Source organism: Microbacterium sp. CIAB417 (assembly GCF_022788845.1).
Genome location: NZ_JAHZUT010000004.1, coordinates 1 through 57,337, shown reverse-complemented (window position 1 = coordinate 57,337; position 57,337 = coordinate 1). Strand labels below are relative to the sequence as shown.

The window sequence follows — 57,337 nt, the reverse complement described above, 5'->3', positions numbered from 1 at the left end:
GATCGCTCGAGGCGACCACGATCTGCGGGTAGAGGTACAACCATACGCTCGCCGCGTCCTCGGCGATCTTCTCGTTCACCTGCGTGAGCAGTGCGGTCTGCTCCTCGGTCGTCGCGGCCTGCTCGGCCTCGGCCACCCACTGCTGCACCTGGGCGTCGTCGTAGCCCCAGTAGAAGTCGGGGTTGCCGTACCAGACGACGTCGCGGTCGTTGACGTGCTCCTGCAGCGTCGCCTCGAAGTCGCGCTCCTGGAAGACCTTCGTGTACCACTCGTCGGCGCTGATGGTGTTGATGTTCACCGTGATGCCGACCTCCGCGAGCTGCGACTGCAGGAACTCGGCCACGGCCGGGTGCGGGTCGTAGCTCGGGGTGTCGAGCGTGAACTCGAACCCGTCCGGGTAGCCCGCCTCGGCGAGCTGCTGCTTCGCGAGGTCCACGTCGTACGGGTTCACGTCGGTGAGGTCCTCGTACCACGGATCGGTCGGCGGGACCATGGAGCCGATGAGGGTGCCGTAGTCGCCCCAGATCGAGGTGAGCAGCTTCTCGGTGTCGATCGCGGAGTAGATCGCCTTGCGCACGAGCGGGTCGTCGAACGGGGCGACGCGGTCGTTGAAGGCGAGCAGCTCCTTCGTCGTCGAGGTGCCCTCGCTGATCGTGTAGTCGTCGTTCGAGGCGAACTGCTCGAGGGCGTCCGGGCTCTGGATGCTCGTGATCACGTCGATCTCGCCGGTGAGCAGCGCGTTGTTCTGCGCCGTGGCGTCCGTGAAGTACGTGAAGACGACCTCGGCGTTCGCGGCCGGCTCGCCCCAGTAGTCGTCCCAGCGGGTGAGGGTGAGGGTGCTGCCCTGCTTCCACTCGTCGAGCGTGTAGGGGCCGGTTCCGTCCTCGGTCGTGGTGAGGTCGGTGGCGTCGGCGTTCACGATCCAGATGTATGCGAGGTTGTAGAGGAACGAGATCGAACGCTGCGAGAGGGTGAACACGACCGTGCGGTCGTCCGGGGTCTCGATGCCCGAGATCACGGAGAACGCCGACTTGCGGGCGGACTGCGAGTCCTCGGCCGTGACGGCTTCGACGCTGGCCTTGACGTCGGCCGACGTGAGCGCCTTGCCCGAGTGGAAGGTCACGTCGTCGCGCAGCGTGATCGTGTAGGTCAGGCCGTCCTCGCTGACCTCCTCGCTCTCGGCCAGCAGCGGCTCGACCTCGCCGTCGTCGGTGAGCCGGTACAGCCCCTCGTAGACGTTGCCGTTGAAGGCCTCGGTCACTCCCTGGCCGCCACCCTGGGTGTTGCTGAGGTTCTGCGGTTCGTACAGCGACCCGATGGCGATGGTGGCGTCGGCGGGGTCCTCCGAGGATGTGCTCGACGAGCAGCCGGCGAGGACGAGGGCCGTGGCGACGACGGTCGCCGCGAGCGCGAGGGGCTTTCTCACAGGGGGTCTCCTGCTTTCGGTTCGGGTGTTCGGGTATTCGGGATGCCTGGTCAGGCCGCGGTGTAGATGTCGAAGCCGCCCGTGAAGACGACGTTCTTCTCGCCGGCGCGCACAGGCTGGGTGAAGCGGTTCTGCGCGGGCGGCAGCGGGCAGTTGTACTGCGCCGAGAACCCGCAGGGCGGGACGAAGGCGCGGTTGAAGTCGAGGATCACGGATCCGGCATCGCCGAATCCGGCGCCGTCGTCGCGGCGCACGAACAGGAAGCGTCCGGAGCCGTAGGTCTCGGGGCCGTTGGTCGGATCGCCGAACACGAGCAGCAGCACGCCGCCGTCGTCGAAAGCGGCGAGGCGGTGCTCGGTGCCATCGAGGGTGAAGGTGATGTCACCGGGCACGACGAGATCACGCGTTCCACCGTTGTCGCGGATGTGCTCGAAGGGAACGGTGCGCCCGGCATCCACCGGGGTGAACCGGGCCTCGATGACCCAGGCCGGGTCGTAGTCGTAGGCGTCGATGCGGTCGTACGCGCGGATCGCCGGGGAATCGGCGTCCCAGAACCGCAGGCCGTACTCGGCCTCGCCCGTGGCGATGTCGTTGCGCTGGATCGGTGTCACCGTGACCGAGACCGGGGCCGCCGCCTGAGCGGCCTCGAGGTCGGGACGCTCGGGACCGACCCAGCGGGTCTCGACGAGAGCGAGGTTGCCGGTGGGGCCGGCGACGGAGGCGTGGCGCTCGTTGCGCCAGCGGGCGTGGTCTTCTTCGGGTGCAGACATGACCGTTCCAGGGTAAGGAGTGCGCGGGAGAAGCGCCGCGATGCGGCGTCATCAGGAGCAACACACATCCACCCGAATGCATTCCGTGCGCCCTGAACGAGGAAAGGCTGCTCAGGGAGCGGTCGCGACGCCGATCGCGTCGTGCACGATGACCGCGGCCACCCGCGCGCCTGCCCCGGCGGCGACGATGAGCTGCTGCGGGCCGGGAGCCGCGGCATCCCCGGCGGCGTACAGGCCCGCGACGTCCGTGCGGCCCGACCGATCCGTCACGAGATGACCGGAGTCGTCGAGAGCAGGGGAGATCCCGTCGAGGAACGACAGCTCGGTCTCCCACTCCGGACGGACGAATCCGCCGTCGACCGCTGTGCGGGTGCCGTCCGCGAGTACCACGGCCTCGAGACGTCCGCGCTCGCCGACGAGTTCGACGATCGGATGCCGGGCCACGCCGATCCCGGCCGAGGCGAGCTCCGCCTCCTCGGTCGTGGAGACGACGTCCGCGCCGTTCGTGAAGACGGTGAGCCGGGGACTCCACCGGGCGATCAGTCGGGCGCGGTCGGCGAGGTCCTCGGACTCGCCGATGAGCGCCAGCGGGCGGCCCTGCAGATCCCATGCGTCGCAGGCGGCACAGCTGAACAGGCTCATGCCGTAGAAGCCGCGAAGGTTCGGGACCTCGGGCAGCGTCTCGCGCAGACCCGTCGCGAGCAGCACGGTGCGCGCCCTGACCGTCTCGGTCTCCTCGCGCCGGCCGATCCCCGCGACGAACTCCTCGCCGTCGTGGGACAGGCGGGTTACGCGCACACGCGAGCGCACCTCGACGTTCGGGTAGGCGGCCAGCTCCTCGCGGGCGAGGCGGCGCAGCTCGTGCGGCGGGATGCCGTCGCGGGTGAGGAATCCGTGCGAGTTCAGCGTCGCCGCGTTGCGCGGACGGTCGGCGTCGATCACGAGCACGCGCATGAGCGCCCGCCCGAGGTTCAGCGCCGCGGAGAGACCGGCCGGTCCGCCGCCGACCACCAGCACGTCGTACTCAGTCATGCCCGTCCCCCTGCGGCGGGAGCTCTGCCACCAGCGGGTGGTCGAAGTCGTAGACACCGACCTTGGCGGCGCCGCCGGGGGAGCCGATCTCGTCGAAGAACTCCACGTTGGCCTTGTAGTAGTCCGCCCATTCCTCGGGCAGGTCGTCCTCGTAGTAGATCGCCTCCACCGGGCACACCGGCTCGCAGGCCCCGCAGTCCACGCACTCGTCCGGGTGGATGTACAGGGACCGCTCACCCTCGTAGATGCAGTCCACCGGGCACTCGTCGATGCACGCCCGATCCTTCACATCCACGCACGGCAACGCGATCACATACGTCATCGGACCAGCGCTCCGTCGCGCGACACCGCCACCTGCTCCTCGCGGGGGACGACCTTGACGCGCTCGCGGGTGTGCTCGTGCGTCTCGCCGAGGTGCCGTTCGTGCGCGTCGAGGGCGAGCCAGCCGTCCCACGTCGTGTAGGCGGTGCCGCGCTCTTCGAGGAGCTCGAGAACATCGGTCTCGGCATCCGGGGCCGACAGCAGTCCCGCTTCGGCATCCGCCACGAGGTGCGTGATCGTCTCGAGCGCGTCCGACTTCGTGTGGCCGATGAGGCCCACGGGGCCGCGCTTGATCCAGCCGGTGGCGTACAGGCCCGGCTCCGCGTCCACGCGTCCGGCCTCGTTGGGGACGACCCCACGAACCTCGTCGAACGGGGCGCCGTTCACGCGTGTGCCGTAGTAGCCGACCGCGCGGTACACCGCCTGGACCGGGTACTCGCGGACCTCGTCGGTGATCACGAGAGCCCCTTCGGCATCCGTCCTGGTGCGGGCGAACCGGATGCTCTCGACGCGCCCGTCCCCCTCGATCGAGACCGGGGCATGCCAGAAGTGCAGGTGCAGACGCCGCGAGGCCGTGCCCGCCGGACGGTCGCGCCAGCTGTTGAGAGTGCGCAGCATGACCTTGAGCTGGTTGCTGGACGCCGAAGCCGGATCGACCCCGTCGAAGTCCTCGTCGTGCAGCACGATGTCGACGTCGCGCACCTCGCCGAGCTCGCGGAGCTCGATCGGGGTGAACTTGATGTCGGCGGGTCCGCGGCGGCCGAACACGTGGACGTCGGTGACGGCGGATGCCTCCAGGCCCGCGAGCACGGTGTCGGGCACCTCGGTGGAGCGCAGGTCCACGGCGTGCTTCGCGAGGACGCGGGCGACGTCGAGGGCGACATTGCCGTTGCCGATCACCGCGACCTCGCGCGCGTCCAGCGGCCACGTGCGGGCGACGTCCGGGTGCCCGTCGAACCAGGCCACGAAGTCGGCGGCGCCGTAGGAGCCGGCGAGGTTCACGCCGGGGATGTCGAGAGCGGCGTCCCGGATCGCGCCGGTCGCGAGGATGACCGCGTGGCAGCGCTCGCGCAGCTCGGCCAGCGCGATGTCGCGGCCCACCTCGACGTTGCCGAGGAAACGGATCGTGCGGCGCTCGGCCTCCCCGTCGTCGCCGGCGTCGGGGAACGCGTCGAGCATCTCGTGCAGCGAGTTCACGATGCCCTTGATCCGCGGGTGGTCGGGGGCGACGCCGTAGCGGATCAGGCCGTACGGCGCGGGCAGCGACTCGAACAGGTCGATCTCGACGCGTCCGCCGCGCTCGGCGACGGCATTCGCGAGCAGATTGCCGGCGTATATCCCGGCGGGGCCGGCGCCGACGATCGCGACGCGCAGGGCGAGGGGAGAGGAGGACATGGGCATGGCCTTTCGGGTGCCGCTCCGCAGAGCGGGCGAACGGGTATCAGATCACGTAGTCGAGGGAGCGGTCGATGGCCCGGCTGAGGCCGGTGTCGACCGCGAGGCCGGCGTCCATCGCCTCGAACCAGCGGGCTCGTGGGGCCGGTTCCGGGACCGATCCGGATGCCGGGAGGGATGCCGCGTCGGGGCTCAGGCGCACGACATCGCCGACGACGATGACCGCCGGCGAGCGGACCTGTCGGGACGCCGCGAGGTGCGCGATCGTGCCGAGCGTGCCGATCGTGACGCGCTGGTTCTCGCCGTAGCCGTCCTCGACGACCGCGACGGGGCAGTCGGCTCCGCGCGCGCCGGAGGCGAGCACGTGCGCCGAGTGGCCGAGCGTGTTCACGCCCATCAGCAGCACGACCGTGTGCTCGGCGCCGCCGGGGAGCCGCTCGATCTGGTCGTGGGCGCTGACGACGGTGAACGAGGTCGACACCCCGCGGTGGGTGAGCGGGATCCCCGCGACGGCCGGCACCGAGACGGCGCTGGTCACGCCCGGCACGACCTCGACGGCGATGCCGGCCTGTTCGCAGTGCAGCTGCTCCTCGCGCCCGCGTCCGAACACGAACGGGTCGCCGCCCTTGAGGCGGACCACGCGGCGTCCTTCGGAGGCGAGCTGCACGAGCAGAGCATTGATGCCGTCCTGCGGCACCTTGTGGTGGCCGGGGAGCTTCCCGACGTCCACGATCTCGGCCGTCAGCTCCACCCCCTCGGCGGCCAGCTGATCCAGGACGGCGCGGGCGCCGAGCCGGTCAGCGACGATGACGTCGGCGTCCTGCAGCGCGCGCAGCCCGCGCAGCGTCAGGAGGCCGGCATCCCCGGGGCCTGCACCCACGAGCGTGACAAGACCGGTCATCGGGAGCCTCCCTGGGCGAGTCCGCGGCTGCGCAGCAGGCGCCGCTCGAGCGGTCCGAAGATCACGAGCTCGATCAGGATGCCGATCGCGAGGATCAGCAGGATCGTGCCCAGGACGCCGGCGAGGTCGGCGAGCTCGCGAGACTGCTGCAGCATCGAACCGAGTCCGAAGCCCATCGATCCGCCGAACGCGATGATCTCGGCCGCCATCAGCGACCGCCACGAGAACGCCCAGCCCTGCTTGAGCCCCGCGACGTAGCCGGGGAGGGCGGCCGGCAGCACGACCGAGGTCGCCAGCTGCCAGCGGCTCGCGCCCAGAACGATGCCCGCACGGCGCTGCTGCGGCGGCACCTGGTCGATGCCGGAGAGCAGCCCGTTGACGATCGAGGGGATCGCGCCCATCAGGATCACGAAGTACACGGTGGCGTCGCTGAGGCCGAACCAGATGATCGCGGCGGGCACCCAGGCCACGGAGGGCAGCACCTGCAGCCCCGAGATGAGCGGGCCGGCAGCGCGGCGGAGCGGCTTCCACTCCGCCAGCAGCATCCCGAGCGGGGTGCCGACGGCGATCGCGATGAGGAAGCCGAGGACGCCGCGTTCGAGACTCGTCGCGACCGCCTCCTGCAGGCGGCCGGACTCCCAGGCGTCGCCGAGGGCGGCCGCGACCTGCAACGGGCCGGGGGAGAGGTCGGGGCGGGGCTGGGCGATCACGACGTACAGCTGCCAGGCGGCCAGCAGCACGACGAGCAGGATGACGGGCGGCAGGACCTTGGCCAGCACCGCTCTGCCGCCTGACGAGCGCCGATCCTCGTCGTTCTGCAGCCGGTCGAGGCCGGTGGAGAGCGTGCTCAGCTCGTCGAAGGTGTCGACGGGGGTGGTCTTGGCGGTCTCAAGCGGCATTGCGGCGGATCTCCTCACGCAGCTCGGAGGTGATCTCGGCGGCCAGTGCCGACACCTCGGGAGATTCGATGCGACGTGCCGTGCTGCCGGAGATCCGCCACTCCCGCGAGATCCGGCCCGGCCGGCTGGAAAGCAGGATCACGCGCTGACCGAGCCGGGCGGCTTCGCGCACGTTGTGGGTGACGAAGACGATCGTGCGACCGGTCGCACGCCACACGCGCTCCAGCTCCTCGTGCAGGAGGTCGCGGGTGATGGCGTCGAGAGCGGCGAACGGCTCGTCCATGAGCAGGACGGGACGGTCCTGCGCCAGGGCGCGCGCCAGCGCCACGCGCTGACGCATGCCGCCGGAGAGCTCGTGCGGGCGCTTGTCCCCGGCATCCGCCAGGTTCACGGTCGCCAGCAGTCGCTGCGCCTCGTCCCGGCGCGCGGCGCGCGCCACCCCGCGCAGCCGCAGGGCGAGCTCGACGTTGCGCCGTGCCGTCAGCCACGGCATGAGGGCGGACTCCTGGAACATGACGGCGGCGCCGGCATCCGGCGTGGTGATCTCCCCCGAGGTGACCGGCTCGAGCCCGGCGACGAGGTTCAGGAGCGTCGACTTCCCGCAGCCCGAAGCGCCGAGCAGGCACACGAACTCCCCCGGCGCGATGTCGAGGGAGACGTCGTCGAGGACGACGGGGCCGGATCCGAACCGCTTGGTCACGTGCGAGATGCGCACGATCGGCTCCGCCGGAGCGGATGCCGGGGCCACCGGGGCGACCCCGTCGAAGCTGGGCGCCAGCGAGGAGGCGCCCGCACTCGCGCGCGCGATGTCGTCGGGCAGAGTCCTCCCCGCGGGCGCCGCCATCATTCCTCCCCGAGGCCGCCGGCGGAGACGGGCTCCTGGCCGTCCGCCTCGAGCAGCGCGTTCAGGGCGGTCAGATCGAACAGCCCGTCGATCGAGCCCTCCTTCTGGGTGCCGGCGGCGAGGCCGTTCTCGACGAGCGTCGTGAAGGTCTCCGCGTGCGGGTCGACCGTGAAGGTCACGTTCTCGAGCGCCCGGGCCAGCACCTCGTCGGAGAGGCCTTTGCCGGTGGCGTCCGTCAGCGCCGCGTTGATGACGTCGGGAGCCTCGGCGGCGTTCTCGTCCAGCCAGGCGACCGAGGCGATGTGTCCCTCGAGCAGCTGCTCGACGACGTCCGGGTGCTCCTCGGCGAACTCGGCGCGCACGAGCAGGACGGTCGTCGGGAAGGCGCCGTCCTCCCACAGCTCGGCTTCGTCGACGAGGACATGCGCCCCGGCATCCACCACGAGGCGCGAGACCCACGGCTCGGGCAGCCACGCGCCGTCGAGCTCGCCCTTCTGGAACAGAGTGAGCGTCTGGGCGTTCTCGGTCGGGGTGATCGTGACGTCGCCGCCGCCGGAGGTCGAGGTCTCGAAGCCCTCGTCGGCCAGCCAGCTGCGCAGCGCGACGTCCTGCGTGTTGCCCAGCTGCGGGCTGGCGAGATTCGTGCCCTCGAGGTCGGCGACCGACTCGATGCCGTCGCGCACGACGAGAGCGGCCCCGCCGCTCGTCGCACCCGCGATGATGCGCGCCGACTGCCCGCCGGACTGGATGAAGGTGTTGATCGACGGGTTCGGCCCGATGTACGTGGCATCGATCGCCCCGGCGGACAATGCCTCGATCGCGGCCGGCCCGGCATTGAAGATCTCGGTCGACAGGTTCACGTCCTCGCCGAGGGCGTCCTCGAACAGGCCCTGCTCCACGCCCACGAGCGCCGGGGCGTGGGTCACGTTGGCGAAGTATCCGAGGCGGACCTCGTCGACGGATCCTTCCTGCGTGCCGGACCCTTCGGCGGCGGAGGCGCAGCCGGCGAGCATCATGGCACCGAGTCCTAGAGCGGTGAGTGTCGTGGTCCTGCGGGTGATCTTCACGGTTTCGCCTCCTTAGACGTGTTCGGGTGGTGCGGGTTCAGTCGACGACGGTCGCTGCGGCGAGCGTCGCTCCGTCGACGGGGTGGATGAGCAGCAGCGATCCGGCGGCGCGGTTCACGGCGTACGGTTCGAGCGGCAGCTCGGCGGCGAAGCGCAGCCGGACGCGGCCGATCTCGTTCACGGCGAGCCGGTCGGCGTCCTCGTGCGCGAGCGTCTCCAGGTCGCGACGGTCGATGATCTCCGCGATCAGCGCCTGCACGGTCGCGGTGCCGTGCTTGACGAGCACTTTGGCGCCCGGAGCGACGTCTCGAGGGTCCAGCTGGAACAGTTCGACGACCGCCTCGCGACGCGGGGTCGGGGCGGTGCCGGTCGCGACGATGACGGCGCCGCGTGCGGCATCCACCTCGTCGGCGAGCGTCACCGAGATCGACTGCGCGGCCGTGGCGGAGTCCGCTTCGCGGCCGGCGACGCGGATGCCGGTGATGACGGTCTCGTGGCCGCCGGGGAGCACCTCGACGCGGTCGCCGACGCGGACCGAGCCCGAGGCCACGCGTCCGGCGAAGCCGCGGAAGTCGCGGTACCGCTCGGCCTCGTCCTCGGGGATGCGGGGGTCGAGCCCGCCCTGCGGGCGCAGCACGATCTGCACGGGGAGGCGGAAGGCGGCATCGGCGGACTCGGTCTCGTCCTGCGCGGGCAGCGTCTCGAGCAGCTGGATCAGCGTCGGGCCGGTGTACCAGGGCGTCTGCGGCGACCGGTCGACGACGTTGTCGCCCTCGAGGGCCGAGACGGGCAGCACATGGATGCCCGAAAGACCGAGCTGCTCGGCCACGCGCTCCGTCTCGAGCTCGATCTCGATGAAGCGGTCCTCGTCGTAACCGGTGAGGTCGATCTTGTTGACCGCGACGATCACGTGGGCGACCCGCAGGAGCGACACGACCGCGAGATGACGACGCGTCTGCTCCACGACGCCCTTGCGCGCGTCGACCAGTACGATCACGGCGTCCGCGGTGGCCGAGCCCGTGACCATGTTCCGGGTGTACTGCACGTGGCCGGGGCAGTCGGCCAGGACGAAGCTGCGCTGATCCGTGGCGAAGTAGCGGTAGGCCACGTCGATCGTGATGCCCTGCTCGCGCTCGGCCCTGAGGCCATCGGTCAGAAGGGCGAAGTCGAACTCGCCGTGCGCGAAGCCGCGGGCGCGCGAGGTCGAGGCGACCTGCTCGAGCTGGTCGGCGAGGATCGCCTTGGCGTCGTGCAGCAGCCGGCCGACGAGGGTGGACTTGCCGTCGTCGACCGACCCCGCCGTCGCGAACCGGAACAGCGTCTGCTCCCCCGCCCCTTCGTTCGTCGGGCGGTCTTCCCTTTCGTTCGTCGGGCGGCCGTCCGTCCCCTCGTTCGTTGAGCGGCCGTCCTCCCCCTCGTTCGTCGGGCGGGCGTCCGTCCCCTCGTTCGTCGGGCGGCCGTCCTCCCCCTCGTTCGTTGAGCGAGCCGAAGGCGAGTCGAAACGCGGTGCCGAAACGCTCGTGATGTCGATGCTCATTAGAAGTACCCGTCCTTCTTGCGGTCCTCCATGGCGGCCTCGCTGATGCGATCGTCCGCCCGCGTGGCGCCGCGTTCGGTGAGCGTCGACCGCGCCACCTCGGCGACGACCGAGGCGGTGTCTGCGGCATCCGACTCCACGGCGCCCGTGCAGCTCATGTCGCCGACCGTCCGGTAGCGCACGACGCGCTTCTCGACGTGCTCGTCGGGACGCGGAGCGGAGAACTCGCCCACCGCCCACCACATGCCGTCCCGGCGGAAGACCTCGCGCTCGGCGGCGTAGTACAGCGGAGGGAGCGCGATGCCCTCGCGTTCGATGTAGCGCCAGACGTCGAGCTCGGTCCAGTTCGAGATCGGGAACGCGCGCACGTGCTGCCCGGGCAGATGCCGCCCGTTGTACAGGCTCCACAGCTCGGGGCGCTGGTTGCGCGGGTCCCACTGGCCGAACTCGTCGCGCAGGGAGATGATGCGCTCCTTGGCGCGCGCCTTGTCCTCGTCGCGACGGGCGCCGCCGAAGACGGCGTCGTGCTTGCCCGCGGCGATCGCGTCCAGCAGCGGCTGGGTCTGCAGCGTGTTGCGCGTGCCATCGGGGCGCTCGGTCAGGCGGCCGTCGTCGAGGTAGTCCTGCACGCGGGCGACCTCGAGGGTCAGCCCGAGGTGCGCCACGGTCTCGTCGCGGAACGCGATGACCTCGGGGAAGTTGTGCCCGGTGTCGACGTGCAGCACCGGGAACGGCACGCGGCCGGGCGCGAACGCCTTGGTGGCCAGGTGCAGCACGAGCACCGAGTCCTTGCCGCCGGAGAACAGCAGCACCGGTCGCTCGAACTCGGCGACGACCTCGCGGATGATGTGGATGGCCTCGGCCTCGAGTACGTCCAGAGCGCTCAGGCGACCGGCCGCGATCGGGGCTTCCTCCTCGTTCGTTGAGCGAGCCTCCCTCTCAGTTGAGCGGGCATCCCCTTTCTCGTTCGTTGAGCGAGCCTCCCTCTCCTCGTTCGTTGAGCGAGCGGAGCGAGTCGAAACGCGCCCACTGTCGCGCGGCGGTGACTGCGTTTCGACTCGGTCGGCTGCGCCGTCCTCGCTCAACGAGCGGGGGAAGTCGTTCGTGCTGTCCTGCCCTGACGAGCGGGGGAGGTCGGTCGTGCTGTCCTGCCCTGACGAGCGGGGGAAGTCCTGCCCCGACGAGCGGGGGGAGGGAGCTGGAGTGGTGTTCGTCGTCATACGTGCAGCCCGCATTCTGTCTTCGCCTGTCCGGCCCAGCGGCCGGAGCGGGGGTCTTCGCCGGGAGCGACCGGCTTGGTGCACGGCTCGCACCCGATCGACGGATAGCCGAAGTCCACCAGCAGGTTCACCGGTGCGCGGTGGTCCGCGGCGTAGCTCAGGACGTCGTCGAAGCTCCAGGCGGCGACCGGGTTGACCTTGACCAGCCCGTTGCGCTCGTCCCACGTCACCAGCGGAGTGTTCGTCCGGGTGGGGGCCTCGTCGCGGCGCACCCCGGTGAACCACACCTCGTATCCGCCGAGCGCGTCCTGCAGGGGCGCGACCTTGCGGCGGGCGCAGCACAGCGCGGCATCCCGTTCGAAGAGCTTCGTGCCGTACTCGGCATCCTGCTCGGCGACGGTCTGGTCCGGTGTGACGTCGACGATGCGGACGTCCAGCGCGCGGGCGACCTCGTCGCGCGTCGCGTAGGTCTCGGTGAAGTGGTATCCCGTGTCGAGGAACAGCACGTCCACGCCCGGCAGCTGCTCGGCGACGAGGTGCGGCAGCGCGGCGTCCGCCATCGAGCAGGCGACGGCCGCAGCATCCGCACCGAAGTGTCGAGCCACCCAGGCGACGACCTCGGCGGCCGACGCCTCGTGGTCGGTCAGGCTGCCGAGCTCCGCGTTGCCCTGCTCGGCGAGGGCCGCGAGCTCGTCGCGGCTGCGCTTGGTCCGGATGCGCGGGGCGAGGCTGATGGTCATTGCAGCGCCTCCTCGTCCGCGCGGTGCGCCCAGTGCGCGAACGTCTCGTCCTGCTCGCGATCCGTCAGGTAGCGGCGGATCACGCGTTCGGCGTAGTCGGCGATCCCGTCGGCGGGGACCTTCAGGCCGCGCACGGTCCGGCCCAGGCCGGCGTCCTCCCGGTCGGGGCCGGCCAGGCCTCCGCCGAGGTGCACCTGGTAGCCGGGCACCTGCTCGCCGTCGATCGAGACGAGCTGGCCCTTGAGTCCGATGTCGGCGGTCTGGATGCGTGCGCAGGAGTTAGGGCATCCGTTCACATGCAGGGTGATCGGGCGGCCGATCTCGGGCTCGAGCGCCCCCAGGCGCTCCTCGAGCTGCTGGATCGCGCGTGCGGCGTTCGCCTTGGTCTCGACGATCGCGAGCTTGCAGTACTCGATGCCCGTGCACGCGATGGTGCCGCGGCGGAACAGACTGGGCCGCGCCGACAGGCCGAGCGCGTCGAGACCCGCGACGAGACCGTCGACCTCCGATTCCGGCAAGTCGAGCACGAGGAGCTTCTGATACGGCGTGGTGCGCACGCGGTGCGAGCCGTGCACCTCGGCGAGGTCGGCGAGCGCCGTGAGAGTGCTCCCCGAGACCCTGCCGACGAGAGGCGCGGCACCGACGTAGAAGCGGCCGTCCTTCTGTGCGTGCACCCCGACGTGGTCACCGAGGCTCGTGGGCTTCGGCGCGGCCGGTCCGTCGGGCAGCGGGCTGTCGAGGTACTCGGTCTCGAGCACCTCGCGGAACTTCTCGGTTCCCCAGTCGGCGAGCAGGAACTTCAGACGTGCCTTGTTGCGCAGGCGCCGGTACCCGTAGTCGCGGAAGATCTGCGTGACACCGTGCCACACCTCGGCGACGCGGTCGGGGGAGACGAAGGCGCCGAGGCGCTCGCCGAGACGGGGGACGACGGAGAGGGCCCCACCGACCCAGAGGTCGTATCCGATGCCGAGCTCCGGATGCTCGACCGCGACGAAGGCGCAGTCGTTGATCTCGTGCACGACGTCCTGGCTGGGATGCCCCGTGATCGCCGTCTTGTACTTGCGGGGCAGGTTCGCGAGCGTCGGGTCCCCGATGAAGCGGGCAGCGATCTCCTCGATCTGCGGCGTCGGGTCGATGAGCTCGTCCGCGGCGATGCCCGCGACGGGGGAACCCAGGATGACGCGGGGCACGTCTCCGCAGGCCTCGGTGGTGCTCAGCCCCACCTCTTCGAGACGGCGCCAGATCTCCGGGACATCCTCGACGCGGATCCAGTGCAGCTGCACGTTCTGCCGGTCGGTGAGGTCGGCGGAGTCGCGGGCGAAGGTGGTGGAGATCTCGCCGATAACCCGCAGCTGGTGCGTCGTGAGCTGGCCGCCGTCGATGCGGACGCGCAGCATGAAGTACTCGTCCTCGAGTTCGTGCGGCTCGAGCTGGGCGGTGCGCCCGCCGTCGATCCCGGGCTTGCGCTGGGTGTACAGGCCCCACCAGCGGAAGCGGCCGTGGAGGTCCGTCGGATCGATGCTCTGGAAGCCTCCGGCCGCGTAGACGGTCTCGATGCGCTCACGGACGTTGAGGCCGTTGTCCGCCAGCTTGAACTCCTCGTTGCCGTTGAGCGGCTCGGTGCCGTCGACGAGCCACTGGCCGTGCGGTTTCGTCGGCGTGCGGCCGGTGCGGGTGCGTGCACCGCGGATCGGGGTCTGCTGAGGGGTGGTCATGACGATGCTCTCTCGGATGGCGTTGGACCACTGTGACGAAACCGGGCTCTCGCGTCGCGGGTCCGCGACACATGACGTCAGCAGACGAAACATGGCGTCATGTGGGTGACGGGGCGGGAGGAATGCGTTCTAATGCGGTCCCTCGGATTCGAACGTTATCGAAGAAAAATGCGAATGAAGCCTGAAGCTGTCTGCGGGAGTCTGTTTCGTTGTCCTGATTTCTCGTATCCACGTCGAAGAAATGTTCGACAACTGGTCCGATCGGGAGTACGATAGGGACATGGCCACCCACCTGAATCCGCTGCACGAGGCGCTCGCCGTGCTGGATCGGGTGTGGGGCGAGGCGGGGGATGCGACCGAGCTCTCGCGGGATCAGCTGGTCGCGGTGAACGACGCGCTCGGGGTGCTGGAGCGCCGGACGAGCGCCGTGCATGCGGAGGTCGCGGCCGGCATCTCGCACGAGTCGCGTGCCGAGCTGGGGCCGGACTCCCTGGCCAAGCAGCAGGGCTTCCGCACCCCGGCGAAGCTGATCGCCGCGTCGACTGGTGGTTCCACTGGAGACGCGACCCGGCTGGTCAGGGTCGGCGAGGCGACAGCGCCGCGGAGGAGCTTCGTCGGGGAGCGCTTGCCGTCGAGATGCCCGGCGGTCCAGGCGGCACTCGCGGAGGGGGTCATCGGCGACCAGGTCGCGGGGCTGATCATCTCGATTCTCGACAGAGTGCGCGTGACGGCGGGGGCGCAGCGCGTCGCCGAGGCGGAGCGACTGCTCGTGGCGCAGGTTCCCGGGCTCGCGATGGACGACGTGCGCCGGCTGATGACGCGTGTGCAGGCGTGGCTCGATCCCGATGGTGTCCAGCCTCGCGAGGAAGAGATCCGCGCCCGGCGCTCGCTGCGGATGTGGGAGCGCGACGGCGAGTTCCACGCCGAATACGTCACGGATGCCGCGTCCGCCGCCGCGGTGAAGGCCGCGCTGCGCGGGTATGTGTCCGCCGCGTTCGCGGCCCGCAAGGAGGCGCTCCACGCGGACTCGCCGGACGCCGATCGCCGCACGATCGAGCAGCTGCAGGCCGATGCGCTCACCATGATCTGCCAGCACGCCCTGGACTGCGATCGCAAGGACGTCCCGCTGGGCGGCGCGAAAGTCGTCGTCCGCGTCGCCCTCGAAGACTTGCAGTCCGGTACCGGGGTCGGACGCATCGACGGGACCGACCAGCCCGTCAGTATCGCCGCGGTCCGGCGGATGGCCGCCGACGGCGAGATCATCCCGTGGGTGCTCGGGGGCGACGGCGAGATCCTCGACTGGGGTCGTGGTCGACGGCTGTTCACGCGGGCGCAGAAGCTCGCGCTCGCCGAACGCGACGGCGGATGCGCGATGTGCGCGCTCCCGGTCGAGATGACGAAGGTGCACCACATCGACTGGTGGGAGCGGGATCGCGGCCGGACCGACCTCTCGAACGGCATCCTGCTCTGCGAGACCTGTCATCACCGCATCCATGACAACGGGTGGGAGATCCGCATCGACGGGATCGGCGTCGCCGCGCGCGTGTGGTTCATCCCGCCGCCCTACGTCGATCCGGCCTGCACGCCCCGCCTGGGCGGCCGCGCCCGCTTCGACCTGCTCGCCGCGGCCTGATCCGGCCGGATGGCGTGCTCGGTAAAACTTGAGTGAACTCGTATCAAGTTTGTTTGACAGCGACCGATCCCCGATGTACAGTTGAGTCATCGCGACTCAGGTTTCCCTGATCGCCGCAGATTTCCCACCAGGCTTCAGCAACAGAAGGAGAAACACATGGCACGTGCTGTTGGAATCGACCTCGGTACGACGAACTCCGTCGTCAGCGTCCTCGAAGGTGGCGAGCCGAAGGTCATCGCCAACGCCGAGGGCTTCCGCACGACCCCCTCGGTCGTCGCGTTCACGAAGGACGGCGAGGTGCTCGTCGGCGAGACCGCCAAGCGCCAGGCCGTCACGAACGTCGACCGCACTGTCGCCTCCGTCAAGCGCCACGTCGGCACCGACTGGTCGTTCGACGTCGACGGCAAGAAGTGGACGCCGCAGGAGATCTCCGCGCGCATCCTCCAGAAGCTCAAGCGCGACGCCGAGTCGTACCTGGGCGACACGGTGACGGATGCCGTCATCACCGTCCCGGCATACTTCAACGACGCCGAGCGCCAGGCCACCAAGGAGGCCGGCGAGATCTCGGGCCTCAACGTCCTGCGCATCATCAACGAGCCCACCGCCGCGGCCCTCGCGTACGGCCTCGACAAGGGCAAGGAGGATGAGCTGATCCTCGTCTTCGACCTCGGTGGCGGAACGTTCGACGTGTCGCTGCTCGAGGTGGGCAAGGACGACGACTTCTCCACCATCCAGGTGCGCGCCACCGCCGGTGACAACCGCCTCGGCGGCGACGACTGGGACCAGCGCCTGGTCGACCACCTGATCAAGCAGTTCAAGGACTCGACCGGCGTCGACGTCTCCGGCGACAAGATCGCCCTGCAGCGCCTCAAGGAGGCCGCGGAGCAGGCGAAGAAGGAGCTCAGCTCCTCGACGTCGACGAGCATCAACCTGCCGTACCTGTCGCTGACCGAGAACGGGCCGGTGTCGCTGAGCGAGACGATCACGCGTGCCAAGTTCGAGGACCTCACGAAGGACCTGCTCGACCGCACCAAGAAGCCGTTCGAGGACGTCATCCGCGAGGCCGGCATCAAGGTCGCCGACATCGACCACATCGTGCTGGTCGGCGGCTCGACCCGCATGCCCGCCGTCGCCGATCTCGTCAAGCGCGAGACCGGCAAGGACGCCAACAAGGGCGTGAACCCGGACGAGGTCGTCGCCGTCGGCGCCGCCCTGCAGGCCGGCGTTCTCAAGGGCGAGCGCAAGGACGTCCTGCTCATCGACGTCACCCCGCTGTCGCTCGGCATCGAGACCAAGGGCGGCCGGATGACCAAGCTCATCGACCGCAACACCGCGATCCCGACCAAGCGCAGCGAGACCTTCACGACGGCCGACGACAACCAGCCGTCCGTCGCGATCCAGGTCTTCCAGGGCGAGCGCGAGTTCACCCGCGACAACAAGCCGCTGGGCACGTTCGAGCTCACCGGCATCGCCCCGGCTCCTCGCGGCATCCCGCAGATCGAGGTCACGTTCGACATCGACGCGAACGGCATCGTGCACGTGTCCGCCAAGGACAAGGGCACGGGCAAGGAGCAGTCGATGACCATCACCGGTGGCTCGTCGCTGTCGAAGGAGGACATCGAGCGCATGGTGCGCGAGGCCGAGGAGAACGCGGCCGAGGACAAGCGCCGCGCCGAGGCCCTCGAGCAGCGCAACCAGGCCGAGACCCTCGCCTACTCGATCGAGAAGCTCATCAAGGAGAACGAGGACAAGCTCCCCGCCGACGTGAAGGACTCGGTCCAGGCCGACGTCGACGCTCTCAAGACGGCTCTCGCCGGCGAGGACGACGACGCCGTGAAGGCCGCGTTCGACAAGCTCAACGAGTCGCAGGGCAAGCTGGGCGAGGCGATCTACGCGCAGAACCAGGCGGATGCCGCGGCCGGATCCGAGCAGCCCCAGGATGCCTCGGGTGACGCCTCCTCGGACGAGGATGTCATCGACGCCGAGGTCATCGACGAGGACGAAGAGAAGAAGTAACCATGACGGACAAGAACTTCGACGACAACGGCGAGGTTCGGCCTGAGGGCGAGGGGTCGGATGCTGCGGCATCCGGCCCCGCGCCGCAGGAGAACCCGGACTCCGCCGAGGCTGCGGCGGCCGAGGGCTCGGACGCGACCCCCGCGGACGACCTGACGGTCGAGGACATCCTCGGCACCGAGCAGACCGGTGAGGCCGCGGCGGAGGATGCCGTGCTCGCCGATCTCGAGTCGGCGCTGCTGAACGACCTCAAGCGTCTGCAGGCGGAGTACGCCAACTACCGTCGGCGCACCGAGGAGCAGCGGCAGGTCGAGATCGATCGCGCCAAGGGCGAGGCGGCCAAGGGGCTGCTGCCCGTGCTCGATGACCTCGACCGCGCTCAGCAGCACGGCGACCTCGAGGAGGGCACGCCCTTCGCGGTGATCGCGGAGAAGATCCGCGCCGTCGTGGAGCGCCTGGGCGTCGTCGCGTACGGCGAGAAGGGCGAGGAGTTCGACCCGCAGCGCCACGAGGCGATCTTCCAGCAGCCGACTCCGGGCGCCGAGGCGACCACGGTGCTCGAGGTCGTCGAGGTGGGCTACCGCCTGGGCGATGTGGAGCTGCGACCGGCCAAGGTGGTCGTCGCGGTTCCCGCGGAGTAGGGGTCCGATGGCAAGCCAGGACTGGTTCGACAAGGACTTCTACAAGACGCTGGGCGTCTCGAAGGACGTCAGCGATGCGGAGCTGAAGAAGACGTACCGCAAGCTGGCGCGCAAGTATCACCCGGACTCCAACCCGGGGGATGCCGCGGCCGAGGCGACGTTCAAGGAGATCAGCGAGGCGTACTCGGTGCTCTCCGATGCGGAGCAGCGCAAGGAGTACGACGAGATCCGGGCCATGGGGTCCGGTGCGCGATTCACTGCGGGTGGCTCGGGCGCCGGCGGGTTCGAGGACGTCTTCAGCCGGTTCGGGCAGCGCGGTCAGTCGGCCGACTTCGACGACATCTTCGCGATGTTCAACCAGGGCGGCCAGGGCGGCTCGTTCGGCTCCGGGCGCTTCGGTCAGCCCTCCGGCGGGTTCCGGGGCTTCGGCGGTCCGCAACGGGGTGCCGATGTCACGGCTCGCACGACGCTCGACTTCATCACCGCTGCGCAGGGTGAGACGATCACGCTGCAGGGGGAGGACGGCAAGCCGTTCAAGGTGAAGATCCCGGCCGGGGTCGCGGACGGGCAGAAGATCCGTCTGCGCGGCCGAGGCCGGCCTTCGCCGGACGGCGGAGAGAACGGCGACATCGTCGTGAGCGTCGCGGTGCGGCCGCATCCCGTGTTCACGCGGGACGGGCTGAACCTGCGCGTCACCGTGCCGGTGACGTTCACCGAGGCGACGCTCGGGGCGACGATCGAGGTGCCGACCCTCGGGGGCGACCCCGTGAAGCTGCGCGTCGCGCCCGGGACGCCGTCCGGGCGAGTGCTGCGGGTCAAGGGCCGGGGCATCGCCAGCTCCAAGGGCACCGGCGACCTGCTCGCCGAGCTGCAGGTGGCCGTGCCCTCGCACCTCGACGACGCCGCGCGCGAAGCGCTGGAGGCGTTCGCCGCGGCCGAACCGAAGGAGAATCCGCGGGCCGACCTGATGGCCAAGGCTCGCGGCTGATGAGTCCCCTCTCGCTTCCTTCACTCGCTGAGCAGGCTCCCCTCTCGCTCGCTGAGCAGGCTCCGCTCTCGCTCGCTGAGCAGGCTCCGCTCTCGCTCGCTGAGCAGGCTCCCCTCTCGCTCGTTGAGCGATCCCCCCTCTCGCTCGTTGAGCGAGCGAAGCGAGTCGAAACGCAGTAACCGACAGGACACACAGGAGGTGATGGCGATGGTTCCCGACGACGAGGACGCTCCGGTGTTCGCGATCGCCGTCGCCGCTGAGCTCGCGGGCATGCACCCGCAGACCCTCCGCCAGTACGACCGGATCGGACTGGTGGTGCCCGGCCGCACCCGTGGCGGGTCGCGGCGGTACTCGGCGCGCGACGTGCAGCAGTTGCGCGAGGTCGCGCGGCTGTCCTCCGAGGGCATGAGCCTCCCGGCGATCGCACGGCTCATCCATCTGGAGGACGAGGTGCGGATGCTGCGCCGGCGCGTCCTCGAGCTCGAAGGCGCGCTGCGCGCTGAGCGGGAGAACCGTCCGGGCGGGCGCGTGTTCGCGGCGGGAGCGAGCGGCGTGATCCCGGTCGGGCAGGGCCGTCGCATCCGCCGCTCGACCGAGATCGTGCTGTGGCAACCCGGCGGCCGCCGCGGCGAGGACTGAGCCCGGCGGCGCTCCCCGCCCGTCTGTCTGGCGCTTGTGTACGGCCGTGACGGCGTGTCGCGGGCATTCGCGCCACATAGACGGGCGATGAGCCGCAGCCGCCGGACAGCGCGGGGCGGTAAGGTGGCGACACGATGAGGATGACGCGCCGCACGCTGCTGATCGGCGCCGGTGTCGGCGCCGTGAGCGTGCTTCTCGCGTCCTGCACACCGGAGCCCACGCCGTCGCCGACCGCGACGCGTACTCCGACCGGGACTCCGCCCCCGATCGACGGGCCGGTGCCCGCGCAGTGGCTGCGCAGCGCCTGGACGACCGATCCGTTCGCGCGCGGAGCAGCGAGCTTCACCCCGGTCGGGGCGCAGCCGAGTCTGCGGGAGGCGCTCACGGAACCCGTCGAGGGACGCGTGTTCTTCGCCGGCGAGACGACCGACACCGAGGCGCCCGGAACGCTGCGCGGCGCGCTCCGTTCCGGGGAGCGCGTGGCGTCCGACCTGCGCGGTCGCGCCATCACGGGAGAGCGGATCGCCGTCGTCGGCGCCGGGCTGTCCGGTGCCGTCGCGGCCGGCCTGCTCGCCGAGGCCGGGGCGGAGGTCACGGTCTTCGAGGCCCGCGATCGGATCGGCGGACGTGTGGACTCGCGGGTCTCCGAGGACTGGCCGGTCCCGGTGCAGCTCGGCGGCTGGCTGCTCAGCCCGGACGACGGCGACCTGCGAGAGCGCTTCGAGGGCATCGACACACGCCTGCTGGAGCTGACCGGGGCGCAGTGGCGCTCCTTGGAGGGCGATGTCGATCCGGTCGGCGACGACGTCCTGACCGCGGCGATCACGGCGGCCCAGGCGCAGCCGGCTGACCTCTCGATCGCCGAGGCCCTGACCGCGAACGGCGCGGACATCGAGGACCCCGCGCTCGCAAGCCTGCTGGCGGCGCTGGCCGCAGCATCCGGAGGGGATGCAGACGTCCTGTCGAGCTGGTTCCCTCCGTCCCTGCCTCAGGATGCCTATGCGGCCCCATCGGCCGATCTGTCCGCGTTCGTCGAATCGCTGCTGCAGGACGTCCGCGTCAGCCTGTCGTCCCCCGTCTCCCGGGTCGCCTACGACGACACCGGCGTGAGCCTGCGGATGGGCACGGGGGAATCGCTGTCCTTCGACCGCGTGGTGCTGACCCTTCCCCTGGGCGTGCTCCAGCACGGCGGAGTGGAATTCGCGCCCGCCCTGCCGTTCGCGCATCGCGGCGCCATCGCGGACCTCGGCGTCGGCGCGATCGAGACGATCTGGCTGCGCTTCGACGAACCATTCTGGGAGTCCGAGGCGGCGTTCTGGCACGTCGTCGGCGGGGACGGCGTCATCCGGACCTGGCTCAATCTGCTGCCGACGACGGGCGAGCCCGTTCTCGTCGGTCTGGTGGGCGGAACCGCCGCCGAGGAGTTCGCGGCGCTCGGCGATCAGGAGGCGGTGGCCGCGGCGGTCGCCGCACTCGCGCCGTTCATCCCTGCGGACTCGACTGAGCAGTGACGGGCGCGACCCGCGCGCGACGAGCCAGCGGGCTCGGCATCCGGCTCACGCCGACGATCGCCGCCGCGACGAGGGCGAAGATCGCGAGGGCGATGCCGCTGGTGAGCAGGAACTCGGCGGGACCTGAGACCTGGCGCGGGTCCAGGAAGTAGTACGGGTACCAGCCGATCGAAGGACCCCGCCACAGCGTGAGAAGTCCCCACGCGATCGGGAAGGCAAGGGATGCCGGTACGACGCGCCACGGCACCCGGCGATGCCCCGGTGTCAGGCTCCATGCCAGCGCCGTGCACGCCGGCAGCCAGAAGTGCAGCAACTGGTCGGACCAGGGGACGTCGATGCGGATGCCGCGCAGTCCCGCCTGCCAGACGATGAGGGCGAACGCGAGACCCGCAGTTATCGTCCACGTGAGGACGAGGGCGAGCACGACGGTGAACCAGCGCGGATCCGCGTCGCGGCGGAAGGCGAGGACGCCGCCGATCGCCAGCGCGACCACGAGCGCGCAGTTGGACTGCACCGTGAGATAGGCGAAGAAGTTGTCGCCCGCGACAGTGTGGGAGCTCAGACCCCAGAACAGGCGATGGGTCAGCGCGGCCAGGCAGACGGCGGCGGTCAGCAGGCGCAGCACGCCGAAGATGGTCCGCCATCGCACGCTCGCATCGCCTCCTCTCCCGCGCGGTCACGTCATCTGGCGAGTCTACGGAGGCTCGGATGTGCGGCGGATCCGGGCAGGCGGAAGGGCAACGAGTTGACTTCTGAAATCGATTCCAGTTAACTGTCTTTCGTTAACGGTACACAAAGAGGTGAAGTCATGGTCACGATGAGGCCCACCCGAGCACCTGCGCTCGGAGACCAGCTCGCAGCGGTCCTGCGGGACCAGATCGTCCGTCGGCACCTGCAGCCGGGTACTCATCTCGTCGAGGATTCGCTCGCGGCGGAGTACGACGTGAGCCGAGGTCCGGTGCGCGATGCCCTGCGTCAGCTCGAGTCCCAGGGGCTGGTCGAGTCCCGGCGCCGGGGATTCTTCGTCGTGGGCCTCAGCCAGGAGGACATCAACGATCTGTACGAGCTGCGCGAGTCCATCGAGCTCGTCGCGGTCACCCGTGCGATCGGGCGCGTTTCCGACGACCAGCTGCGCATCGGGCGCGAGATCGTCCAGGAGATGATCGCGTGCGCAGATCGCGCCGCAGCGGCCGATTTCGCCGACGCCGACATGCGCTTCCACGCACTGCTGTATCGGATCGGCGGCAACTCCCGCCTCATCGACGTCTGGGAGGCCTACGAACCGGTCTTCGCGAGCCTCATGCAGTTGACCGTGGAGGAGGATGTCGACCTGCACCCATCCGCGCACGATCACGGCCGCCTGCTCGATCTCCTTGAGGAGGGCGACGCCGACGAGATCAGGGCGGAGCTGCGCGAACACCTCGACGGCGCGCGTTCTCGCATGGCGCACGCGGTTCAGGCGCTCATCGAAGGTGCCGGAGAGGAGCGCGCCTCATGAGCGTGGTCGACATCGAGCGACCCGTGGAGGCATCGACGGCACAGGGCGGCACGCCGTCCGGCATCGGCCGCCGCCGATTCGTCGGGGTAGGACAGTCGAGGGCGCTGCTGGTGCTGGCGATCCCGGCACTGATCTTCTACGGATTCGCGGTCGTGGTCCCGTCGATCCGCGGCGCCGTGCTGGCGTTCACGAACTGGGACGGCCTCTCTCAGAACTACGACTTCATCGGGTTCGACAACTTCGTCCGGATCTTCACGTCTCAGAGCTCGCTCGACGCCCTGAAGATGACCTTGATCTTCGCGCTCGCCGTCACGGTCCTGCAGAACGGCATCGGTCTGCTCCTCGCCCTCGGCGTGAACAGCGGTCTCAAGTCGCAGAACTTCCTTCGTGTGCTGTTCTTCGCGCCCGTCGTGATCACGCCCGTCGTCGTCGCGTACCTCTGGAAGTTCCTGCTCACGCCCGACGGAGCGGTCAACACCCTTCTCGCGGCCGTCGGTCTCGGCGACGTAGCGCCCAGCTGGCTCGGCGATCCGTTCTGGGCCGCGGCATCCGTCGTCATGATGATCGTCTGGCAGCACGCCGGGTACTCCATGGTGATCTACATCGCCGGCCTCCAGTCCATCCCGCAGGAGCTCAACGAGGCCGCAGCGGTGGATGGAGCAGGTCCGTGGCGCCGGTTCTGGTCCGTCACGTGGCCGCTGCTCGCACCGGCCACGGCGATCAACGTCATGCTCACGATCATCGGCGGACTGAAGATGTTCACCGAGGTGTTCGTTCTGACCGCCGGCGGTCCCGGTGGCGCGACAGAGACGATGTCGACGCTGCTGTACAAGTCCGCGTTCCAGTTCAACGAGTTCGGCTACGGCATCGCGCTGGCGCTCGTGCTCGCCGTCGTCGTGGTGTTCTTCTCCGTCGCGCAGCAGCGCCTGAGCCGGAAGGGCGGCCACTGATGTTCCGCTACACCAAGGCGACCTTCGCCCGGGAGCTCGTCATGCTCCTGATCGCGCTGGCATTCATCTTCCCGGTCTACGTACTGGTCAATATGTCGTTGCGGCCGGCGAACGACGCCACCTCGGCGCTCGTCCCCTCTGCTCAGCCGACGTTCGACAACTTCATCCAGGCGTGGAACGAGGCGGGGCTCGCGCAGGCTCTGCTTAACAGCGCGATCGTGACCGTGACGAGCGTCGTCCTGATCGTCGCCATCTCGTCCATGGCCGCCTACCCGCTCGCACGCGTCATGTCGAAGCTGTCGACGACCGTGTTCTGGATCGTGCTCGTCGGCATGATGATCCCGTTCCAGGTCGCGCTCATCCCGCTCTACCAGACCATGCGCGATCTGGGTCTGCTCGGATCCCTCGCCTCGCTCATCCTCTTCTACACGGGCAGCCAGGTGCCGTTCTCGGTGTTCCTCTACACCGGATTCCTGCGGACACTGGAGCGCGACTACGAAGAGGCGGCGGCGCTGGACGGTGCGGGCACGTTCCGCACGTTCACGAGCATCGTCTTCCCGCTGCTGCGCCCCATCACCGGAACCGTGATCATCCTCAACGCCATCACGGTGTGGAACGACTTCCTCGTGCCGTTGCTGTACCTCAGCGGCACTCCCCAGCAGACGGTCACCGTGGCGCTCTATGCGTTCGTCGGTCAGTTCGTCTCCGACTGGCCCGTGGTGTTCGCGGGCCTGGTCATCAGTGTGGTGCCGGTGCTGCTGGTGTACTTCCTCATGCAGAAGCAGATCATCAAGGGCTTCGCCGGAGGGCTGAAGGGATGAGCCTGGAGCCGTATGCGCTGCGCGTGGACGGGCAGCGCGAACCCCAGGGCGTCGTCACGGCGCCCTCGTTCTCCTGGCGACTGCGCTCCGCCGAACCGGGTGCGCGGCAGAGCGCGTACCGGATCACGGTGGCGCAGGTCCTTCCCGGTGGTGGGTCGGCACCGGTCTGGGATTCCGGGAACGTGCCGTCGGATCTGACCGTCGGCGCTCGCTACGCCGGCGCTCCGCTGGTTACCTCGGCGCGGTACCGCTGGGTGCTCTCCGTCGAGGATGCGAACGGTGCGATCGTGACCCGCACGGCGGAGTTCGCGACGGGGATCGTGCATCCGGACGAATGGCGCGCGGCCTGGATCGGGCGCAATCCGGTCTACCGTCACACGGCCCTTCCCCCGCAGGACACCGACATCAGCTTCACGGTGAACAAGCTCCAGCCGGTGCGCCGCTTCGTGCGGCACTTCGATCTCGATCGTGTTCCCGCGATCGCGCGCGTGCACGCATCCGCGAAGGGCGTCTACCGGTTGTACGTGAACGGTCGGAAGGTCGGCGCGGACGAGCTGGCTCCGGGGTGGACGGAGTACCGAGACCGCATCACGTACCAGTCCTGGGACATCGCGCCGCTCCTGCGACCCGGCCGCAACAGCGTCGCCGCGCTGCTCGGGGACGGGTGGTACGTCGGCTTCATCGGAACCGATCGCCGGCAGCAGGCGCAGCACTACGGCAAGGAGCCCGCGTTCCTGGCGCAGCTCGTGCTCGACGACGCCGACGGCGGTCGTCGGATCGTGGCCACGGACGGGGACTGGAAGGAGGACGCGTCCGACATCCTCTACGCCGACCTGCTCATGGGCCAGTACGAGGACTCCCGGCGCTCCGTGCCCGACTGGCACATGCCGGACCACGACATCGAGCACTGGTCGGATGCCGTCGTGAAGGACACCGCCGTCGACCTGCTGACGCCCGAGGTGGATCCGGGCGTGCGTGCGACCGTGCGTCTGCCCGCGGTGTCGGTGTCGTCTCGCGGAGAAGGCCGCTTCATCGTCGATTTCGGGCAGAACCTCGTCGGTCGTGTGCGCCTGACGCTGCGCGATCAGCCGTCTGATCGGCGCATCCAGCTGAATCATGCGGAGGTCCTCGACGCCGGCGAGTTGTACACGGCCAATCTCCGCACCGCCGAGCCGGTCGACGTGTTCTGGACGAACGGGGATGCGGAACAGGTCTTCGAGCCGCGGTTCACGCTGCACGGGTTCCGCTTCGCAGAAGTGCAGGGCCTGCAGGGAGAACTCTCACCGGACGACGTCGAGGCTGTCGTGCTGCACAACGACGCCGAGTTCGTCGGCGACTTCTCCTCGTCGGATCCCGCCCTCGACAGACTGTTCCAGAACATCCAATGGGGGCTGCGGGGCAACTTCGTCTCGATCCCGACCGACTGCCCGCAGCGGGACGAGCGACTCGGCTGGCTCGCCGATGCGCAGGTCTTCGCGCCGACCGCCCTGGCGCTCGCGGATCTCGGCCCGCTCCTGAAACGCTGGATGCGCGACGTGCGCAGCGCGCAGAACGGCGACGGCGCGTTCCCCGACATCGCACCGCACTTGATCCATCTGCGAGAGGGGGCACCGGCGTGGGGAGACGGTGGAGTGACCATCCCGTGGAACGTCTACCGCGCCACCGGTGATGTCGAAGTGCTCGCGGAGGCCGCCGACTCCATGATCGCCTGGGTGCGTCACATCGAGCGGCACAATCCGGACCTGATCTGGCGCACGCAGGTCGGCAACGACTACGGCGACTGGCTGCAGATCGGCGAGGAGACGCGCAAGGACGTCCTCGCGACGGCCTACTTCGCGCGCAGCGCCGACCTCACCGCGCGCGCCTTGCGGGAGATCGGTCGCGCCGAGGATGCCGAGGCGATCGAGCGGCTTCGCGAGCGGATCGGGGTGGCCTTCCGCGATCGGTTCCTGTCAGAGGACGGGACGGTCGCCGGTGACACGCAGGGCGGCTATCTCCTCACCCTCGCCTTCGACCTCTGCGCGGATGACGCACAGCGAGACCGCGTCGCGCAACGCCTGGTCGCAGCCGTCGAACGCAGGGATGTCTCGCTCACGACGGGTTTCGTCACCGTCGGGCTGCTGTGTCCGACGCTGGCGGAGATCGGACGCGAGGACCTCGCGTTCCGCCTGCTGCACAACGACCGCTACCCGTCGTGGCTCTTCTCGGTACGCAACGGGGCCACCACGATCTGGGAGCGGTGGGACGGGTGGACCCCCGAGCGCGGCTTCCAGTCTGCGCGGATGAACAGCTTCAACCACTACTCGCTGGGATCGGTCGGGGAATGGTTCCTCTCCGGCATCCTCGGCATCCGACAGGCGGAGGCATCGGCGGGATTCGCGGACATCGAGCTCGCACCTCGGTTCGACCCGCATCTGGATCACGCTGCCGGCTCTCTGGAGACGCCGCGAGGGCGCATCGAGAGCCGCTGGCGACGCGAGGGCGGACGCATCACGTGGAGCGTGATGGTTCCGCCCGGCCGCCCGTCGGTCGCCGTCCTCCCCGCCGCGCCCGAGGTCACGGAAGGAGGCGAGAACGCGACGCACTCGCACGGCGTCACCCTGATGGAACGAAGCCAGCGGGGCACTCGATGGCGGCTGGAACCCGGAACCTACGAATTCCGGTTCCCGGCCGAGTGAACCACTGAACCCGAACACCTGTACCCGGGGGCTCGCGCCCCCTTCCTGCATTGGAGTCTAGCCACCATGAAATCGCGTTACATCGCCGTCGTCGCCGGTGTCGCCGTCGCGGGCCTCAGCCTGTCGGCGTGCTCGTCGTCGGAGCCGACGTCGTCCACGGAACCCACGGATTCGCTCACGATCGCGACCACGTCGAACAACCAGGGCCCGATGGAGGCCGTCGTCGCAGCCTACGAGGAGAAGACCGGCCTCGAAGTCAACCTGACCGTCGCCGACACCTCGCAGTTCCAGACGACCATCCGCACCCAGCTGTCGAGCGGCACCGGCCCCGACGTGTTCACGGTCTGGGCCGGCGGCGGGAATCCCGGCGCCATCGACGTCCTGCAGGGGGCGGGCTATCTCGCGGACCTCTCTGATCGGGAGTGGGTCGACACCGTGGATCCCGGTACCGCCGAGACCCTGCAGATCGACGGCAAGACCTATGGGCTGCCGTCGAAGCTCGACGCGGTCGGCACGATCTACAACACGGCCACGCTCAGCGAGCTGGGACTGGAGGTCCCGACGACCTACAGCGACCTGCTCGCGTACTGCGCGGATGTGAAGGAGGCCGGAAAGGTCGCCTTCGCGCTCGGCATCCAGACCGACTGGGTCACGCAGCTCATCCCCTACGCGCTGGTCGCGTCCACCGTGTACGCGGACGACCCCGATTTCGATGCGCAGCTCGCCGACGGCTCGGCGACGTTCGAGGGCTCGGGCTGGGCCGACGCCTTCGACAAGTACCTCGAGATGAACGAGGCGGGGTGCTTCAACGACGATCCGCTCGGCACCGACGTCACCGCGTCCTACAACCTCGTGAACAGCGGCGAGGCGGTCGGTGTCGTCCAGGTCCTCGCGTCCTACCCGCAGATCGCCTCCACGGCGCCCGAGGGAACCGAGTTCGGGTTCTTCCCCCTGCCCGGCGACGATTCGGGTGAGACCTCGGTCCCGCGTGGCATCGGCGTGAGCTTCGCTGTCAACGAGAGCGCGAAGAACATGGTGAACGCGCTCGACTTCGTCGACTGGCTGGCCACGCCCGAGGCGACCGGCATCTGGTTCGAGGCCGCCCCGGGGATCCCGGCGCTCACGTCGGCGGAGGTCGAGCTCGACCCCGTGATGCAGACCGCGGCGGACGTCATCGCGGAAGGGCTGACCGCGCCCATGCCCGATCAGGGCTGGCCGAACGCGAAGGCGCAGTCCGCGCTGTTCGTCGGCGTGCAGCAGTTGTTCTCCGGCCAAGCGGGCGTCGATGACGTCCTGGCCTCGATGGACACGGCCTTCTCCGGCTGACCCATCCGGCTCCGGGATGCCGACGCTGGCGTCCCGGAGCCGCCCCTCCCGCACGACTTCCGGAAAGACCGCATACGCATGCCCACGCACGACATCATCACCGCCGTCCCGCTCGCCTTCGACGATCATGGAGCGCTCGACCTCGACGGATGCCGGGAGATTCTCGCCTACGTCGCCGCCTCCGGCGTCCAGGGTGCGCTGATCCTCGGCACCACGGGGGAGTTCCCCGCGCTGTCGATCGACGAGCGCAATGCCATCACGAGACTCTCCCTGGAAAGCCTCACCAGCATGCGGGTGATCGTGCACGTCGGGGCTGCGAGCCGGTTCGAGGTGTCGCAGCTGATCGCGGGCGCTCGGGGTGCCGGCGCGAAGGAGATCGCGATCCTCACGCCGTACTATCTCCCCGCACCTCCGGATGAGGTCTACGACTTCTTCCGGGAAGCGGTCGCGGAAGCCGCGGGATTCGATGTCTACGTGTACATGTTCGAGGCGCGGACGGGCATTCCCGTCGACGAGGAGCTCATCGTGCGGCTCGCGGGGCTGCCGGGAGTCGTCGGCGTGAAGGTGAGCGGCGAATCTCTCGATCTCATCTCCTCATTCCGCGCGCGCCTCCCCGAAGGCTTCCGGATCTACACCGGCTCGGACGGGGACTTCGCGAGGGCAGGGCTGGCGGGAGCGGACGGGGTCATCTCCGGCGTCGCGTCGGCGTTCGCGCGACCGTTCGTCGCGATGCGTCGAGCGCTGATCGACGCCGACGCCGGTCGCGTCGACGAACTGCAGAAGGACATCGACGAAGTCGTCGAGGCCGTGGACGGATCCCCCGCGCGGATGCGCGCCGTCCATCGCCTCGCCGGGCGTCCCGTCGGCGGTCGGCGCATGCCGATCCCCGAACCGGACGCAGCGGAACTCGCGCGACTCGAGCGCGCGGTCCCGCGTTTCCACTAGAAGCGGCATCCGATCGGATGCCGCGAGATGAAGGAGTAGCAATGTCGCCCTCACCCGTCTCGTTCCGCCGGCGGATCCTCGCCGGCGGGGCACTGCTCTCGGCCGCCGCGCTGACAGCCTCCCTCGCAGGGGGCCCGGCCGTCGCCGATGTCGAGAGCCCGCCCGTCGCCGTGGCCGACGGCCTCATCGACACGGCCGATCTCAACGCCCTGGGGCTGCCCCAGGCCGAGAACGCCGAGACCGTCACGATCTTCTCGCCCGGCGACGATGATCTGAAGTTCAACCACGGAACCGTTCTGACCTCGTTCCAAGGGCGGCTCTACGCGCAGTGGCAGAGTTCCGAACGCGACGAGGACGCGCCCGAGACGATCGTGCGCTACAGCGTGAGTGATGAGCACGGCGAGAACTGGTCCGATCCGATCGACCTGACCGCGCCGCGCACCGACGGCTACACGTCGAACGGAGGCTGGTGGACCGACGGCGAGACGCTCATCGCGTATCTCAACGTCTGGCCGTCCGCGCTGTCTCCCCGCGGCGGGTACACGTTGTACGTGTCCAGCACGGACGGCGTCACCTGGAGCGATCCTGCCCCCGTCACGGATACCCAGGGGCAGCCGGTGCTCGGCATCATCGAGCAGGACGTGAAGGCCCTCGACTCCGGGCGCATCCTCACGGCGTTCCACGTGCAGCCCGGCTTGCAGGTGAAACCGTACTACACCGACGATCCGCTCGGCGTCAGCGGGTGGACGCAGGGTGAGTTCGAGAACCAGCCCTATCTGCCGGACGAGATGTCGCGAGAGCTCGAACCCAGCTGGTACACGCAGGAGGACGGCGACGTCGTGATGACGTTCCGCGATCAGGGCGGCAGCAGCATGTTCAAGTTGGCGGCCGTCAGCGAGGACGACGGCGAGACCTGGTCGGAGTCCGTGGTCACGAACATTCCCGATTCGCGCACGAAGCAGAGCGCCGGCAACCTCCCGGACGGCACCGCGTATCTCGCCGGCAGCCTCACGGGGACCAAGACCCGGCACCCGCTCGTGCTCGTGCTGAGCGCCGACGGCGAGACCTTCACCGAGGGCGTCGTGCTCAGGGACTCGGCGGATCTGCAGCCCCTGCGGTACACCGGCAAGTCCAAGAACCTCGGCTACAGCTATCAGAAGAGCTTCGTCTGGGGCGAGCACCTGTACGTGTCCTACGGCACCAACAAGGAGGACGTGGAGTACACCCGGGTGCCGTTGGGCGACATCTCGCTGCGCGAGGTCCCCGCGCAGATCGAGCGGCCCGATGCCACGGGCGGGGGTCGCGAGATCGCGGTGCAGTGGTCGTCATCGGGCGCCGGGGACTCCCCGATCACCCGTTACGTGGTCGAAGCCGAATCGCGGTCGGGTGTCATCGTCACGACGACGGTCTCCGGCGACGACGTCGACGCCGTCCTCACCGGATTGCGGCCCGGTCGCTACCGGGTCGCGGTGACCGCCGTGAACGCGTTCGGCGAGGGTGAGACCTCGCCCTGGTCGCCGTGGGTGACCGTCACCGGAAAGCGCGACTGAGGCAACGGGGGCCCGGTCCGGCGGCCGAGCCGGGCCGGGCCCCGCACCTCTCACCCGCCCAACCCCTCCACCCGGAACCGGTAGGCGGCGCCGGGTCGGAACGGTTCGAAGATCTCGAAGTTCTCGTAGGCGGGGCCGCCGGGAATCGGCGAGGAGCTGGCCCAATACGACCAACGGGCGTTGACGAGGACCTCGAGATCGGGATGCGGGTCGTCCACGATCCATGTCTGCCGCGCCAGTTGCCCGACGAGATGCCAGTGCTCGGCGGTGTCCGGCGCGTACGTGACCGACCAGGGATCCTCTTCGTCGCCCACTGCGCTGACGACCGCGGCCGATCCGTCTCGTCGCAGTTCGGACAGCGGGAACCGCGCATGCGCGGCGAAGCCGGTTCCCGAGAAGCCCGGCCACAGGTCGGCGGGCGAGACGGACCGGTCGCCGAGCTCCAGCACCCGCAGCCTCGCCCAGTTGCCCATCGTGGCGGTGAGGACCAGGTGGCTGAGCGGCGCGGAGTCGGCCGTGGCGAAGCCGGCGACCTCGACCTCATGCGGCCGATCGGCGCGGAAGCGCACGCGCACCTCCACCTCGGCGCCGTCGTCGAACCGCTCGACGCCGATCCAGACCGTGAGGGTCTCGATCCCGTCGATCTCCGCCACGACGCCCCGAGGCTCGCCGGCGTCCCTGTGTTCCCCGGCGCCCGGGGCATCCATCGCCCACAGCCGCTTGCCGCGCTCACCCGGGTCGAGCGAGCTCGGCTCGAGCTCCGAGTAGCCGCGCGTTGTCGATCCCGAGACGATCGGCTCGATCGCGATGAAATTCACCAGTCGGTCCGGCGGGTGTCCGAGATACGGGGTGTACACGCGCAGCAGACCACGAGGGCCCGGAAGGGGCGGGAGCCCGATCTGCAGCCCGTCCCGGTGACCCCAGCGGGGGATCGAAGGACCGGTGTCGGCAGAGCGCAGCCATTGTGTTCGCATGTCCGACACCGTAGCTTTATGAAATCGATTTCGCTAGAGTGGCGCCTGATCGAGGAGGATCATGCGCCCTGCAAACCGCCGCATGCGCCGGGCCGCCGGCGTCTCAGCATCCGCCGTCCTGCTGCTCGCCATGACGGCCTGCACAGGCGACGGCGTCGTGACGGTCGACCTGGACCGGGACAAGCCGTTCCGGCTCGCCGGCGTCTCGGACGTGACCGAGGTCGCTCAGCTGACCGGGCCCGATGCGATCAATGACACGGCCGCCGTGTCGGTCGCCGGAACGGACCTCGGGTCGATGGTCAACCTCGGCGACCGGACCCTGTTCCTGTTCGGCGACACGTTCGGTGAACGCGATCCGGAGTCGATCGGAGGGCAGGGAGGGTTCTGGAGATCGAACGTCGCGGCCTGGTCCACCGACGAGGACCCGACCGACGGGATCACGTTCGACGGCTGGGTCGAGGACGAGCTGGGTCTGGCCGCAGCGCTCGTCGAGGGTGACCACGACGCGAACGGCGCCGGCGGCGAGGTCACGAAAATCCCGACCCACGGCTTCGCGGTCGGCGACAGCATCTATGTCGCCTACATGTCCGTCAGGCACTGGGGAGAGCCCGGTGCCTGGGAGACCAATCACTCGGCGCTGATCGTCTCGCGGGACGGCGGCGTCTCCTGGTCTCCGGTGCCGGACGTGCAGTGGCCGGGGGACTCCGGCTTCATCCAGTTCTCGGCCGTCGCCGTGCGCGACGGAGGTCGGGACTATGTGTACATCTGGGCGATCCCGGCGGGCCGGTTCGGAGGTGTGAGCCTGATGAGGGTTCCGGCGGTCGAGGCCGACGTCGAGGATCCCGGCGCCTACGAGTACTTCGCCGGACTCGACGGGCAGGCGCCGCGGTGGTCGTCCGTGCTCGCCGACGCGCAGCAGGTGGTCGAAGGGACGATCGGCGAGCACTCCGTGATGTGGTCGACGTATCTCGAGCGGTGGATCATGACCTACTCGGATGCCGGCTCGGCGTACATCCGCGAGGGTGCCACGCCCTGGGGTCCCTGGGGCGAGCCGATCGAGCTCGTCTCGCGGGACGACTATCCGGGGTTGTACTCGCCGTACCTGAATCCGAGATACGTCAGCGACGACGGTCGGACGATCCACTTCACGCTGTCGCTGTGGGGACCGTACAACGTGTTCTGGTTCTCTGCGGAGCTCGATCGCATGCCATGAAGGGTGTTGCGCTTGAAATCGATTTCGCTTACTCTGACGCTACCCGGTCGCCGCTGATCGATGTGTGCGCGGCCGTCACCCTCGGCTACCGCCGAACACAGCAAACGACTCGAGGACGAGTCGAGTTCCTGAGGAGGAACCCATGTTGAGAACGACACGCACTCGCCGGTTCGTCATCACCACTCTGGGGGCGGTGTCCGCCGTGGCGCTGCTGGCCGGTTGCGGCTCCAGCACGCCGGGCGAGTCCGCGGACGGGGGAGAGGAGGAGGGCGTCACGACGATCCAGTTCTGGCATCGCACCTTCACCCCCGTCGAGAACGAGTGGTACGAGAACATCGTCAAGCAGTTCAACGAGTCCCAGGACGAGGTGAAGGTCGTCGACACCGAGGTGCCGGCGGACGCCTGGGACCAGAAGATGAAGGCGGCCCAGGCTGCGGGCAAGGCGCCGGACATCTACACGCACCCCGGAAGCATCCAGGATGCCGTCAACGCCGGTCAGCTGCATGACCTGGATTCGGTGGTGTCGGAGGAGGCTCTCGGTGAGATCATCGACGCCGCGAAGCCGGTGTCCGAGATCGACGGCACCTTCTACGCGTATCCGCTGCTGCTCGAACCGCAGGCCGTCCTGTTCTGGAACAAGGACATGCTGGATGCCGCGGGAGTCGACTCCGAGAAGGGCCCCGAGACATGGGACGACCTGCTGGCGGCGTGCGAGAAGATCCAGCCGACGCTCGCCGACGGCCAGTACTGCATCTCGCCCGCGCAGGACGCCGCGACCTTCGCATGGTCGACCGTCGGCCAGCAGTACAACTTCGCCGGGCACACGGCGCTCACCGACGACTGGACCGCGCCGAACATCGACGATGACGGCTACCGCGAGCTGATGGCCAGCTACAAGACCCTCTGGGACGAGGGCTACATGCCCAAGCAGGCCCTCGCCGCGTACGTCGAGGGCAAGGACTTCGGCGAGGAGAAGGCGGCGTTCAAGGTGTCCGGCTCCTGGATGATGTCCGAACTCGGCTCCGACTTCCCCGACGTGCTCGCCAAGACCGGCATCGGGGCGTTCCCGGATGCCTCGGGCGGCGAGCGCACCGCGACCACGCTCGGCAACTTCAAATGGGTCATCGACGCGAAGAGCTCGAAGGCCGAGGCCGCCGGCGCCTTCCTGGAGTGGGCGATCGCGGGAGACCCGGAGAACCTCGTGCCGTTCTTCGTCGACACGCAGTTCACCAAGGTGCCCGTGCGTCAGTCCGTGCAGGACGCCGTCGCCGAGAGCGACGAGGCCGCCGACGCACCGTGGTCGAGCATCATCGTCGACGAGATCGCGCCGGACGCCATCCCCGAGCCGACCTACCCGTGGGACGTCTCCCTCGCGGTCGGCACCGCCATGGAATCCGTCATGAAGGGCTCCGCCTCGGTGGACGACGCGATCGCGACCGCGCAGTCCGCGATCCAGACCGTCATCGAGCGCGACGGCCTTCCGGACAAGGCGCCCGCCAACTGAGGTCGCACCCGTGCGGAGACCGGCCGAGCGTCGGTCTCCGCACGGGTGAGCGCCCTCGGCCACGAGAGAACGGTTGGACATGGCCACAGCAGCAGTCGATCGCAGGGCGATCAAGAAGCGTCAGGACGCCTACAGATACCGGGACGGGAAGGTCGCGTACCTCTTCCTGCTCCCCGTGATCGTCCTGCTCGGGATCTTCGTCATCTGGCCGGCGATCTACGCCGGATTCCTCTCCTTCCAGGACTGGAGCTTCTACAAGGAGCCGGAGTTCGTGGGATGGAAGAACTTCACGGACGTCCTGAGCGACCGCCTGTTCTGGGCGTCGGTCGGCCGCGGATTCGTGTTCGTCGCGATGACGGTCCCGCCGATGCTCGTGCTCGCGTTCCTCTTCGCGAGTCTCGTGGTCAGCGTCTCGCGGCGATTCGCCAGCATCCTGAAGGTGAGCATCTACGTCCCGACGATCATCTCCACGGTCATCACCTCGATCATCTTCGTCCTGATCTACGACTACTCCGGAGGCCTGCTGAACTGGCTGCTCGGCCGATTCGGGATCGATCCGATCGCGTGGATCGGCGACCCGGCCTGGGCTCTGCTGGCGATCGCGATCCCCGCCATCTGGTTGGGGATGGGGCTGACCTCGCTGATCATGGTCGCCGCCATGGTCGACATCCCGCAGGAGTTCTATGAGGCGGCCGCGATGGAGGGCGCGAACTGGTGGCAGAAGACGGCCTACATCACGCTGCCGCAGATGAAGAACATCCTCCTCTACCTGCTGATCACCGGCTTCGTGGCCGCCATCCAGCAATTCGAGCTGCCTCTGGTGATGACGAGCGGCGGTCCGTTGGACTCCACCACCCTGCCGAACCTGTTCATCTTCAACCACTTCCGCAACGACATCAACGTCGGGTACTCGATCGCTGCGGCACTGGTGATGTTCGTCGTGCTGGGGACCGTGTCCGCCATCGTGTTCAAGTTCGTCAACTCGGAAAGGCTGGTGGACTGACATGGCCGTCATGCAGGAGACCACGCGCATCGTCCTCGAAGGACGTGAACCCCGACGTGACCGGATGCCGCGCACGCCGGGGTCCTGGCTCACACTGGTCGCCAAGCTCATCGCCGGAGCGGTGTTCATCGTGGCGGCGCTCTTCCCGCTTGCCTGGATGGTGATCGCCGGCTTCAAGTCGAAGACCGAGGTCATCCAGACGCCGTTCCAGTTCTTCCCCGAAGTATGGCTGTGGGAGAACTACGTCCAGATCCTCGCCGACCCCACCTTCACGCTGACGATGGGGTGGACGTTCCTCGGAGCGATCCTGTTCACGCTGCTGAGCCTGACGGTGAACTCGCTGGCCGCCTACGCGTTCGCACGCCTCGACTTCCGGTTCAAGAGGACGCTGTGGGTCGCGGTCATCACGACCATGTTCATCCCCGGGATGACGATCCTGCTCACCAGCTTCATCGTCGTCACGCGCCTGTCGATGCTCGACACGCTCGCCGTGCTCGTGATCCCCGGGGCTGCGAGCGCGGCCACCGTGTTCTTCATCCGCCAGTTCTACCTGAACATCCCGGCGAGCCTCGAGGAGGCCGCCATGCTCGACGGCTGCGGGCGGGTGCAGATCTTCTTCCGGATCTTCCTGCCGCTGTCCAAGCCGCCCTTCGTGGTGATGGGGATCACGGCGTTCCTGGCCTACTGGAACTCGTACGTGTGGCCGATCATGACGATCACGACACCCGAGCGCTTCGTCGTGCAGCAGTACCTGGCGACGTTCCGCTCGGAACGCAGCACCGAGCTGGGGCTCCTCATGGCCGGGTCTGTGCTCGCAGCGGCGCCGGTGATCATCCTGTTCCTGATCTTCCAGCGGCAGATCATCGGCAACATCAAGATGGCCGGGCTGAAGTAGGAGGTTCGGATGCTGCTGTCCGTGAGCGGCGCGAGCGGCGTGGGGAAGTCCACCGTGCTCGCCGCGCTGCGGGAACGCGACTTCGGCGCGCCGGTCGTGGGCGTCGAGTTCGATTCGATCGGCGTTCCGGCCGACGCGGACACGTCCTGGCGGCACGGTGCGATCGAGCACTGGGTGCGGGTCGCGATCGATGCACAGGCCGAGGGGAAGCACGTGCTCCTGTGCGGTCAGGTGCCGCCGGGCGAACTGCTGGCGGCGCCGTCCGCGCCGCTCCTCGACGGCATCGCTGTGTGCGTGCTCACCGCATCGGCGGAGACGCAGCGGTCGCGTCTGATCGCCCGCGGCGAGGATGCAGAAGGGCTCCTCCACCACCTGCGGTTCGGCGCGTGGTTCGCGGCGCACGCGGCGGATCCGGCCCATCTGCCGGAGGTCATCCGCGTGCCGAGCGCCGTGCCGATGGTGTGGGAGCGGTGGGAGGGATGGGAGGCCGGAGACGAGCGCTGGCCGGTGACGATCCTCGACACGGATGCGCTCGGCGCCGAAGAGGTCGCGAACCGAGTGGAGAGCTGGGCACGCGACGCGCTCGTCGGTGCGGCTCGCGCGATCGATCGTCGCGGACGGGCTGGCCATCCTTCGTGAGCCGTGCTCAGACGGGGGGAGACCATCCTCGTCGTACGATCGCGCGATCGATCTCCTCGGGGGAGAGGACCTCGTCGATGACGCGGAGGGCGGCGCCGCGGGAGCCTGCGAGCGACCCGAGCGACGTCCCCACGAGCACGAGGTCCTGTGCGGACGCCGGGAGGGCATTGGCGTGCAGGCCTTCGCGGATCCCGGCGAACAGCACGGCACTCTCCGCCAGATACCCCCAGGCGGTGATCGCCGTCGGGTTGAGCAGGTTCACCACCGAAGCGAGCGTCTGACCGATGCGCATTCCTGCACTGCGCAGCGCATGAACCGCGTCAGGGTCGCCGTCGTCGGCCAGTCGGATCACGTCCCGCACATGTTCGACAGTTCGTCCGGCGGCCCGCAGATCGCGGACCAGCGCCTGGCCGCCCGCGACCGAATCCAGGCACCCGATACGACCGCAACTGCACGGCTGTACGGAGCCGTCGACCTTCATATGGCCGAGTTCCCCGGCAAGGCCCTTCGCGCCCCGCACGGGCTCACCGTTCACGACGATCGACGCGTTGATCAAGGTGCCGAGCTTCAGGCACACGAGCACTTCGGCATCGGGCCAGGAGAGTCGGTGCTCGGCGATCCCCAGCATGTTCACGTCCAGCTCGAGGAAGACCCGTACCCCGAATCGGCGCTGAAGGACCTCCTTCAGGTGCTCGGCATCCCACGGCTCTCTGGATTCGCGATCCGTCATTCCGGAGAGGTCGAGATCGCTCGGCATGCCGAGTCCGATCCCTGCCAGGTCGTCCGCCGAAGCTCCGTGGTCCTCGAGAAGAGCGAGGAACGACAGCATGAGCGCGTCCTGAACCCGCCGCGAGCCCAAAGCGACTCCGGTCTCGACGAACTGTTCGCGCAGAACGGTTCCGTCCAGCGATGTGAGCGCTGCACGGAACCCGGTCGCACCGATCTGTGCGGCGAGGACTACGCCGCCCGAGGGGTCGAAAGCGCTCGTCGCGGCGGGGCGGCCGCGCTGACCGGGCAGGGGCTCGATCCGCCGGATCAGACCCCACTGCTCCAGATACTCGAGCCTCTGAATGATGGTGGACCGAGCGACGTCCATGGCCTGCGCGAGTTGGGAGACGGTCTGCGTCCCCTGGCGGATCATCGACAGGACCTGGCCCGTGCCGTCGACTTGCGCAGCTGTGGCAGACGGGCGCACCGGTCGACCCTTCGTCATCGTTGTCCATCCCTTCGGTGTCCCGATCGTACTCACAGCACGAAGACGATGAGCTCTCAGCTTAACGAAGTTGCCCAACATAAATATGTTGACGATCAACATAATGTGACATAGCCTGATCGCGGGCGATCCGGCCCGACGTAACGGTCACATCCCGATGCAAGGGGGCATCATGTTTTCCTCACGCAGACTCACTCGAACCGTGGCAGTCGCCGCGATCGCCGGCCTGGCCGTCGTCGCCAGCGGTTGCGCGATCCAAGAGGGCGGCGGTGGCGGCGAGACCACGTTGACCTTCTGGAACTACTACAGCGGTACCCAGCTCGACTGGCTCAAGGAGCAGGCGGCCACTTTCGAAGACGAGCATCCCGGCGTGACCGTCAACCTCGTCCAGACCGTCGGCAGTCAGCACGATCAGAAGCTGCTCGCCAGCGTCGCCACCGACTCGACGCCGGACCTGTTCATCAACAACATCGTCGTCGACTTCCCCACGCTCGTGGCAGGCGGCGTGATGCTCGACCTCACGGATTACTGGGACGACTTCGACGCGGCATCCGAGTTCCCGGACAACGCCGCCTGGCGCAGTGACGACAAGGTCTACAACCTCATGTCGTACACCAACCTGCTCGGGATGTACTACAACAAGGACATCCTCGACGAGTACGGGATCGCCGTCCCCGAGACGCTCGACGAGCTCACCGCAGCAATGGAGACGGTGGCAGCAGGCGGCGAGTACCAGGGGGTGGCGCTCTCGGGCGCGGCATCGGTCGAAGGCGCGTGGCTGTTCGCTCCGCAGTTCCTCGGTCTCGGCGTGGACTACTGCAACCTCGCCGACAACGCCGACATCGTCGGCGGCGCCTTCGACCGCGTGGCCCAGTGGCGTGAGGAGGGCCTGCTTCCGCAGGCGGCGGCGACCTGGGACCAGAACGCCTCGTGGCAGCAGTTCATGACAGGCAAGTACGCGTTCGGGCTGAACGGCAACTGGCAGCTCGGCAACGTCAAGGATGCCGCGTTCGAGTACGGCACCACCCAGTTCCCGGCTCCCGAGGGCGGCGTCAGCCAGGTGTTTCCGGGCGGCGAGGGATTCGCCATCGGATCGAAGAGCAAGAATCCCGATCTGGCTTGGGAGTTCGTCGAGCAGATGATCATGTCGCAGCAGGGCGGCGAGAGCGTCTTCGAGTTCGCCGGCTCCATCCCGCTGAACTCGGGCGCTGCCGGGTCCGAGGCCGTCGCCGCGGACCCGTTCGTGCAGCCGTTCGTCACCGCGGCGCAGGCGACCGCGAACTGGCCCAACAACCCCGAGACCTCCGCGATGCAGAAGGCGCTCGGTACGGCGGTCAGCTCGGTGATCTCGGGTCAGAGCACGGCCGCCGAGGCGACGGATGCCGCGATCGACGACATCTCGGCCGCGATGGAGAAGGGTGGTGGCACCTGCTCATGAGCGGTGACACGACTGCGGCGGTGGTCCTGGGTCAGCAGGGCCGCCGTGGCTACCACGGACGATCGCGCGGACGGTTCGGGGCGCTCGGGTTCGGGCTCCCCGCGGCCGTCCTGCTCGTCGCCCTCGCGCTCTACCCGATGGTCGTGCTGTTCCGGATGTCGTTCAGCGACGTCGGGCCCAGCAACATCATCGGGGAGTGGGACTGGGTGGGCGGCGCGAACTTCGCGGCAACGCTGCAGGACCCCTCCTTCTGGGACGCCCTGTGGCGCACCCTCCTGCTGAGCGCGATCCTTCTGGTCTCGAACCTGCTGCTCGGGTTCATCGCGGCGACGATCCTGGCCTCATCCGGTCGGCTGACCGCCATAACCCTCAGCATCATGGTCTTCGTCTGGGCGCTGCCCGCCCTGGTCAGCGGCAGCGTCTGGAAGTTCATGCTGGACGACTCCGGCTCCGTCAACGCGGTCCTGGGGGCGCTCGGGCTCGGCGCCGTGCCGTGGCTCAGCTCGCCGACGCTCGCCCTGTGGTCGGTCGCGGGGGTGATCGCCTGGTCCGCCCTGCCGTTCTCCGCGCTGATCCTGCGCGGCGGACTGCTCGCCATCTCGGCCGACGTCCTCGAAGCCGCCGCGATCGACGGCGCGGGCTTCTGGCGCACGCAGGCACGCATCGTCATGCCGTTGCTGCGCCCCACGATGTGGATCCTTGGGATCCTCACCCTGATCAACTCCTTCAAGACCTTCGACTTCTTCTACGTCATGACATCCGGCGGCCCGGGCACCGCCACCAACACCCTGCCGGTCATGGCCTACCTGCAGGCGTTCAGCGCCTTCGACATGAGCACGGGCGCGACCGTCGCCGTGCTGTCGATGATCATCGTTGTGGCCTTCGCCGTCCCCTACGTCCGCGGAATCCAAAAGGAGGAAGACGAATGATCATCAGCCGGACCCAGCGTGTGAGCTTCGCCATCCTCAAAGTCGTGCTCATCCTGCTCTACCTGATCCCTTTGCTCTGGATCGTCCTGACGTCCCTGAAGGACAACGCGGCCATCCTGCAGGACCCGAACGGGCTGCTGTTCATCCCGACGTTCGACGCGTACACGGAGCTGTTCTCGACGAGCCTGGGCGCCATCGTGACGTCCGTGCAGATCGCGGTCCTGGTCACGGCGGCCGTGGTCATCCTGGCCGTTCCCGCCGCGTACGCCCTCGCGAAGCGCGCGAACATCTGGGTGGCGCGCACGATCGCGATCGTCCTGGCCGTGCTGTTGATCCTGCAGATGATCCCGCAGCCGATGACGGTGATCCCGCTGTACAGCGTCCTGGCGAACTGGGGACTGCTGGGATCCCTCGGCGGACTCATCCTCGCCGACATCGCGATGATGCTGCCGTTCGCGATCATGATTCTGCGCCCGTTCGCGCAGTCCGTCCCGCGTGCCATCTACGAGGCGGCCGAGATCGACGGCGCCGGCACGTGGCGCACCTTCCGGTCGATCACGGTGCCGATGATGGGCAACGGCATCTTCACGCTGATGAGCGTGGTGTTCATCGGGGCATGGGGAGAGTTCGTCTACGCGATCAATTTCCTTCCGCAGGGCACTGTCCTGCCGGTGAGCGGTCTGCTCGCGTCGCAGAACACCACCTACGCCGCCAATTGGAACAGCCTGATGGCATTGGCCGTGATCACGTCCCTGCCGCTGCTGATCGTGTTCATCGTCTCGCAGAAGCAGTTGATCAACGGCCTGACGCTCGGGGCAGTGAAATGACCGCCCCCGCCGTCCACCTCGTCGGCGCGCTGGACACGAAGGGCGTCGAGTACGGTTTCCTGCGCGACCGCCTGCGAGCGGCAGGGCTGCCGGTCATCCTCGTGGACACTGGGGTGCTCGATCGCCCGCAGCTCGAGGCGGAGGTCGACAGAACCGCGGTCGCGGATGCCGGCGGGGAGCTGCTTGGCGACCTGCAGGATCGCCCGGATCGCAACCACGCCATGCAAGTGATGGCTGCCGGCGCCGCTCGGATCGTCTCCGATCGCCACGCGCGGGGCCTGGTCTCCGCGGTGCTCGCGATCGGCGGGTCGAACGCCGGCTTCGTGATGAGTCGCGTCGCCGGCGCCCTGCCGATCGGAGTGCCTAAGCTCCTGGTGTCGACGATCGTCGCCGGTGACACGCGTCCGTACGTCGGTACCTCGGATCTGATGATGATGTACCCCGTCGTCGACATCGCCGGTCTCAACTCCGTGAGCATCCCGGTCCTGGCACGTGCGGCGGACGCCCTCATCGGCATCCTGCAGGCAGTCCCCGTGCCGCCGCGCGACGGCCGAATCCCCGTGATCGGCGCCACGATGTTCGGCGTCACGACCGGCTGCGTCAACGCTGTGCAGGAGAAGCTCGAAGCGGACGGCGCCGAAGTGCAGGTGTTCCATGCCACCGGCACTGGCGGCCGCAGCTTCGAGGCGCTGATCCGCGCCGGGGCCTTCGACGCCGTCGCCGACCTCACCACCACCGAGCTCGCCGACGAGCTGCTCGGCGGCGTCTGCTCGGCGGGACCTGATCGGCTCACGGCAGCCGCGCTCGTCGGCATCCCGCAGATCGTGAGCCCCGGCGCCATGGACATGGCAAACTTCGGCGCGCGCGGCACAGTGCCGGCGTGGTTCGCTGATCGCCTGCTGCTCGAGCACAATCCATCCGTGACGCTGATGCGCACGAGCGCGGAGGAGAACGCCGTCCTCGGCAGGACCATGGCGGAGCGCCTGAACGCCGCCGCGGGGCCGGTCGAGGTGCACATCCCCGCCCTGGGCTTCTCGCAGATCGCCGTCGAGGGGGCGCCGTTTCATGACCCCGTGGCGGACGCTGCTTTCATCGACGGCCTGCGGGGCGCTCTCTCGCCCACCATCCCCGTGGTCATCCACGACCTCGACATCAACGCCCCGGCCTTCGCCGCAGCGGTGCATTCGGCACTGCAGGGCATCCGCACACCCCACAAGAAAGGCTGACGCCATGCCCGCACGTACACAGATCCTCGCCTCGATGCGCCAGAAGATCCAGGAGGGCCGCCCGATCATCGGCGGCGGGGCCGGAACAGGGCTCTCTGCGAAGTGCTCGCAGGAGGCGGGACTCGACTTCATCGTCGTCTACAACTCGGGCCGCTACCGGATGGCCGGGCGCAGCTCGATGGCGGGGCTGATGCCCTACGGCGACGCCAACGCGATCGTCATGGAAATGGGCGCCGAAGTCCTCCCCGTCGCGACTGAGATCCCCGTCGTCGCGGGCGTTTGCGGCACGGACCCGTTCCGCCTGATGCCGCAGTTCCTCGACCAGGTGAAGGCCGCCGGATTCTCCGGTGTTCAGAACTATCCGACGGTCTGCCTGTTCGACGGCATCATCCGTGCCAATCTCGAGGAGACCGGTCTCGGGTTCTACAAGGAGGTCGAGCTGATCCGCCTCGCGCACGAGCGTGAGCTCTTCACGGCCAGCTACGTGGCCAATCCCGAGGAGGCCGCGGCGATGGCGGCGGCCGGAGCGGACGTCGTCGTCCCCCACATGGGCCTGACGACGGCCGGAATGATCGGCGCGCAGACGGCGCTGACGATGGACGAGTGCAAGGAGAAGATCGCGATCCTGCGCGACGCCGCCAGGGCCGAGAACCCCGACGTCATCGTGGTCGCGCACGGCGGCCCGATCTACGGCCCGGACGAGGCCGCCGAGATCATCCGGACCGTTCCCGGCGTCCAGGGCTTCCTGGGGGCGTCCAGCATGGAGCGCATGCCCACCGAGGTCGCCATGGTCGATCACATGCGTTCGTACACCCGCATCCCGCTGTCGGCCTGACAAGCGGCCGAAAGGAGTCAGCACATGTACCGCATGACCATCGTCTACAGCCGCCCCGACGACGTCGCGGAGTTCCGTCGCTACTACGACGAGGTGCATATCCCCCTGGCGCGGAGGATGCAGGGACTCGCCGGCTGGAACCTGGTCTGGATCGACGATCCGGCCAGCGACGCCTGCCTGATCGCCGAGCTGTACACCGGGGACAAGGCCACCATGGACGCCATGCTCGCCTCGCCGGAGGGGCAGGCCGCGAACCAGGACCTGGAGAACTTCGTGACCGCCCCGGTCGCGTTCCTCACCGGATACGAAGAGCAGGTGGAGCTGTCATGACGACGCAGCTCACAGTCGCCGTGGTCGGTCTCGGGTTCGGTTCCGACTTCGTCCCGATCTATCTCAGCCACCCCGGAGTCGGCCGAGTCGTGCTGGTGGACTCGGCCGCGGACCGCCGCCGTTCCCTGGCGGCCGCCTACGGACTCGACGAGGGATACGACTCGCTCGACGAGGCGCTCCTCGATCCCGACGTGGACGCCGTGCATATCCTCACGCCGGTGTTCCTGCACACCGACATGGTCGTGGCCGCTCTGGGTGCCGGCAAGCATGTGGGCTGCGCCGTGCCGATGGCGACGAGCCTGGACGACCTGGAGCGCATCATCGCGGCGAAGGAGCGCTCTGGCCGCACCTACATGATGATGGAGACCACGGTCTTCGCCCGCGAGTACTTCGCCGTGCAAGGCATGATCGGGCGCGGCGAGTTCGGTGCGCTCACGCTCTATCGCGGATTCCACATCCAGAACCTCGACGGCTTCCCCTCCTACTGGCAGGGTTACCCGCCGATGCTCTACCTCACGCATGCGCTGGCGCCGATCCTCGCCCTCGAGCAGACCTCGGTCGCCTCGGTCTCCGCCCGCGGCGCCGGTACGCTCGCGGAGCATCGGCGCACCGGCGGGTTCGACAACCCGTTTCCCGCAGAGGTCGGCCTGTTCACGCTGCGCGACAGCGACGTCCTCGTGGACATCACGATGGCGTTCTTCCAGACGGCGCGCAGTTATGTCGAGGGGTTCAGCCTGTACGGCGAGCATCGCGGTGTGGAATGGCCCATCGACAACGAGGGCCCCCTGACGGTGTTCGACATGACGAGCCCTGACGAAGGCGGACGCGGCAATCGCGTCGCGGCGAGCGAGGTCGAGGCTCCCGAGGAGACGGAGCGGCTGCCCGTGCCGCTGCGCGGCTTCGTGCGGCCGAGTACGGTGCAGTTCGAGGGGATGCCCGAACCGGTCGCGGTGGGTGCGCATCACGGCGGCTCTCATCCCCATCTCGTGCACGAGTTCGTGACCAGCATCCTGGAGCAACGACCGCCGACCGTCGATGTGTACCGCGCCGCGGCATGGACCGCCCCCGGCATCTGCGCGCATGAGTCGGCTATGAACAGAGGGAAGCCGATCGACGTCCCCGATTACGAGTCGCGGCGAGGACGGTGACGGTCGTCACCAGACCGTGTACCCGCCGTCCGCGATCACGTCGGAACCCGTCATGAGGCTGGAGGCGTCGGAGGCGAGGAACAGGATCACCGACGCCACCTCGTCCGGCGTGCCCAGCCGCCCCATCGGCGTCCGCTCGCGCCAGATGACGCCGAGCTCGGGCTCGCGCTCGAGCAGCGCGGCGGTGAGATCCGTGGCGATGTATCCCGGCGACACGGAGTTCACGCGCACGCCGCGGTCGGCCCATTCCCCGGCGAGTGTCTTCGTCAGGTGCACGACACCGGCCTTGGCCGCGTTGTAGCTCACCTGCTTCTGCGGGAAGTTGCTCACGGTGCCGCTCATCGAGGCGATGTTCACGATGGCGCCGCGGCCGGCCTCCAGCATCCGCCGGCCGAAGGCCTGGCAGACGAAGAAGGTGCCTGACAGGTCGATGTCCACGACCTGCCGCCAGTCGGCGGCGGACATGTCCTCGGCGCTCGCCGAGCGCACGATCCCCGCCGCGTTGAGCACGACGTCGGGGGTGCCGAATCGGGCGACGACATCGGATGCCGCGGACTCCACGGCCCCGGCATCCGTCACATCGACCCGGAGGAAGACGGCGTCGAGGTCGGTATCCGTCATCTCCAGGTCGAGCACGACGACACGGCAACCCTGCTCGAGGAAGCGGCGGGCCGTCGCCAGGCCGATTCCGCGTCCTCCGCCCGTGATGACGACGAGTTTGCCGGCAAGGTCGCGATAGTTGGCGGACGTCATGCGGGTCTCCTCACTCCTGCGGCGCACGCGGCGGCGTCGCGCCGATGTCCGGAACCGGGGCGGTCCCCAGGTGCACCTCCAGGTCGTCGGCGCTCGGCGTCTTCGGTCGCCGGGCTGTCGGCCGGTCGAGATAGAACATGGCCGTGGAGGCGATGTCGTCGCGCAGCGGCAGGTAGCGCCATCCGCTGCGCCACCCGAGTGCCTGGATGTCCACCTTGGGGATGCCGGTGGAGAAGTGGATCGGATCCAGCAGGTGCCAGCGGTACATCCCGAAGCGCTGCTGGGACACGTACAACCCGTCAGGGCGGATCACCTGCGGCATCCCGAGGTACGGCGTCGAGTACGCGGTGTATCCCTGTCCGGGGATGTCGAAGTTCCAGGCGCCGCCGAAGTAGTCCTCGGTGCCCGTGCCGCAGATGGTGGGGTAGTCGGTGTCGTCGTCCAGATAGAACTTGATCTCGCCCTCGCCCCACCAGCCGTTCGCGTTCACGCCCCACGCGAGGTAGGTGCCGACGTACTGCCCCTGCCCCTCGATGCCCTCGAGGATGACGTGGGGTGTGCGATCCTCCAACGGGTTCGATCGCCGCCACTGCGCGTGGAAGTACGCCTGGTCCGAGTAGTCCCCGCCGATCTCGTACGTCACCTGGTAGTACACCCGCACGTCGACCACCGAGGTGTTCTCGAGCGTGAGGCGCGCCCCCTCGCGGAACGGCATCGGCCAGTACGAGTTGAACCCGCCGTGCGGGTTCGCCGCGATCGCCTGCGAGTCGACCTGGGCGAACACGCCCCAGCCGTTGCAGAAGAAGTCTCCGTAGGGCACTTCGACGGCCGGTTCCTCGGCGCCGTCCCAGTACGCCCGAAGCAGGAGCGTCCGCCAGTTGTCGGTGTGCGTGGTGATCCAGATGTGCGTGATCTTCCCGGCGCCCGGGATGTTCGCAAGCTCGAAGGTCTCGCCGGCCTTGACGTCCACGCTGGGCGAGATCTTCCACCCCGGTCCGAGATCGCGCGCGCAGGACGCTCCTGTCCCCTCGGTCGCGCGTCCGCCGCCCCCCGGCGAGCCGTCGAAGTTCTCGGGGGAGATGGATCGCGTCTGCACGGTGCGCAGAGCTGAAACCGAGGAGAGGTCGTTGGCGTTGGCCATGGCTGATTCACGTCCTTGTGTGTCATGTCGAGGCGTTCCGATCAATGTAATCGATTTCAGAAACTCTCGCCACCGTGCCGGCATCGCGATAGTGTGGCCCTGCCGGTTCGGGGGAAGGTGCAGATGGCCACGATCTACGATGTCGCGCAGCTCGCGGGGGTGTCCCCCGCGACGGTGTCGCGCGTCTTCAACGGCACGAGCGTGTCCGCTCCCAAGGCCGACGCCGTGCGCAAGGCGGCGAGGCAGCTGAAGTTCACGCCGAATCGCACGGCGCGGACCCTGCGGCGGCAGAGCAGCGAGGTCATCGGCCTGATCATCCCCGACATCGAGAACCCGTACTTCACCGAGATGGCGAGGGGCGTCGAGGACGTCGCCTCGGAGGCCGGGTACTCGGTGGTCCTGTGCAACTCGGATGCGCAGCTCGACAAGGAATCCACCTATCTGCAGATCGCGATCGCCGAGCACATGTCCGGTGTCATCATCGCGACGGCTTCCGAGCAGAGCAGCCTCGACGAGATCCTCGGGACAGGGCGACCCGTCGTCGCGGTCGACCGCAGCACCTCCTATGACATCGACGGCGTCGTGATGGCCAACCGCGCGGCCGGTGCCTCGGCGACCGAGGCGCTGCTCTCGGCCGGATATCGTCGCATCGCCTACATCGGCGGCCCCGAGCACATCGACACGGCCGCGGAACGGGCGGCGGGATGGCGCGACGCTCTGTCGACGGCGCAGCCGGACGCTCCGATCGACGAGCTCCTGCGCTTCGCCACCTTCCGCGTCGACGGCGGGCGCGCGGCGATGGAGGAGCTCCTGGCGCTCCCCGAGCCCCCGGATGCGGTCGTGGCCGGCAACAACCTCATCGGCGTGGGCGCCATCCAGGTGCTCACCGAGCATGGTCTGACCCCGCCGAAGCTCGGCGTCGCGGTGATCGGCTCCCTTCCCTTCACGACCCTGTCCCCCACAGCGGTCACGGTCGTGCGGCTCCCGGCCAGGCACATGGGCGTGACCGCCGCCAAGATGCTGCTGGAGCGCATCCATGGCGACGAGCAGCCGGCGCGCACCGTGGTGCTGCGCAACGAGCTCCAGGCCGCCAGCGCCGTCCGCTGAGCGGTCACGGCGCACCCCTCAGCCGCATCGCTTGCGGCTTGAAATCGATTTCGCGTACAGTGGCGGGGTACCCGGGATCGAGGAGGAGTGGGCATGGCCAGACGGGCACGCGGCATCCCGCACACGTCCGAGAGCACGGCCTTCCCGCTGGGCGGGATCGGCACGGGCAACGTCTCGCTCGGCGCCCGTGGCGAACTCCGGGACTGGGAGTTCGAGAACCTCCCCGACAAGGGGCGCCACAACCCGTACTCCTTCTTCGCGATCCATGCGCGCCCCGAGGGCGGGACATCGGTCACCCGGGTGCTGGAGGCGCGCGCGACGGGCCGGCACGACGCGGATGCCGGATATCCCTTCGACCGCCTCGCCGGTCTTCCCCGGCTGGCCTCTGCGACGCTGCACGGGGAGTACCCGATCGTCGACATCGACTTCGCCGACGACGATCTGCCGGTCGACGTCTCGCTGCGGGCGTTCACCCCGCTCGTGCCGCTGGACCCCGACTCCTCCGGCATCCCCGCCGCGGTCCTGCGCTACCGCGTCACCAACACCCAGGACGTCCCCGTCGCCGTCACGGTGGTCGGGAGCGTCTCGCACACCGCCGGCCGCGGCGACGGCCCCTGGGGCATGCGCGCCATGCAGACCGTGCGAGAGCGCGAGGAGGGCGAGATCCGGGGCCTCGACTTCGGGATCGACCTGCCCGAAGACGACCCGGGCTACGGCACGCTGAGTCTCACGACCACGGATGCCTCGGTCACCGTCAAGCCGCAGTGGGTGACGAGCTACTGGCCGGACGGCGCGCGTCTGTTCTGGAACGATCTCGTGGACGACGGGCTGCTGAGCCCGGAACCGCGGCTGACCCTCGAGGACCGCCCGCGCGGGCTGTTCGCCGAACTCGATGGGGAGGGGCAGGGGACGCTGACCGAGGAGCAGATGCTCGAGAAGCTCCCGCGGGTGCGCACCGGCTCGCTCGGCATCGTGCACGCGCTCGAGCCCGGCGAGAGCCGCGACTTCGCCTTCGTGCTGTCCTGGAGCTTCCCGAACCGGGTGCGCGGCTGGAAGGGGCACATCGTCTTCCAGGATCCGCACGCCGACGAAGTCGTGAAGAACCACTACGCGACCCTCTGGCCGGATGCCTGGACGGCCGCCGCATACCTGCACCGCGAGCTGCCGCGTCTCGAAGCCGCGACGGATGCCTTCGTCGAGGCCCTCTACGGCGGCACCCTCGACCCGGTGCTCGCGGACGCGGTCGGAGCGAACATCGCCGCCGCCCGGTCGACGACGTGCTTCATCGCGGAGTCGCCGACGCCGGAACTCGGCGAGGGCCCCGTGTTCGCGGCCTGGGAGGGCTCCTTCGATCACGCGGGGTCGTGCGAGGGGACCTGCACCCACGTGTGGTCGTACGCGCAGACCGTCGCCTGGCTCTTCCCGTCACTTGAACGCAGCGCCCGGCGCGCGGAGTTCCTGCTCGAGACCGGTGAGGACGGGGCGCAGAAGTTCCGCGGGAACCGGATCTTCGGCGGCCCCGCCTGGTTCATGGGTCCCGCCGTCGACGGCCAGCTCGGAACCTTCCTGCGGCTGCATCGGGAATGGCGTTTCAGCGGGGACGACGCGTTCCTGCGCGAGCTGTGGCCGGCTGCGGCCCGATCGCTGGACTACGCCGCGCGGGTCTGGGATCGTGACGGCGACGGTCTCCTGGACGGTGAACTGCACAACACCTACGACATCGAGTTCCACGGCACCGAGCCCCTCGCCAACGGCATGCTCCTGGCCGCGCTGCGCGCGGGCGTGCGAATGGCCGAGCATCTCGGGGACCCCGATCGTGCGACGGCATGGTCCGCGCGAGCCGACCGCGTCGCCGCGGCCATGGATGCGAAGCTCTGGAACGGCGAGTACTACCGCCAGGTCATCGCCGACCCGGACGAGCATCGCTATCAGTACGGCGACGGCGTGCTCTCCGACCAGCTGCTCGGTCAGTTCCACGCCTTCGTCAACGGGCTGGGGCATCTGCTCCCGCCCGAGCGCGTCGGATCGGCGCTCGCCGCGATCGTCGCGCACAACCATCGCGCCGACCTCACCCGGCACGAGAGCACGCAGCGCGTCTACGCGCTGAACGACGAGGGCGGTCTGCTGCTCGCCTCCTGGCCGCACGGCGGGCGCCCCGCCATCCCCTTCGTCTATTCGGACGAGGTGTGGACGGGCGTCGAGCATCAGGTCGCGGCATCCCTGCTCTTCGCCGGACGCGAAGCCGACGCGCTGACGATCGAACGATCCCTGCGCGCGCGGTACGACGGTGCGCACCGGAGTCCCTGGAACGAGATCGAATGCGGCAATCACTATGCGCGATCACTGGCGTCCTGGGCGCTCCTGCTCGGCGCCTCGGGCGCGCAGTGGGATGCACCGTCGAAGGCCCTGGGCTTCGCTCCGGTCGGACCCGGCCCTTTCCGATCCCTGTTCACGACGGGCACCGGATGGGGAACGGTCGAGGTCGACGACCGCGAGATCACCCTGCGCGTGCTCGGCGGCGGACTCGACCTCGATCGCCTCGAGCTCCGCGGAGAGCCCGTCACCCGCGGCATCCGCCTGGCGGCCGGCGATCCGCGCACCGCTTCACTGACCATCACCCACAACGGAGAACCATCATGAGCTACACCCTTCCGGCCCCGGCGACCCGCCCGGCATCCGCCCCGCAGACCGCCTACCTCATCACCTCGGGCGATCTGCGCGAGTCCGCGAACGTCGCCGGCTGGCCCGTGCAGGAGGCGACCGAGGCCGCCGTGACCCGCGCCTTCGAGGACCTGGGCTGGACCGTCATCCGCCCGTTCGGAGTCGACCCCGCCACCGGCCACGGCTACATCTCGAGCCAGCGGATGGGCATGGAGGTCTTCAAGAACATCCCCGTCGACGCACCGCTCGTCGTCGCCACCGCCAACTGGCAGTACTCGCACCACGTGCTCGCGGGCCTGCGCACGCACCAGGGCCCCATCCTCACGACGGCGAACTTCGCGCCGGACTGGCCGGGCCTCGTGGGGCTCCTCGGCCTCAACGCGGGCCTGACGAAGATGGGCAAGCCCTACTCGACGATCTGGTCGGTCGACTTCACCGATGACTGGTTCACGCAGGGCCTGCGCGAATGGACCGAGACCGGCACCATCACACATGACGCCTCCCACGTGCGCGCGTTGCCCGCGCTGCCCGACTCCCCGGAGAAGGAGCTCGGCGAGGCGCTGGCCGCCGAGCTCCTGGCCGACAAGGCGATCATCGGCGTGTTCGACGAAGGCTGCATGGGCATGTACAACGCGATCTTCGATGACGAGCTGCTCAACCGTACCGGCATCTACAAGGAGCGCCTGTCGCAGTCGGCGCTCTACGCCGAGATGCTGAACGTCACGGATGCCGAGGCCGACGCCGCCTACGACTGGCTCATCGACCGCGGCATGACCTTCCGATACGGGACGGACGCCGCGACCGAGCTCACCCGCGACCAGGTGCAATGGCAGCTGAAGATGTACATCGCGGCGCTGCGCATCGCGGACGACTTCGGCCTGGACGCCGTGGGCATCCAGTACCAGCAGGGGTTGAAGGACCTCGTCCCGGCATCCGACCTCGCCGAAGGCATCCTGAACTCGACCGAGCGTCCTCCGGTGACCTCGCGCGACGGCTCCCGCGTGCTGCACGACGGGCGCGCGTTTCCGCACTTCAACGAGGCGGACGAGGGCGTCGCGGTCGACGCACTGGTCACCGACCGGGTGTGGCGCGCCATGGGCCTCGTGCCGGACAACACGCTGCACGACGTGCGGTGGGGCGAGGAGTACGACGGGCGGTTCGTCTGGGTCTACGAGATCTCCGGCTCGGTGCCGGCCTCGCATCTCGGCGGATGGGACAAGGCCGAGGGATGGCGTCAGGGGCACGTGTTCTTCCCCGCCGGCGGAGCCACGATCAACGGGGTGTCGAAGCCGGGTGAGGTCGTGCTGTCGCGCGTCTTCATCGCCGACGGCGTGCTGCAGGCCGACGTGTTCCGCGGCTCGGTGATCGAGCTGCCGGAGGAGGAGACGCAGCGCCGCAAGGACGCCACGAACCCGGAGTGGCCCATCGCGCACGTCGTGCTGCACGGTCAGAGCCGCGATCAGTTCATGGCCCGCCACAAGGCCAACCACGCGCAGCTCGTCTACGCTCCGGATGCCGCCACCGCCGACAAGGCGCTCATCGCGAAGGCGGCGATGTTCGCCGGCATGGGGATCCGGGTCAACCTCGTGGGAGACGTCGCGATCTGACATCCGACGCGACCGGCAGCAGGCCGTCCACCAGGGCGTCGACGATGTCGTCCGTCGAGGTGCCCGGATCGATCGACGAGGTGAGGCGGTCGAGCAGCAGCCCGTCGATCGCGTAATGGAACAGGGCGATCTCGCGTGCACCGCCGGGAAGGCCGGCCGCCTCGTTGAACGCGACGTCGGCGGCGAAGCCCGTGCGCAGCCACGCCGACATGGTGTCGGCGAGCTCGGGGCGGCGCGCCGACTCCAGACGCAGTTCGAACAGAGCCAGCGTGACCTCGCGCTGCGTCGACAGGCGCCGCACGATGTCGCGGAGGTACTCGCCGAACAGCTCGCGGCCGGGCTCCTGCGCGGCCGCGAGCTCGAGGTCCTCCGGCGTCGGCGCGAGGCGGGAGCCGATGCGCTCGAACAGCCCGGCGATCAGCGCCTCGCGGCTTCGGAAGTAGTTGGACGCCGTCCCGATCGGCACACCCGCCCGCTCGTCGATCGCGCGATGCGTGAGCCCGCGCGATCCCTCGCTCGCCAGGACGGCGATGCCGGCATCCGCCAGCGCCGCGCGCCGTGCCTCGTTCTTCGCCATGACAGCACACTAGCGCAACCACTGCACCTGTTGTAGTCTCTAACCACTGCACCTGTTGTGATTGGAGATCTTATGCGCGAACTGACCTACTACGTGGCGGTGACCCTCGACGGCTTCATCGCCGGACCCGCCGGCGAGTTCGACTTCCTCCTCGCCGAAGGAGATCATCGGGACCTCATCAACGATCGGTTCCACCAGACGATCCCGACGTCGTTCAGCGAGGCCCTCGGCATCCCCACCGACGGCGACCTGTTCGACACCGTCCTGATGGGATGGAACACCTACGCCGTCGGCCTCCCGCAGATGCCGAGCCCGTACCGGCATCTGCGCCAGGTGGTCTTCACGAGCCGCGGACCGGAGCCCGTGGACGGCGTCGAGTTCACCGACCGCGACCCCGTCGAGACGGTGCGCGAGCTCAAGGCCGAGGAGGGCGCCGGGATCTGGCTCTGCGGAGGCGGTGCGCTCGCCGCGACGCTGGCCGACGAGATCGACCGGCTCGTGCTGAAGATCAACCCGGTGCTGGTGGGCGACGGCATCCCCCTGTTCGGGAAGCGCGCCTACGCTCCGGCTGCGCTCGAGCGCACCGCGACGACCGCCTTCGAATCCGGAGTGGTGCTGGCCGAGTACGCGAGGCCCCGGACCGCGCGCTGAGCAGGCGCTCCGACGGACGCGAAGCGGGGCGGGAAGGCCGAAACCTCCCCGCCCCGCTTCTCGCGTCGACGGCCTACTCGCGGGCGAGCGCCGCCTGGGCCTCCAGCTCGAGGTCGAGGTACTGCTCTTCGCTCACGTCGATGCCGACGCCGAGCAGCTTCCCTCCCGTGAACGGGAAGCCGTCGGAGTACTGTCCACTGACCGCGTCGCCGCTGTCATACCCGATGCACAGGCCGTCACCGGCCAGCGTGAACTTGCCGACCTGAGCGCGCATCGGCCCCTCCGCGACCACCTGATCGTCCACATAGAGCTTCGCGGTGCCCAGGGACTCGCCGTGCTCGCCGGCGCCGTCGCGGATGAACTCCACCCCGAGCGCGTGCTTGCCCGGTGTCAGCTCGCCCGAGGTGAACGTCTGCTCCGGCGGGATGCCGAGGAAGTTGTACACATAGGTCAGCCGGTTGTCCTTGATGAACAGCGAATGGCCGCCGAACCGCGATCCGTGCGCGAAGAGCACGCCTTCGGCGCCGTCCTCGATGTCGACGTCGGCGATGATCTTGTACGAGCGGCCGCGGACGTTGACGGCGATGCTCTCGGCGACAGCCGTCGTGTCCGGGTAATAGATGTACCTCGTGCGCGGAGCCTCGTCCTGCGGGCGATCGATCGTGAGCTGGTCCCGCGCCGAACGGTCGTCCAGGGGCAGAACGTGATTCTTCTCCGCCTCCTCGAACCAGGCGTCGATGAGCTCCTGCAGCTTCTCCGGATGCTCGGCCGCGAGATCCTTCGACTCCGAACGGTCGGTCTCGACGTGGTACAGCTCCCAGCGGTCCTCGTCGAAACGTCCATGTCCGGTCAACGGCGCGTGGATGGCGGCGGCCTTCCAGCCGTCCTTCCAGATGCCGCGGGTGCCGAGCATGGCGTAGTACTGCACGGTCTTGTGGGTGGGGCCGTCCGGCGCCGCGTCGAAGGAGTACTTCATCGACACGCCGTCGAGCGGTCGCTGCTCGACCCCGCGGAACGTCGACGGCATCTCGATGCCGATGACGTCGAGGATCGTCGCGACGATGTCCGTCGAGTGATGGTACTGGTGACGCACCTCGCCCTTGGCCGAGATCCCGGCCGGCCAATGGACGATCATCGGATCGCACGTACCGCCGGAGAACTGCGAGTAGCGCTTGAACATCTGGAACGGGGTCGAGAACGCCGCCGCCCATCCGGTGGGGTAGTGGTTGTACGTCTCCGGTCCGCCGAGGACCCCGATCTTGTCCAGGTTCTCCTTCAGATCGTCCGGGAAGCCGTTGAAGAACTTGTTCTCGTTGACGGACCCGTCCGGAGACCCTTCGCCGGAAGCGCCGTTGTCCGCGCAGTAGAAGATGAGCGTGTTCTCGAGCTGCCCGGTCTCCTCGAGGTAGTCGATGATCCGGCCGATCTGCGCGTCGGTGTACTCGCTGAACCCGGCGAACACCTCGGCCATCCGGCTGAACAGGCGCTTCTCGTCATCCGACAGCGAGTCCCATGGCTTGACGTAGTCGGCGTCATTGGCCTGGTCCTCGGGCATCGGATTGAACGGCGTGAGCGCCGTCCCTTCCGGGACGATGCCGCGCTCGATCATGCGCTCCAGCACCCAGGTGCGGTAGGCGTCGTAGCCGTCGTCGAACGCGCCCTTGTACTTGTCGATGTACTCCTTCGGCGCATGGTGCGGAGCGTGATTCGCCCCGGGGCAGAACCACGTGTACCAGGGCTTCGACGGGTTCGAGGCGTTCTGATCGCGCAGCATCCGGATGGTCTGGTCGGCGAGGTCCTTCGAGAGGTGGTAGCCGTCCTCCGGTGAGTACGGGGGCTCGATGAAGTGATTGTCCTCGACGAGGTCGGGGTACCAGTTGTTCGTCTCGCCGCCGAGGAAGCCGTAGAAGCGGTCGAAGCCCTGCGAGAGAGGCCAGTACTGCTTGCTGCCGCCTGTGGAGATGTCCTGCTCGGGCACGTTGTGGTTCTTGCCGATCCAGAACGTCGAGTACCCGTTCTTCTGGAGGATCTGGCCGATCGTGGCGCATTCCTCGGGGATCTGACCGGAGAAGCCGGGGAACCCGTTGGTGCCCTCCATGATGTTCCCCATCCCGTTCGCGTGATGGTTACGGCCCGTGAGGAACGTCGAGCGCGTGGGCGAGCACAGGGCTGTCGTGTGCCATTGGGTGTAGGTGAGCCCGTTCTCGGCGAGCCGGTCGAGAGTCGGCATGTTGATGCGACCGCCGTAGGGCGACCACGATGCCATGCCCGTGTCGTCGTAGAGGATCACCAGGATGTTGGGCGCGCCCTCCGGCGCGTGCGGCGTCTCGTACGGCGCCCAGTCCGCGACCGAGTCGCGAACATCGAGTGCGATCCTTCCAGCGAATTCCTTGGCCATCAGCTGCCCTCCGATCTCCGGCGCGCAGAACCGCGCACGTGCGTCTCACGCTAACTGCGAGGCCTTCGAGGGCACCAGGGGTTCACCCGGATCGGGTTAGGGAGAAATCACTGCAGGGCCCCGGACCTGCGGCGAGGCTACGGTGGGACCGTGACGACACACGACCAGGTCCTGATCGACGGCGGCACGTTCCTCATGGGATCGGACGAGTTCTACCCGGACGAGCGCCCCGTGCACGAGCGTGAGGTCGCGCCGTTCCTCATCGATCGGTACGAGGTGACCAACGCGCAGTACGCCGCGTTCGTCGACGCCACCGGCTACGTCACGGTCGCCGAGCGCGAGCTCGACCCGGCGGCCTTCCCGGGGGCCGATGCCGCCGACCTCGTTCCCGGGTCGATGGTCTTCACTCCGACGTCCGGCCCCGTCGATCTGCGCAATTGGCGCAACTGGTGGCGCTGGCAGCCCGGAGCATCCTGGCGTCGGCCGTTCGGGCCGGACTCGTCCATCGACGATCGCCTGCAGCATCCCGTCGTGCACATCGCCTTCGAAGACGCCGTGGCCTACGCCGAGTGGGCGGGACTGCGCCTGCCCACCGAGGCCGAGCACGAGTTCGCGGCCCGCGGCGGGCTGGAGGGGGCGAGGTTCGCCTGGGGCGACGAGCCCTATCCGAACGGCGTCGCCCAGGCCAACTCCTGGCTGGGGCGCTTCCCCTACGACAACCAGGGCGTGGGGGATGCCGCGCCCGTCGGTTCCTATCCGGCCAACGGATACGGACTGTACGACATGATCGGCAACGTCTGGGAGTGGACGAGCGACTACTACACGCCGCGGCACCTGCGTCTGTCTGACAAGCCCGTGGACGCCGGCAAGCGCGCGAACCTTCTCGCGGCGGCCAGTGCCCAGGAGGGGTTCCCGGCGATTCCTCGGCGCGTGCTCAAGGGCGGATCGCAGCTGTGCTCGCCGGACTACTGCCTGCGTTTCCGGCCTGCGGCGCGCTCGCCGCAGGCGGAGGACACCGGGATGAGCCACATCGGCTTCCGCTGCGCGCGCGACGCTCCCGTTCGTTGAGCGAGGACGGCGCAGCTGACCCCCCTCGTTCGTTGAGCGAGGACGGCGCAGCCGGCCGAGTCGAAACGGGTGACGTACCGATGCCCTTCGGCGAGACCGCGTTTCGACTCGCTTCGCTCGCTCAACGAGCGGAGGGA

General features: G+C 68.8%; 49 protein-coding genes and 1 pseudogene (1 of these 50 cut by a window edge). 30 read left to right on the top strand and 20 right to left on the bottom strand.

All coding sequences use genetic code 11. The annotated features are described in order from the left end of the window. The 13 genes and pseudogenes from KYX17_RS17665 to KYX17_RS17605 all read right to left on the bottom strand — a co-directional run. On the bottom strand, nt 1-1,426 hold the 5' portion of the coding sequence (locus KYX17_RS17665) for an ABC transporter substrate-binding protein (RefSeq protein WP_243228274.1). Its footprint begins 65 nt before the window's first position; only the first 1,426 of its 1,491 coding nucleotides appear in the window; the start codon lies at nt 1,424-1,426; its stop codon lies beyond the left edge, outside the window. A 50-nt stretch (nt 1,427-1,476) separates the two neighbouring features. Beyond that, entirely contained in the window at nt 1,477-2,196 is a 720-nt protein-coding gene (locus tag KYX17_RS17660) for a DUF1684 domain-containing protein (protein WP_243228273.1), read from the bottom strand. Nucleotides 2,197-2,307: 111 nt separating this feature from the next. Then, nucleotides 2,308-3,228 (bottom strand): NAD(P)/FAD-dependent oxidoreductase, encoded by a 921-nt coding sequence (locus tag KYX17_RS17655; protein WP_243228272.1) that lies wholly within the window; start codon nt 3,226-3,228, stop codon nt 2,308-2,310. Further along, entirely contained in the window at nt 3,221-3,550 is a 330-nt protein-coding gene (gene fdxA / locus KYX17_RS17650) for a ferredoxin (RefSeq protein WP_243228271.1), read from the bottom strand. Before fdxA ends, KYX17_RS17655 begins: the two co-directional genes overlap by 8 nt. Then, nucleotides 3,547-4,944 carry an FAD-dependent oxidoreductase gene (locus tag KYX17_RS17645; protein WP_243228270.1) on the bottom strand — a complete coding sequence of 466 codons (1,398 nt, stop codon included), beginning with the start codon at nt 4,942-4,944 and terminating at the stop codon, nt 3,547-3,549. Before KYX17_RS17645 ends, fdxA begins: the two co-directional genes overlap by 4 nt. Nucleotides 4,945-4,990: 46 nt before the next feature. Next, nucleotides 4,991-5,845, bottom strand: a complete 855-nt coding sequence (cobA, locus tag KYX17_RS17640; protein WP_243228269.1) for a uroporphyrinogen-III C-methyltransferase — start codon at nt 5,843-5,845, stop codon at nt 4,991-4,993. Continuing rightward, on the bottom strand, nt 5,842-6,744 hold the full coding sequence (locus KYX17_RS17635; RefSeq protein WP_243228268.1) for an ABC transporter permease: 903 nt from the start codon (nt 6,742-6,744) through the stop codon (nt 5,842-5,844). Before KYX17_RS17635 ends, cobA begins: the two co-directional genes overlap by 4 nt. After that, entirely contained in the window at nt 6,734-7,591 is an 858-nt protein-coding gene (locus tag KYX17_RS17630; protein WP_374208967.1) for an ABC transporter ATP-binding protein, read from the bottom strand. The genes KYX17_RS17635 and KYX17_RS17630 overlap by 11 nt, the downstream gene beginning before the upstream one ends. Further along, nucleotides 7,588-8,604 carry an ABC transporter substrate-binding protein gene (locus KYX17_RS17625; protein WP_374208976.1) on the bottom strand — a complete coding sequence of 339 codons (1,017 nt, stop codon included), beginning with the start codon at nt 8,602-8,604 and terminating at the stop codon, nt 7,588-7,590. The genes KYX17_RS17630 and KYX17_RS17625 overlap by 4 nt, the downstream gene beginning before the upstream one ends. Before the next feature lie 88 nt (nt 8,605-8,692). Beyond that, entirely contained in the window at nt 8,693-10,192 is a 1,500-nt protein-coding gene (locus KYX17_RS17620) for a sulfate adenylyltransferase subunit 1 (protein WP_243228265.1), read from the bottom strand. Then, nucleotides 10,192-11,100 (bottom strand): annotated as a pseudogene (gene cysD / locus KYX17_RS17615) (sulfate adenylyltransferase subunit CysD); the annotation flags it as partial. The gene KYX17_RS17620 and the pseudogene cysD, both read right to left, overlap by 1 nt. Before the next feature lie 308 nt (nt 11,101-11,408). Further along, on the bottom strand, nt 11,409-12,152 hold the full coding sequence (locus tag KYX17_RS17610) for a phosphoadenylyl-sulfate reductase (RefSeq protein ID WP_243228264.1): 744 nt from the start codon (nt 12,150-12,152) through the stop codon (nt 11,409-11,411). Further along, nucleotides 12,149-13,867, bottom strand: a complete 1,719-nt coding sequence (locus tag KYX17_RS17605; RefSeq protein ID WP_243228263.1) for a nitrite/sulfite reductase — start codon at nt 13,865-13,867, stop codon at nt 12,149-12,151. Before KYX17_RS17605 ends, KYX17_RS17610 begins: the two co-directional genes overlap by 4 nt. Nucleotides 13,868-14,147: 280 nt before the next feature. Between KYX17_RS17605 and KYX17_RS17600 the strand changes: the two genes are divergently transcribed. From KYX17_RS17600 to KYX17_RS17575, 6 genes are all read left to right on the top strand, one after another. Beyond that, on the top strand, nt 14,148-15,500 hold the full coding sequence (locus tag KYX17_RS17600; protein WP_243228262.1) for an HNH endonuclease signature motif containing protein: 1,353 nt from the start codon (nt 14,148-14,150) through the stop codon (nt 15,498-15,500). 156 nt (nt 15,501-15,656) lie between these two features. Continuing rightward, the gene (dnaK, locus tag KYX17_RS17595) at nt 15,657-17,516 is read left to right on the top strand and encodes a molecular chaperone DnaK (protein WP_243228261.1); all 1,860 of its coding nucleotides are present in this window, start codon (nt 15,657-15,659) and stop codon (nt 17,514-17,516) included. A gap of 2 nt (nt 17,517-17,518) precedes the next feature. Beyond that, entirely contained in the window at nt 17,519-18,157 is a 639-nt protein-coding gene (locus KYX17_RS17590) for a nucleotide exchange factor GrpE (protein WP_243228260.1), read from the top strand. 7 nt (nt 18,158-18,164) lie between these two features. Then, the gene (locus tag KYX17_RS17585; protein WP_243228259.1) at nt 18,165-19,145 is read left to right on the top strand and encodes a DnaJ C-terminal domain-containing protein; all 981 of its coding nucleotides are present in this window, start codon (nt 18,165-18,167) and stop codon (nt 19,143-19,145) included. Between the two features lie 201 nt (nt 19,146-19,346). Then, nucleotides 19,347-19,784 carry a heat shock protein transcriptional repressor HspR gene (locus tag KYX17_RS17580; RefSeq protein WP_374208966.1) on the top strand — a complete coding sequence of 146 codons (438 nt, stop codon included), beginning with the start codon at nt 19,347-19,349 and terminating at the stop codon, nt 19,782-19,784. Nucleotides 19,785-19,924: 140 nt separating this feature from the next. Then, nucleotides 19,925-21,295: an FAD-dependent oxidoreductase gene (locus KYX17_RS17575; protein ID WP_243228257.1), complete on the top strand. Its 1,371-nt coding sequence runs from the start codon at nt 19,925-19,927 to the stop codon at nt 21,293-21,295. On the opposite strand, the gene KYX17_RS17570 is transcribed toward KYX17_RS17575, so the two are convergent. Continuing rightward, complete coding sequence (locus tag KYX17_RS17570; protein ID WP_243228256.1) at nt 21,267-21,944, bottom strand: Pr6Pr family membrane protein; 678 nt, start codon at nt 21,942-21,944, stop codon at nt 21,267-21,269. The two genes, KYX17_RS17575 and KYX17_RS17570, sit on opposite strands and share 29 nt — an antisense overlap. Nucleotides 21,945-22,103: 159 nt before the next feature. Between KYX17_RS17570 and KYX17_RS17565 the strand changes: the two genes are divergently transcribed. The 7 genes from KYX17_RS17565 to KYX17_RS17535 all read left to right on the top strand — a co-directional run bounded on the left by KYX17_RS17565 (nt 22,104) and on the right by KYX17_RS17535 (nt 31,063). Continuing rightward, nucleotides 22,104-22,793, top strand: coding sequence for a GntR family transcriptional regulator (locus tag KYX17_RS17565; protein WP_243228255.1), 690 nt, complete (start codon nt 22,104-22,106; stop codon nt 22,791-22,793). Continuing rightward, on the top strand, nt 22,790-23,743 hold the full coding sequence (locus tag KYX17_RS17560; RefSeq protein WP_243228254.1) for a carbohydrate ABC transporter permease: 954 nt from the start codon (nt 22,790-22,792) through the stop codon (nt 23,741-23,743). Before KYX17_RS17565 ends, KYX17_RS17560 begins: the two co-directional genes overlap by 4 nt. Beyond that, nucleotides 23,743-24,564, top strand: coding sequence for a carbohydrate ABC transporter permease (locus KYX17_RS17555; RefSeq protein WP_243228253.1), 822 nt, complete (start codon nt 23,743-23,745; stop codon nt 24,562-24,564). Before KYX17_RS17560 ends, KYX17_RS17555 begins: the two co-directional genes overlap by 1 nt. Beyond that, on the top strand, nt 24,561-27,242 hold the full coding sequence (locus KYX17_RS17550; protein WP_243228252.1) for an alpha-L-rhamnosidase: 2,682 nt from the start codon (nt 24,561-24,563) through the stop codon (nt 27,240-27,242). The genes KYX17_RS17555 and KYX17_RS17550 overlap by 4 nt, the downstream gene beginning before the upstream one ends. Before the next feature lie 66 nt (nt 27,243-27,308). After that, a complete protein-coding gene (locus KYX17_RS17545; RefSeq protein ID WP_243228251.1) occupies nt 27,309-28,568 on the top strand; it encodes an ABC transporter substrate-binding protein in 1,260 nt (419 codons plus the stop codon). 78 nt (nt 28,569-28,646) lie between these two features. Further along, nucleotides 28,647-29,513, top strand: a complete 867-nt coding sequence (locus KYX17_RS17540) for a dihydrodipicolinate synthase family protein (RefSeq protein ID WP_243228250.1) — start codon at nt 28,647-28,649, stop codon at nt 29,511-29,513. 41 nt (nt 29,514-29,554) lie between these two features. Beyond that, nucleotides 29,555-31,063 carry an exo-alpha-sialidase gene (locus KYX17_RS17535; RefSeq protein ID WP_243228249.1) on the top strand — a complete coding sequence of 503 codons (1,509 nt, stop codon included), beginning with the start codon at nt 29,555-29,557 and terminating at the stop codon, nt 31,061-31,063. 50 nt (nt 31,064-31,113) lie between these two features. Here KYX17_RS17535 and KYX17_RS17530 read toward each other — a convergent pair whose 3' ends face one another. After that, entirely contained in the window at nt 31,114-32,037 is a 924-nt protein-coding gene (locus tag KYX17_RS17530; protein ID WP_243228248.1) for a hypothetical protein, read from the bottom strand. Nucleotides 32,038-32,098: 61 nt separating this feature from the next. On the opposite strand from KYX17_RS17530, the gene KYX17_RS17525 reads away from it, so the two are divergent. The 5 genes from KYX17_RS17525 (at nt 32,099) to KYX17_RS17505 (ending at nt 37,291) form a co-directional block, all read left to right on the top strand. After that, nucleotides 32,099-33,250 (top strand): DUF4185 domain-containing protein, encoded by a 1,152-nt coding sequence (locus KYX17_RS17525; protein ID WP_243228247.1) that lies wholly within the window; start codon nt 32,099-32,101, stop codon nt 33,248-33,250. A gap of 142 nt (nt 33,251-33,392) precedes the next feature. Next, nucleotides 33,393-34,754, top strand: coding sequence for an ABC transporter substrate-binding protein (locus KYX17_RS17520; RefSeq protein ID WP_243228246.1), 1,362 nt, complete (start codon nt 33,393-33,395; stop codon nt 34,752-34,754). Between the two features lie 79 nt (nt 34,755-34,833). After that, on the top strand, nt 34,834-35,757 hold the full coding sequence (locus KYX17_RS17515; protein ID WP_243228245.1) for a carbohydrate ABC transporter permease: 924 nt from the start codon (nt 34,834-34,836) through the stop codon (nt 35,755-35,757). A 1-nt stretch (nt 35,758) separates the two neighbouring features. Beyond that, entirely contained in the window at nt 35,759-36,652 is an 894-nt protein-coding gene (locus tag KYX17_RS17510) for a carbohydrate ABC transporter permease (protein ID WP_243228244.1), read from the top strand. A 9-nt stretch (nt 36,653-36,661) separates the two neighbouring features. Beyond that, nucleotides 36,662-37,291 (top strand): hypothetical protein, encoded by a 630-nt coding sequence (locus KYX17_RS17505; protein WP_243228243.1) that lies wholly within the window; start codon nt 36,662-36,664, stop codon nt 37,289-37,291. Between the two features lie 7 nt (nt 37,292-37,298). Here KYX17_RS17505 and KYX17_RS17500 read toward each other — a convergent pair whose 3' ends face one another. Then, nucleotides 37,299-38,486 (bottom strand): ROK family transcriptional regulator, encoded by a 1,188-nt coding sequence (locus KYX17_RS17500; protein WP_243228242.1) that lies wholly within the window; start codon nt 38,484-38,486, stop codon nt 37,299-37,301. A gap of 220 nt (nt 38,487-38,706) precedes the next feature. Here KYX17_RS17500 and KYX17_RS17495 point away from each other — a divergent pair, with 220 nt between their 5' ends. The 7 genes from KYX17_RS17495 to KYX17_RS17465 are packed head-to-tail and all read left to right on the top strand — an operon-like array spanning nt 38,707 to nt 45,237. Further along, complete coding sequence (locus KYX17_RS17495; protein ID WP_243228241.1) at nt 38,707-39,942, top strand: sugar ABC transporter substrate-binding protein; 1,236 nt, start codon at nt 38,707-38,709, stop codon at nt 39,940-39,942. Beyond that, entirely contained in the window at nt 39,939-40,871 is a 933-nt protein-coding gene (locus KYX17_RS17490) for a carbohydrate ABC transporter permease (protein ID WP_243228240.1), read from the top strand. Before KYX17_RS17495 ends, KYX17_RS17490 begins: the two co-directional genes overlap by 4 nt. After that, nucleotides 40,868-41,698, top strand: a complete 831-nt coding sequence (locus KYX17_RS17485) for a carbohydrate ABC transporter permease (protein ID WP_243228239.1) — start codon at nt 40,868-40,870, stop codon at nt 41,696-41,698. The genes KYX17_RS17490 and KYX17_RS17485 overlap by 4 nt, the downstream gene beginning before the upstream one ends. After that, entirely contained in the window at nt 41,695-42,924 is a 1,230-nt protein-coding gene (locus tag KYX17_RS17480) for a Tm-1-like ATP-binding domain-containing protein (protein ID WP_243228238.1), read from the top strand. Before KYX17_RS17485 ends, KYX17_RS17480 begins: the two co-directional genes overlap by 4 nt. Before the next feature lie 4 nt (nt 42,925-42,928). Next, nucleotides 42,929-43,759 carry a phosphoenolpyruvate hydrolase family protein gene (locus tag KYX17_RS17475; RefSeq protein ID WP_243228237.1) on the top strand — a complete coding sequence of 277 codons (831 nt, stop codon included), beginning with the start codon at nt 42,929-42,931 and terminating at the stop codon, nt 43,757-43,759. A gap of 24 nt (nt 43,760-43,783) precedes the next feature. Next, nucleotides 43,784-44,089, top strand: a complete 306-nt coding sequence (locus KYX17_RS17470) for an EthD family reductase (protein ID WP_243228236.1) — start codon at nt 43,784-43,786, stop codon at nt 44,087-44,089. After that, nucleotides 44,086-45,237, top strand: coding sequence for a Gfo/Idh/MocA family protein (locus tag KYX17_RS17465; RefSeq protein ID WP_243228235.1), 1,152 nt, complete (start codon nt 44,086-44,088; stop codon nt 45,235-45,237). Before KYX17_RS17470 ends, KYX17_RS17465 begins: the two co-directional genes overlap by 4 nt. 6 nt (nt 45,238-45,243) lie before the next feature. Here the strand turns inward: KYX17_RS17465 and KYX17_RS17460 are convergent, their stop codons facing one another. After that, nucleotides 45,244-45,990, bottom strand: coding sequence for an SDR family NAD(P)-dependent oxidoreductase (locus KYX17_RS17460; protein ID WP_243228234.1), 747 nt, complete (start codon nt 45,988-45,990; stop codon nt 45,244-45,246). A gap of 10 nt (nt 45,991-46,000) precedes the next feature. Beyond that, nucleotides 46,001-47,131: a glycoside hydrolase family 172 protein gene (locus tag KYX17_RS17455; protein WP_243228233.1), complete on the bottom strand. Its 1,131-nt coding sequence runs from the start codon at nt 47,129-47,131 to the stop codon at nt 46,001-46,003. Between the two features lie 123 nt (nt 47,132-47,254). Here KYX17_RS17455 and KYX17_RS17450 point away from each other — a divergent pair, with 123 nt between their 5' ends. From KYX17_RS17450 to KYX17_RS17440, 3 genes are all read left to right on the top strand, one after another. Then, nucleotides 47,255-48,238, top strand: a complete 984-nt coding sequence (locus tag KYX17_RS17450; RefSeq protein ID WP_243228232.1) for a LacI family DNA-binding transcriptional regulator — start codon at nt 47,255-47,257, stop codon at nt 48,236-48,238. A 93-nt stretch (nt 48,239-48,331) separates the two neighbouring features. Beyond that, complete coding sequence (locus KYX17_RS17445) at nt 48,332-50,878, top strand: GH116 family glycosyl-hydrolase (protein ID WP_243228231.1); 2,547 nt, start codon at nt 48,332-48,334, stop codon at nt 50,876-50,878. Then, complete coding sequence (locus tag KYX17_RS17440; protein ID WP_243228230.1) at nt 50,875-52,506, top strand: fucose isomerase; 1,632 nt, start codon at nt 50,875-50,877, stop codon at nt 52,504-52,506. The genes KYX17_RS17445 and KYX17_RS17440 overlap by 4 nt, the downstream gene beginning before the upstream one ends. On the opposite strand, the gene KYX17_RS17435 is transcribed toward KYX17_RS17440, so the two are convergent. Next, nucleotides 52,478-53,083, bottom strand: a complete 606-nt coding sequence (locus KYX17_RS17435; RefSeq protein ID WP_243228229.1) for a TetR/AcrR family transcriptional regulator — start codon at nt 53,081-53,083, stop codon at nt 52,478-52,480. The two genes, KYX17_RS17440 and KYX17_RS17435, sit on opposite strands and share 29 nt — an antisense overlap. 72 nt (nt 53,084-53,155) lie before the next feature. Between KYX17_RS17435 and KYX17_RS17430 the strand changes: the two genes are divergently transcribed. Next, nucleotides 53,156-53,734 (top strand): dihydrofolate reductase family protein, encoded by a 579-nt coding sequence (locus tag KYX17_RS17430; protein ID WP_243228228.1) that lies wholly within the window; start codon nt 53,156-53,158, stop codon nt 53,732-53,734. A gap of 73 nt (nt 53,735-53,807) precedes the next feature. On the opposite strand, the gene KYX17_RS17425 is transcribed toward KYX17_RS17430, so the two are convergent. Then, nucleotides 53,808-56,132: an arylsulfatase gene (locus KYX17_RS17425; RefSeq protein ID WP_243228227.1), complete on the bottom strand. Its 2,325-nt coding sequence runs from the start codon at nt 56,130-56,132 to the stop codon at nt 53,808-53,810. Between the two features lie 150 nt (nt 56,133-56,282). On the opposite strand from KYX17_RS17425, the gene KYX17_RS17420 reads away from it, so the two are divergent. Further along, nucleotides 56,283-57,200, top strand: a complete 918-nt coding sequence (locus KYX17_RS17420; protein ID WP_308220909.1) for a formylglycine-generating enzyme family protein — start codon at nt 56,283-56,285, stop codon at nt 57,198-57,200. The last annotated feature ends 137 nt before the right edge of the window (nt 57,201-57,337 follow it).

Coding starts and splice junctions, on each gene's coding strand:
- KYX17_RS17465 (WP_243228235.1), top strand. CDS start 44,086: ATGACGACGCAGCTCACAGTCGCCGTGGTCGGTCTCGGGTTCGGTTCC.
- KYX17_RS17605 (WP_243228263.1), bottom strand. CDS start 13,867: ATGACCACCCCTCAGCAGACCCCGATCCGCGGTGCACGCACCCGCACC.
- KYX17_RS17545 (WP_243228251.1), top strand. CDS start 27,309: ATGAAATCGCGTTACATCGCCGTCGTCGCCGGTGTCGCCGTCGCGGGC.
- KYX17_RS17490 (WP_243228240.1), top strand. CDS start 39,939: ATGAGCGGTGACACGACTGCGGCGGTGGTCCTGGGTCAGCAGGGCCGC.
- KYX17_RS17590 (WP_243228260.1), top strand. CDS start 17,519: ATGACGGACAAGAACTTCGACGACAACGGCGAGGTTCGGCCTGAGGGC.
- KYX17_RS17540 (WP_243228250.1), top strand. CDS start 28,647: ATGCCCACGCACGACATCATCACCGCCGTCCCGCTCGCCTTCGACGAT.
- KYX17_RS17505 (WP_243228243.1), top strand. CDS start 36,662: ATGCTGCTGTCCGTGAGCGGCGCGAGCGGCGTGGGGAAGTCCACCGTG.
- KYX17_RS17460 (WP_243228234.1), bottom strand. CDS start 45,990: ATGACGTCCGCCAACTATCGCGACCTTGCCGGCAAACTCGTCGTCATC.
- KYX17_RS17530 (WP_243228248.1), bottom strand. CDS start 32,037: ATGCGAACACAATGGCTGCGCTCTGCCGACACCGGTCCTTCGATCCCC.
- KYX17_RS17515 (WP_243228245.1), top strand. CDS start 34,834: ATGGCCACAGCAGCAGTCGATCGCAGGGCGATCAAGAAGCGTCAGGAC.
- KYX17_RS17535 (WP_243228249.1), top strand. CDS start 29,555: ATGTCGCCCTCACCCGTCTCGTTCCGCCGGCGGATCCTCGCCGGCGGG.
- KYX17_RS17450 (WP_243228232.1), top strand. CDS start 47,255: ATGGCCACGATCTACGATGTCGCGCAGCTCGCGGGGGTGTCCCCCGCG.
- KYX17_RS17445 (WP_243228231.1), top strand. CDS start 48,332: ATGGCCAGACGGGCACGCGGCATCCCGCACACGTCCGAGAGCACGGCC.
- KYX17_RS17520 (WP_243228246.1), top strand. CDS start 33,393: ATGTTGAGAACGACACGCACTCGCCGGTTCGTCATCACCACTCTGGGG.
- KYX17_RS17620 (WP_243228265.1), bottom strand. CDS start 10,192: ATGAGCATCGACATCACGAGCGTTTCGGCACCGCGTTTCGACTCGCCT.
- KYX17_RS17510 (WP_243228244.1), top strand. CDS start 35,759: ATGGCCGTCATGCAGGAGACCACGCGCATCGTCCTCGAAGGACGTGAA.
- KYX17_RS17555 (WP_243228253.1), top strand. CDS start 23,743: ATGTTCCGCTACACCAAGGCGACCTTCGCCCGGGAGCTCGTCATGCTC.
- KYX17_RS17630 (WP_374208967.1), bottom strand. CDS start 7,591: ATGATGGCGGCGCCCGCGGGGAGGACTCTGCCCGACGACATCGCGCGC.
- KYX17_RS17480 (WP_243228238.1), top strand. CDS start 41,695: ATGACCGCCCCCGCCGTCCACCTCGTCGGCGCGCTGGACACGAAGGGC.
- KYX17_RS17430 (WP_243228228.1), top strand. CDS start 53,156: ATGCGCGAACTGACCTACTACGTGGCGGTGACCCTCGACGGCTTCATC.
- KYX17_RS17600 (WP_243228262.1), top strand. CDS start 14,148: ATGGCCACCCACCTGAATCCGCTGCACGAGGCGCTCGCCGTGCTGGAT.
- KYX17_RS17475 (WP_243228237.1), top strand. CDS start 42,929: ATGCCCGCACGTACACAGATCCTCGCCTCGATGCGCCAGAAGATCCAG.
- KYX17_RS17440 (WP_243228230.1), top strand. CDS start 50,875: ATGAGCTACACCCTTCCGGCCCCGGCGACCCGCCCGGCATCCGCCCCG.
- KYX17_RS17455 (WP_243228233.1), bottom strand. CDS start 47,131: ATGGCCAACGCCAACGACCTCTCCTCGGTTTCAGCTCTGCGCACCGTG.
- KYX17_RS17425 (WP_243228227.1), bottom strand. CDS start 56,132: ATGGCCAAGGAATTCGCTGGAAGGATCGCACTCGATGTTCGCGACTCG.
- KYX17_RS17435 (WP_243228229.1), bottom strand. CDS start 53,083: ATGGCGAAGAACGAGGCACGGCGCGCGGCGCTGGCGGATGCCGGCATC.
- dnaK (WP_243228261.1), top strand. CDS start 15,657: ATGGCACGTGCTGTTGGAATCGACCTCGGTACGACGAACTCCGTCGTC.
- KYX17_RS17485 (WP_243228239.1), top strand. CDS start 40,868: ATGATCATCAGCCGGACCCAGCGTGTGAGCTTCGCCATCCTCAAAGTC.
- KYX17_RS17610 (WP_243228264.1), bottom strand. CDS start 12,152: ATGACCATCAGCCTCGCCCCGCGCATCCGGACCAAGCGCAGCCGCGAC.
- KYX17_RS17550 (WP_243228252.1), top strand. CDS start 24,561: ATGAGCCTGGAGCCGTATGCGCTGCGCGTGGACGGGCAGCGCGAACCC.
- fdxA (WP_243228271.1), bottom strand. CDS start 3,550: ATGACGTATGTGATCGCGTTGCCGTGCGTGGATGTGAAGGATCGGGCG.
- cobA (WP_243228269.1), bottom strand. CDS start 5,845: ATGACCGGTCTTGTCACGCTCGTGGGTGCAGGCCCCGGGGATGCCGGC.
- KYX17_RS17560 (WP_243228254.1), top strand. CDS start 22,790: ATGAGCGTGGTCGACATCGAGCGACCCGTGGAGGCATCGACGGCACAG.
- KYX17_RS17470 (WP_243228236.1), top strand. CDS start 43,784: ATGTACCGCATGACCATCGTCTACAGCCGCCCCGACGACGTCGCGGAG.
- KYX17_RS17655 (WP_243228272.1), bottom strand. CDS start 3,228: ATGACTGAGTACGACGTGCTGGTGGTCGGCGGCGGACCGGCCGGTCTC.
- KYX17_RS17660 (WP_243228273.1), bottom strand. CDS start 2,196: ATGTCTGCACCCGAAGAAGACCACGCCCGCTGGCGCAACGAGCGCCAC.
- KYX17_RS17645 (WP_243228270.1), bottom strand. CDS start 4,944: ATGTCCTCCTCTCCCCTCGCCCTGCGCGTCGCGATCGTCGGCGCCGGC.
- KYX17_RS17575 (WP_243228257.1), top strand. CDS start 19,925: ATGACGCGCCGCACGCTGCTGATCGGCGCCGGTGTCGGCGCCGTGAGC.
- KYX17_RS17525 (WP_243228247.1), top strand. CDS start 32,099: ATGCGCCCTGCAAACCGCCGCATGCGCCGGGCCGCCGGCGTCTCAGCA.
- KYX17_RS17625 (WP_374208976.1), bottom strand. CDS start 8,604: ATGATGCTCGCCGGCTGCGCCTCCGCCGCCGAAGGGTCCGGCACGCAG.
- KYX17_RS17585 (WP_243228259.1), top strand. CDS start 18,165: ATGGCAAGCCAGGACTGGTTCGACAAGGACTTCTACAAGACGCTGGGC.
- KYX17_RS17565 (WP_243228255.1), top strand. CDS start 22,104: ATGGTCACGATGAGGCCCACCCGAGCACCTGCGCTCGGAGACCAGCTC.
- KYX17_RS17580 (WP_374208966.1), top strand. CDS start 19,347: ATGGCGATGGTTCCCGACGACGAGGACGCTCCGGTGTTCGCGATCGCC.
- KYX17_RS17635 (WP_243228268.1), bottom strand. CDS start 6,744: ATGCCGCTTGAGACCGCCAAGACCACCCCCGTCGACACCTTCGACGAG.